Here is a 55873-nt window from a genome sequence, read left to right as displayed (position 1 = left end):
TTGATAAATTTAAAGCTGAAGGTGGATTCGGGGATCCGCAGATAGACTGCCCTGATTGGTTGGTTAATGGCTGTAATTTTGATTCTCCCGTATGGTTCTGCTCTTTGGGTGGTGGAGATAGGAAAATATCAATTAAAGTTGACTTCAATGTGAGGCTGGAGGACGGAAGCTCTCTGCTAGATTTTCAAAATTCTGAGTTGCTACGATCAATAAAGCTGTTCTTATGTTTGCAAATTCATACTCGATATAATGGTGGTTGTAGGAAGGTTGCAGACGTTGAGGTCGATACCTTTAAGTGGGCGTTAAAATTTATAGATAACCTTCTTTTGAATGTCGACGAATTTAAGATTGCAGAGGTAAACTTTGGCCTTTTGACTAGGGGGGCGGTTTTAGAGTATTTGGCAGGGAAGACTGGTTATCCATCTTCGACATGCCTATATGAGTATCCAAGTAGATTGGCAAATTTCCTGAGGAATGAAACGAAGTCTATTTCAGCTGAAGATATTGCTGATGCCAGATCACTTTGGCCGGAAATTGATGAGTTGCCTGCTGTTAGCGATCGCAGTCTTGATTTGGATGACGAGGAATTACTAAAGGCTAGGACTTATATTGTTAAGCGAGGGTGGTACTCAAAGCAGTACGGCGCCATTAAATACAACTCACGCCCTTTTTTGGAGTGTCTATATGAAAATACATTGATGGGTAAGGAACTTGTTCCCAAGACATTCAGTGAGCTTAATGAAAGTATTGTTCACAAGACAGAGTATCCAGCCGTCCCTGTTCGCAATCCACCAGCGATAGGGGTTTCGGAAAAAATTCTGTCAAGAAATATAAGGGTTTTGAAAAAGCTTGTACTTGTTCAGCATATGATTCCAACTGCTTCCGTTGATGCGGGAATGCTAGCCAGAATTAAATTAAAGGGCATTGTTCCTTTGATTGATAAGAAAGAGAAGGGTCGGTATCGTACACTTCCAGGAACGGTTGTATTTGACCTGATAAGGGACTCGTATGAGTATATTGTGAAGAATAAGCAGTCTGTAATGGTTAATGCTGTTCTTTGGTGCTTGAGTAATCATCGGTCAGAAATAAAGGCGTCGCAAGCTCACCGGGCTATGAGGTTTAAGTCATCGCTGGAGAATAGATTACATGCAAGAGCGGCTACTGGACAATGGTTAACAACCTACTCCATGCGGCCAGATAACTACTTCGATTTATTCAGGGCTAAACCTGTACTCTATGATGCTTACCGAGTATTGATGGGGAGTTATTTTTGCCTAATTGGAGCGCTAACGGCACGTAGGCAAGATGAGCTTCTTGGCCTTCAAGAGCAAAATTGTTTGTATCCTAATAAAGATCCTAATCTTCTGGAAAATAAGAAAATTAATTACCAGATGACGTTTAAGGCAGGAAAGACAGGTAATAGTAAAAGCCGGAAAGCAGTGCGAGTGCCTATTCCGATGATGGTGGCTCGTTTGCTTTGGGATTTGAAGGAGATTCATCGTGAACTAGTTAGGTTTGAGCTTGTTTCGAAAGCTGCTCCGCTTCTTTTGTATATTCAGCCTGATAACTTAGTTGTCAAGCCGATGGATGCCACGCTTTATAACAATTGCCTTAGCGCTGTATGCGATTATGCCGAGACACCGGTGATCAAACTGGAGGATGGTGTAGAGGCAAGATTTTATGTGCGACAACATCAGTTAAGGCGTTTTTTTGCTCTTGTGTTTTTTCATAGTTCAGGTTTCAAAGCCCTTGATAGCTTGAGAGCTTTTTTGGGGCACAGTGATCCTTTGCATCTGTATACGTACATATTAGAAGTTATACCTGGATCAATGCTGGATACCGTGAAGGCCGATAGCCTAACGGATGCAGTTTTCAGCGAAAGTGCTACGGTTGAAAATCTAAATGCAGTTAGAGGGATTCTCTGCCAAACACTGGGTGTTCAAGGAATTTTTGCTAAGTCACCTAGAGAGCTCTCTAAGATTGCAAAGCAATCCATGTCGACTGACTATTCAGCACTTGATATTTCTCAGTTTTCTTATGATGAAGTGCAGTCTAATATAGAGCTATTTTTGCGTTCTAAATTAATTGATTTGCAGCCTGAGCGAATCAGCTTTTCATGTGATAAAGGCTCTTTGAATGATATCCATCTGGTTGTTAAGGTGGCGTAATGAAAAAGAGCTCAGATGAAAAGCGCAAAGGTCTGGTATTAGGTCGTATTGCACTGTTGCATGCGATTATTGATGCACCGCATCAATACGTTTCTGATGAGCCAGTCAGAATTGCTCTGTCATCGCAGCTAGCTTTTTCCCGTTATGAGAACCCCAACATGGGTATATGCGGCTGCAGTTTGAATAGTTTGAAAACACAAGCAAGAAATGTCGGGGAGGGTTTTAATGGCATGGAAAAACTGCGGGTTGCTGCTCATAAAGCAATTCTTGCAGTTAAAAGGTCTAAGAAAGTTCCAGGCTCTAGGCGTAGCCTGCAGGAAATAAAACTAACTCTTGAGCAAAAAATTAGTTCTCAGGATAGAGACTTGCTGCATCTGACATTGGTAATTAAAGAACTCAGAGAGTTGTCACTAAACCTAACTAAGGATTTTGTCGTAGATAAGAAGCTTTATTACGATTCTGAAATTCGCAGGATTGATAGTATGTTGCGAGACTGGGGGTGAGGTTATGAGCAAAAGACAGATGCATCGACCTCTTTCTCAAGGAGCAGCGCTGCCTACAGGATTGACGCAAGCTGATTTAAGAGCGCGCGATGCAGAGGGTATGCCCTGCTTTTTTTGGACGTCCGGAAGATTTTGTTTTGAAGTGAACTTTTACCTCTTAGGTCTATGGTGTGATGGACGGGTATCCCTTAGTAATAAGGGGGGCAGTGCGCGTCAATATGCGATGCAAATAAGTTTTTTAATTCGTTTTCTAGAGCTTAATCGGATGACTGTTACTACGATAACTGACAAGTACTTTGGGTTGTTCGTTAAGGGGCTGTGCTCAGAGGTTTATCCTGATGGTGAGCGCGTACGAGTTGAAAATACGGTGAGGGACATCGCGTCACGTTGTTTGGATTTTCTTTCGGTTATAACAGAAGAATTTGGTTTTGAAGGGTACGTTTCAAAAAAAGGCATTGTTAAGGGGTATAAAATTGAGCCAGATCAACGTCGAGAAAGGCCTTCTCTATATAGGAAGATTTTTTGGTACCACGCAAGCTTTCCCTTAGCAAGCTCCGATAACCGCCGTAGTCCGATTGAGCCGTCAGCGATTGCCGATTTAAGACTTGCCGCAAAGTCCAGGTCTCCTAAAGTTGCTGCACGGTTAAAGTTACTTATATCTGTTTTAAATAATACTGGATGTCGTCGAGCAGAAGCTGCACGAATCAGGATCGAAGATGTCATGAAGGCTTATCGATCTGGAGTTACACACCCTCTAATGCGCATTCCTTCTGTCAAAGGAAATAAGGGTTACCGAGTGCTGCCTGTTCCCCATATTGTGATTGACTCCTGGGTTAACTATATTGAAAACGAAAGAGCTGAGATGATAGAGAGGGCTAAGGAGTTGAATGCAAACTTTGTTGATCACGGATTTTTATTTTTGAATTCTGTGTCGTGTGAACCACTTGCTATTGACACCGTTACTAATGATATTAGCGATCTTAGAAAGTTAGCCGGTATTTCTTCTCGTGCTCATCCTCATATGTTTAGGCATAGGTTTATTACGGAAAAGTTCAAAGATTTGATCGTGAAATATGATCTTGAAAACACTGACGTTATGAGGCGGGCAATTGCCAATGCGGATGTGATAAAAAGGGTACTTCAAGAGTGGACGGGGCATAAGCTTGTTGAAAGCCTTGATCATTATATTCACATTGCGTTTCGCGAGCTTGCCCGGATGGAAAAGGTAGTGGCCGCGACTTTGGCGCAGGCAGCTGCTTCAGACATGCTTAGGCAACTGGACGATTATGAATCAGAGTTCAGGCTCAATCTCCTAAGCGAGGAAGAGTTTGAGCGTCGAACTATGACAACGATACGTCAATATTATCGTTTTGACTCATAACACTAATGGCTTTGAGTGAATCGCCCCGTCTTTGTGGATTAAATTTTGTTAAGGTCAGGCAGTTGTAGCCTGACCCGCTTGCTGCAGGCGTAAGTTTATTCAGCCTCTGAAGAAATACACTAATTGGATCTCAATAGGAGCCGGTTGCCGTACCCGATGAACCCTGGCGGCGGCAAAAACTGAGTGCAACACCTGATCTTTCCGATACGGTGCTGCCCCCATGTCTTACTCCGAACTCAGCGTTGAAGAGCGCGCCATCATTCAAATCGGTCATGCCCAAGGTTTCAGCCTGCGTAGGATTGCCTGCTTGATCAACCGATCGCCTTCGACCATCAGCCGAGAGCTGCGCCGCAATCGAGATGCCAGTGGTGGCTACTCCGCCCGCGTGGCCCAGCAGCAGATGCAGGCCCGCCGTCAGGTTTGTCGACCGATACGAAAGCTGTTGCCGGGTAGCGAGCGCTTCGAGCTGGTGGCTCATATGCTGCGTGAGCGTTTGTCTCCCGAGCAGATTGCCGGCAAGCTGCGCAGCATGAATATTCCCAGCCTCAGAGAGGCCTACGTCTGTCGCGAGACGATCTATAACGCGATCTATGCCCTGCCGGTCGGTGAACTGCGCAAGGAGCTGATCATCTGCCTTCGCCAAAGCAAGACGACTCGCAGACCGCGCTCTGGCGGTGTGGATCGGCGCGGCCAGATCCCTGAGATGGTCAGCATTCATGTGCGTCCGCCGGAGATCGAAGACCGGCTGATGCCAGGGCATTGGGAAGGCGACCTGATCAAGGGCAAGGCCAACGCCTCGTCGGTAGGCACGCTGGTGGAGCGCACCAGTGGCTACCTGATGCTGGTAAAGATGAACGACGCGACGGCGACCTCGGCGATGGAGGGCTTCAGCGCCGCGCTCAATGGCATGCCGCTGGCAATGCGCAAGAGCATGACCTACGACCAGGGCCGAGAAATGGCGCGCCATGCTGAAATCACCCAGCAAACCGGGGTGGCAATCTACTTCTGCGACCCGCACAGCCCCTGGCAGCGCGGCAGCAACGAAAACATAAATGGCCTGATCCGCCAGTACCTGCCAAAAGGCACAGACCTGTCGGTACACAGCCAGGAAGAACTGGATGCCATCGCGCTGCAATTGAACATGCGTCCACGTAAGCGCTTCGACTTCAAATGCCCAATCGAAGTTATGGGTAAGCTGATGCAGGAAGCCATGGCTATGCGGCACGCTGCTCCAGCGTCAATTCAATAACCGTGTTGCACTCAGCTCCTGCAACCGCCCCTTCTAAACGTTGCCATCCCTGCAGAATAGCTCGGCTTTGTACTGTCCGTTATGGACTCGACCTAAGTATTATAGCTGCTGTACTCATAGCTGCCGACGTAGGCTTTATACGAGCCTCTCCCACCATCTCCTGTGTGGCGGATCGTACCCCTATTGCTATGGAGCTTGTGCGATGCGGTTTCCGGGGGCCCAGAGCTTTTCTCAGGCTATCCAGCACGAAATCTATTCTCATGCTGGTACTGACTCTCCAGCCACTGATACGTAGCTCGAAGTAGGTCAATCGCGAACGCCACACGTAGCCAGCTTCCTTGGATCGAGACTTAGGCAAGATCCGACAGCGATAGCTGGTTCGGCAGACATAGAAGTGGCGCTGGACGCGATTCAGTGGACGCCGCACGCTTAGATATTCTCTTGCAGTACCTGTGCCCCTAGCATTGTCCGTTGACGTACCTATTGCGCTGAATCTCTAAGCTTAACGCCTCCAGTTACGCCGTATGTCAGTGGCAATCCGACCGGGGTCTGAAGTCACAAGAGACTGGTTCGACTCTGAAGTGGGCACGATACTGATCAACAATAGTCCTCGGGACTTGGGCCCTCCAAGAAGGCCTACCCACTGAGATCTGCCTTTGCAAAATACTCACTGGCCAGACTGTAGGATTTTGGTTGGCTTCTCGCGCTCTAGGCCATGGTGCGTTCGCGCTCTTCGATGGTAGGCCTTTGACGCTAGCCTGCGTCAGTCTGAGGGGGGGGGGAAATCATGCATGCAGCGTTTGACTCGAACAGCCAATCTTCGGGCCAATGACCTCTGTGGTTTTGAAGTGAAACAGATAGTCGTTCAGATGCTCCCTAGAACCATGCGCACAGAACGTTCATGGCATTCAGGGAAGTATGTCGTAGTCTCTCCCATGGCCTTCTTCTCTTCTCAATAGTTGAGTTATTCAAGCAAACCAAGACGATCCACTTCGCCTGCCAATCCTGTTGGTGAGTCATCTACATTAGAAAGTGAACAGGATTCAGCCAGGCACAGCTGGTTATGTTGAGGCTCAAGGTTCGGTGATGGTGGTGTGGCTCTAATTATCAAGAGAGGAAAGGGGGCTATTTGATCAATTTCAGGGGGGTAAGTGGTTCGTCTAGGAAAACGTTGAGGTCCTGCATGGCGCGCTCCCTGGAGAAGGGCAGGGTTTGTCCTATCAGTAGAACGCATCATCGCATTTTTGCTGACTAATCGTAGATTGTAATCATGGGTAGGATTAACGCCATCGAACATCCAATGACCACCTTCTGCTTCAGGAACCTCCCCATGAAACTTCTCCATCTCGATTCCAGCATCCTTGGCAACGCTTCCGCTTCCCGCCAGCTCAGCGCCTCAGTAGTTGATGCCTGGAAGAACGGCCGGGCCGATATCCAGATTAGCTACCGCGACCTTGCCAGCGATGCCCTGGGCCATTTCTCGGCCGCCAGCCTGGTGGCTGGTGGTACACCTGCGGAGCTGCGTGATGCCGCTCAGGCTCATGAAATGGCACTGGCCGAGAAAACCCTGGAAGAGTTCCTGGCTGCCGATGCGATCGTGATTGGTGCTCCGATGTATAACTTTTCGATCCCTAGCCAGCTGAAGGCGTGGATTGATCGCATCTCGGTCGCTGGCAAAACCTTTGCCTATGATGAAAACGGTCCGAAGGGGTTGGCTGGCGGCAAGAAAGTGATCATCGCCTCAACCGCGGGTGGTCTGCACGCCGGGCAAGCCAGTGGCCAGGCTCATGAGGATTACCTGATCTTGGTGCTGCGCTTCCTCGGCATCACTGATATCCAGGTAGTGCGTGCCGAAGGCCTGGCTTATGGCGAAGAGCCGAAAGCCAATGCGTTGCGCGCTGCGCAGGAACAGATCGAGACATTGTTCACCGCGGTCTGATTCGCCGGCTGGCCGCGGTGCAATGATTTCCCTGGCGCCGCAAATGTGCTTTCTTGTCAGCTGGGCGCAGCTTCGGCTGTATCGAGAGAGCACATGCACGTTGGGAGACAAGCGATGAAGAAGTCACTGTTGTCGGTTGCGTTGCTGGGGCTGGCCGGGCTGGCCGAAGCGGGTGTGGTGGTTAAAAACGTTCCTTATGAGATCGATGGCGAACCGTTCGAAGGCATGCTGATCTACGATGACGCGGTGACCGATCCACGTCCTGGGTTGCTGATGGTGCCCAACTGGATGGGCGTCAACGATGCGTCGGCCCAGAAGGCCGCCCGCGCGGCTGGCGACAAGTACGTGGTGTTCATGGCCGATATGTACGGCAAGGCCATTCGCCCCACTAATGCTGACGAAGCCAAGGCAGCGGCAACTACCGTGCGCAGTGATCGGGCGCTGATGCGCAAGCGTGCGAATGCGGCTGTCGAGGTGCTTAAGGCGCAAACCAGTCAGGTCGCGCTGGACACGGCTCAATTGGGCGCGATCGGTTTCTGCTTCGGCGGCGGAACTGTGCTGGAGCTGGCGCGCTCGGGCGCTCCGCTGAAGGCGTTCGTGTCGTTCCATGGCAACCTGGATACGCCCAACCCGGCAGATGCCAACAACATCAAGGCACCGGTGCTGGTGCTGCACGGCGCAGATGATCCGGCTGTACCGCAGGAACAGGTCGATGGGTTCGTGGCGGAGATGAAAGCGAGTAAAACCGACTGGCAACTGGTCAGCTACGGCGGCGCGGTGCATTCGTTCACTAACCCACAGGCCAACACGCCGGGCAGCAATCAATACCATCCTGTGGTTGCGGCGCGTGCCTTTCAGGCGATGAACAATCTGCTGGATGAAGTGTTCGAGTAACGTCGATCGCGACGAGGGAGAGCCGGGCGGCCCTCCCTCGATGCCTTTTACATCGCGGGCAGAACTGCGATGTCGATGATGTCGTCAGGCAAGTTCTTGATCTCGCCCAGCGCGCTGGCCTTGCCCGTTTCCAGATTGACCTGGTGCAGGGTAGTGCCAGTCAACAGGTAAGCGGTGTTGCCGCCTTTACCGTCACTCTTGATATCCAGTGCTGCGCTCTTCAGGCCATCGGCGATCTTGCCAACCACCTGCTGGACGCCATCATTTGGCGGGTTCTGCAGCATCAGATTGCCGCTGGCCAGATCAACGGTGTACAGCGCGGTCTTCTCGGTACCCTTGTAGGAATTGGTGTAGGCGCCGGCCATTACCTTGGCGGTCTTGCCTGCGTAGGGGCCATCTTTGGCGTAGGCGACCTTGCCATCGACCACGGCCTCACCGCTCTCGACATTGACGCGCAGATTAGTGCCGTCCACGGACATCAGGCGCAGGCGGTCTGCCACCGGGTTGAAATCGACCACGGCCTGGCCCTTCCCGGTCAGTGCCTGATTGAGCTTGGCAACTTTGCTGGCTTTGCCACTTTTCGCGTCAACGGTGTAGAGCTGTCCGCCGTCGTCCAGGCCATAAATCCAGCCATTCGCCGGACGTACATCGATGCCGCGTAGGCTGGAGACGCCGCTGAGTTTCACGTCAGAGGCAACCATGAGGGTTTTGGTGTCGATGTGCAGCAATTTGCCGCTGGAACTCAAGGCCAGCAGATCATCGGCATTGGCAGTAGCACAGCCCAGGGCAGCGGTGGTGATGGCGATACCGAGCATTTTCTTGGAAATGTTCATGAGCGTCCTCTCTATGGGTAAGGCGCGAAGGTCTCTTCGCGCTCGCATCCAGGCACCGTGATGAAGCACCTGTTATCAATACCCATGAGATGGCGCTACAGATGTCGACAGACATATTTATTTACATCTGCCGTCTCCTGGGCTGCATCCAGTCAGTCCAGAGCCGCCACGACCGCGCGCCCGATATACAGCACTTCACCTGTTGGCCTGTTCAACGGCGAGCCACCGGACGGCTCCAGGGTCAGTTCAAAGAGCTGACCGGCACGCACTGCGCCGATCTGCTCGGCTGACAGGGTCAGCCGTTCGCCTGGCTCGACCAGGCCGAGCGAGCGGGGGCCATCCTTCGGATCAACAAGCGTCCAGAACTGCACCGAGCGATCCGCCACCACCTGATCCTCGCGTAACGGGTCGAGCACCAAGGTACCGCTCGCGTCGATATGAACTACCCAGCCAGGCGCTGCTGCTTCGCCCGGGGGCTGCAGAACGGCGGTGTAAATAGCCGGCGGTGTTTCGCTACGCCACGGCATCGGCAGCAAAGCGATGATCAGTGCCATCGCCAAGGCCGCGCTGGTCAAGCGCCATGTCGTCAGGTCCGACCACCAGGCCTGCCAGCGGCTGACCCGGCGGCCCAGGTTCAATGTCTCCTGAACACGTGGCCAGAGGCCGGGCGAGGGCGTGCTGGGATCAAGCCGGTCACTGAGCTCGAGAAAGTGTTGCTCCCATTCCAGTGCCATGGCCGCAGCCTGCGGGTCGCGCGCTATCAGCTCGGCAATTTCCCGGGCCTGATCCTGCTCGAGCAGGCCCAGGACATACTCGCCGATGAGCGCTCGGCGTTCTGCGGGGTCGGTGCTTATCATCGTTGCAAACACTCCTGGAGTGCGCGCAGACCGCTGCGAATACGCCCTTTGATAGTGCCCAATGGGGTCGTCAAGCGCGCCGCGATCTGTTCATGGGTCAGCCCCCGGTAAAACGCCAGCAGAATCGGATGGCGCCGTGGGCGTTCGAGTTTCTGCAGGCAGCCGCGCAGGTGGCGTTTGTCTGCCTGTTGTTCGTGCTGCTGCGCGGCGGAGAGACTCTCGTCGACCAAGTGGTCAGCAATCTCGTCACTCAGCTCCACGGTACGGCCGCGTTGGCGTAACTGATTCAACGCGCGATAGCGCAGGATGCTGTATATCCATGCACGGCCGCTGCCGAGCGAGCGCTGGAATCGCCCTGCATTACGCCAGATCTGCACAAAGGCATCGTGCAGACAATCCTCGGCGGGCTCGCGTTGGCCCAGCAAGCTGATCGCCAGCCCGAGCATCTGCGGGGCTTCCTGGCGGTACAGCGCGTGGAAGGCGCGCTCGTCGTCGCGGGCACAAGCTTCCAGGGTGCTTTCGTAATCGAATATCGGGTCAGACATGCCGGCGTCCTGTCATAGGCTGCGTCCTGAAGGTGCCAAGGGTTATACCCGAGACAAGCCGCTACGGATGCCTAAGCAATGAAACAAATAGTCTCATCGGCCCCTTGGCAGATTCGCGATATGGGCTGAACTTGACCGAAGCGGCCGCAGTCTATGCTGCTCATCGTCAGGAGGACGCCCGCATGCAACTGATTCGTCTAGGTTTTTTATTGTCTGCAGGGCTGCTGGCCGGCTTTGTGGAGGCGCGTGAGTATCGCTACAGCGATGCCCATCTCCATTACGTCGATTTTTTCCAGGAAAGCGCTGGCATGGACACGCTGCTGCAGCGCATGGATGAGGCTGGCGTTGATCACGTGATGTTCTCCGGCATACCTGTCGCCAAGAAATGGCACGAAGACGAGCCCAAGCGCCCGCGCTACTACGCGGGTGACGACGCCGCCGCCTACTGGTACAGCGCCACCGATGTGCTGATCGCCCACGCCTACAAACAGGTGCCCGAGGCGCAGCGTCACCGCTTCCATCCGTTTTTGTCCGGCTTCAATCCCAACGACAAGAATTCCGATGCGCATATCCGCCGCATGCTCGAACTCGACCCCGGGCTCTGGCAGGGCATTGGCGAGGTATTCACGCGCCACGATGACCTCACCTCGCTGATTGAGGGCAGCACACCGCGCGCCAACAACGAGGCGATGACGCGTGTCTATCACCTGGCGGCGGAATATGATCTGCCGGTGATGGTGCATTCCAACATCACCTCCAAGCGCGAGCGTAATCCACTCTATCTGCAGGAGATGGAGGAGCCGCTGCGTAATCACCCGCACGTGCGTTTCATCTGGGCCCACGCCGGCACGAGCATGGAGATTCATCGTCATCAGGAGAAACTGGAGTTTCTCTTCGACACCCTGGAGCGCATGCTGGAAAGCTACCCGAACCTGTACATTGATTTGTCATGGACGATGCTCAGGCCCTACCTGACCGACGAGAGCGGCAAGCCGGATCCGAAATGGGTGAAGCTGGTCGGCCAGTACCCGGAGCGATTCATGATCGGCTCCGACGTCGTGGGGCGTTTCGACAGCATGGGTGAATACATGCAGGGGTTTGATCGTTTTCTCGATGAGCTGCCCGAAGATGTCGCGCATAAAGTAGCCAGAGACAACTTCCTGTCGATTCTGCCGCGACGTGTTCAAGAGGCGCTGCCGGCTTCACGCTAACGGCGCTGATTGTCATCAGGTTGTCACTGCTGCGTCATAACCTCGCGCCATTCCAAAGAAGGAGCGTGAGATGCAACCCATCAGATTCGCAGCGATGACGGCACTGTTGCTGGCCGCAGGCCTGGCCCAGGCTGAGGTGAGCGTGCAAGGGCCGGTCGAGTACGGCGTGTTCGTCAGTCAGCACAAAGATTTCCAGCCCGGAGAGCGGGTACTGGCCCGGTCCAATCAGCAGATCGAGCAGACCCGCGTGATACCTGCCAAATTGGGCACCAAGTTCGGCATGCGTTACACCTTGGCGGGCAAGACTGCCAACGCCGAGCCGCTGACCCTGTTGTACCTCACGCCAGGCGTTATTGGTGCTGATGGCCAGCGCCACGACAAGTTCGTGGTTACCCAGAAGCTGGTAGCCGATGCGCCTGAAGATGTCATGGCATTCGAGTTTTCCGAGCGCAATGAAGTGGTGCCGGGCGAGTGGCATTTTCTGGTGTTTCAGGGCGACCGTAAGCTAGCAGAGCAGCGTTTCGACGTGCGTTAAGGTCGCTTGATGTAATGGGGAGTTTTCCCAGGGGGAAAGTCCCAACCATAAAAAACGGCGCCCGAAGGCGCCGTTTTTCATATCAGGCAGTGATCAGTTGCCGGCCCAGCGCTTCAGGATCAGAGTGGCGTTGGTGCCACCGAAGCCGAAGCTATTGGACATGATGGTGTTCAGCTTGGCGTCTTCGCGGGTTTCGCGCAGGATCGGCAAATCGGCGACTGCTGGATCCAGTTCTTCGATGTTGGCGGAACCCGCGATGAAGTTGCCTTCCATCATCAGCAAGCAATAGATCGCTTCGTGCACACCGGCTGCACCCAGGCTGTGGCCGGACAGGCTCTTGGTCGAGCTGATGGCTGGCGCTTTGTCGGCGAACACTTCGCGCACACCTTTCATTTCCGCGACATCGCCGACCGGAGTCGAGGTGCCGTGGGTGTTCAGGTAATCGATCGGTGTGTCGACGGTAGCCAGGGCTTGCTGCATGCAGCGAACCGCGCCTTCGCCACTCGGGGCAACCATGTCGTAGCCGTCCGAGGTCGCACCATAGCCGACGATTTCGGCGTAGATCTTCGCGCCACGAGCCAGAGCGTGTTCCAGTTCTTCGACCACGACCATGCCGCCGCCGCCAGCAATGACGAAACCGTCACGGTGGGCGTCGTAAGCACGGGAGGCTTTTTCCGGGGTGTCGTTGTACTGAGTGGACAGAGCTCCCATGGCGTCGAACAGGCAGCTCTGGCTCCAGTGCTCTTCCTCACCACCACCGGCGAAGACGATGTCCTGCTTGCCGAGCTGGATCTGCTCCATGGCCTGGCCAATGCAATGCGCGCTGGTGGCGCAGGCCGAGGAAATGGAGAAGTTGACGCCCTTGATCTTGAACGGGGTCGCCAGGCACGCCGAAACGGTGCTGCCCATGGTACGGGTTACACGGTACGGGCCAACACGCTTGACGCCTTTCTCGCGCAGGGTGTCGATGGCTTCCATCTGGTTCAGGGTGGAGGCGCCACCGGAGCCGGCGATCAGGCCGGTACGCGGGTTCGAGACCTGGTCTTCGCTCAGCCCGGAATCCTTGATCGCCTGATCCATCGCCAGGTAGGCGTAGGCCGCGGCATCACCCATGAAGCGGAACAGCTTGCGGTCGATCAACTCTTCCAGGTTCAGGTCTACGGAGCCCGACACGTGGCTGCGCAGACCCTTTTCGGCGTATTCCGGATTGAAGCGGATACCGGGGCGGCCAGCGCGAAGGTTGGCGGAGACGGTTTCTTTGTCATTGCCCAGGCAGGAAACGATGCCTAGACCGGTAATAACGACGCGACGCATGGAAAGGATCCTTTAGAAACTGTCGGTGGAAGTGAACAGGCCGACGCGCAGGCTTTCGGCACTGTAGATCTCGCGGCCATCGACGCTCACGGTGCCATCGGCGATTGCCAAGATCAGCGAACGAGTGATGGTGCGTTTGATATGGATGTTATAGGTGACTTTCTTGGCAGTGGGCAGAACCTGGCCGAAGAATTTGACTTCGCCTGAACCCAGCGCACGGCCACGGCCGGGGTTGCCCTGCCAGCCAAGGAAGAAGCCAACCAGCTGCCACATGGCATCGAGGCCCAGGCAGCCAGGCATTACCGGGTCGCCTTCGAAGTGGCAACCAAAGAACCACAGATCAGGATTGATATCGAGCTCTGCGACAATTTCGCCCTTGCCGTACTTGCCGCCCGTTTCGCTGATGTGGACGATCCGATCCATCATCAACATGTTCGGGGCGGGCAGTTGCGCATTACCCGGGCCGAACAGTTCGCCGCGGCTGCAGCGCAACAGGTCTTCCTGGGTGAAGGCGTTTTGTTTGGTCATGCGAGCTCCTCAATAATCCCCACGCGCCTCGGCTGGGTAAATCGTCCTGGCCGGCAGCGCATCTCTGATGCGCCTGCCAGCAGCCTAGTCATAGACTGTTGCGTTGTGGTGAAAGTCACAGTGTGGTGAGTACAGTTGTACTCTGCTGCGGCCAATGGTGTCACAAATGCCGCTTTGGTGCCCACTTCAACCCGCAAGCGTGCAACATTTCCGTCGTTCTGACTAGTCATCTAACGGTCAGGTGACAGCCAGCGGTCTAGCAGTTCCTGTAGTTCTGCACGTTTGAACGGCTTGGCGAGGTAATCGTTCATTCCCGCCTGCAAGCACGCTTCGCGGTCTCCCTGCAGGGCATTGGCGGTGAGAGCAATGATCGGCACCTGGCCCATCGCCGCCAATTTGCGGATGCGCCGGGTGGCTTCATAGCCGTCCATGATCGGCAGTCGACAGTCCATCAGTACCCCTGCGAAGCTTTCCCGTTGCACCGCCGAGACGGCCTGGGCGCCATCGGCCACCAGGGTGACCTGATAGCCCAGGCTGCGCAGCATGGCCTCGATTACCGTCTGGTTGACCGGGTTGTCTTCCACCAGAAGCACGGAGAGGGTTTGCTGCAGCGCAGGGCCGGGCGACGATGCCTCGGGGCGGGGCGCGGGCAGCTGAGCCGAAAAGGGCAACGGAATCTCTAATGTGAAGCAGGACCCGTGACCGGGCTCGCTGCGCGCGGTAAGCGTGCCGCCCATCCGCTCTGCCAGTGTGCGAGCAATCGGCAACCCCAGGCCTGTGCCGCCGTAACGGCGGGAAATCGAGTTGTCGGCCTGTTGGAAGGCGTCGAACATGGTGTCCAGCCGCTCGCCGCTGATGCCGATACCGGTGTCATGCACGCTGCAGGTGAACCACAGCACCTGGTTGTCCAGTGCTTGCCAGTTCGCCTCCACGCGCACTTCGCCGCGCTCGGTAAATTTCAGGGCGTTGCCAATCAGGTTGACCAAAATTTGCCGCAGGCGAGTGGGATCGCCCTGTACCTGCAGCGACGGCAGTGCTTCGCCAAGCTCCAGATGCAAGGTGAGGCCGCGTTGCTGTGCGCTGTGCTGAAAGGCCTGCAGCGACGTTTTCAACAGCACCGGCAGATTGAAACTGATGAGTTCCAGTTCAAGCGCACCGCGTTCGATCCGCGAAAAGTCCAGAATGTCATTGATGACCTTGAGCAAGTGTTCAGTCGACTCGCTCGCCAGCGCGGCGTATTCATGCTGTTCCTGGTTCAGTTCGGTGGTTTCCAGCAGCTGTAACATGCCCAGTACGCCGTTCATGGGGGTGCGCAGCTCGTGGCTCATCATCGCCAGAAAATCGGATTTGGCTCGGTTGGCCAGTTCGGACTCTTCCCGTGCCTTGATCAGCAAAGTCATGGCCCGCTGCTGCTCGAGCGCGGCGTTGTTCAAGCCTGAGGCAAGGTTGTTGATATGCCGCGCGAGAACGGCCAGTTCGCCGTCGCCCACTTCCGGCAATGTGGTCTGGTAATTGCCACTCTGAATTGCCTTCACCGCGTCGTTCATTGCACTCAGCGGCTGTGACAGGTGGCGGGCGAGGCGGCGGGCGAGCAGAAAGGTCAGCAGCAGGGCGAACAGCACCAGCAGAGCGACCTTGAGCAGAATCTCCTGCTGGCGCGTGTTGAAGGCGTCACTGGAGACGCCAACGACCACCCGACCCAGGTAGCTGCCGGACGGGAAGGTGGCGGCACTCGCATCGTGCGGTACGAAGTCGGTGCCGAGATCGACTTCTTGCTGCTGGATCGGCGCCTGGAAGATATCGAGGTGGCCGTTGGCCGATTGCAAGTGCTCGGGTTGTTCGAGGTAGACGAGAATGTTGTCGTCGCGATCGCGTACTTCGACGAAGCGCAGGTGTGGTGTCTTCAGAGTCGCCTGCAGCAATGACTCAAGCACCTGACGGTTGCCAGAAATCACGCCATATTCGGTTGCTGGAGCCAACTGGCTGGCGATCAGTTGCCCGGTGTGGTTGATTTCGACACGCAGATCCTGAAGACGGTTGAAGGTCAGAAACCCGGTCAGCAAAAGCGTCAGCAACAGGGCCGGGCCGACGCTGATGAGCTGGGTGCGGATGTGGATGTTGCCGCCGCGCCACAGTTTCAAGGCGTTTCTCCTTCTGCAATCCGCCGGGCAAGATCCTCATCGCTGGGCAGATCCACCGCCAGTGCGCGTGCTACCTGAGAATTACCAAGCACTTTGAATGTGTCCGAGTAGCTACCAGAGGGCCAACCTTGTGGTGGCTGGTCAAGCAGCGTGTTGAGCGTTGCAAGCCAATCATTCTGGTCGCTGTAGGTGCTGGCCAGGCTGCCCGCTCGAACGAATCCGGCGCCGGGGCCGATCATCGCGCGTTGCTGAGCGTAACTGGTCAATAACAGATTCTTGGCCGTTTGCGGGTTGTAGAGATCGTCGTCGGCCAGGCCCAGTAAGATGTCACTGTGTTGTAGCAGGTGCAGCAGCGGGCGGTTGTCGCGGGTATTTGGCCAGTCCTCGGCGACGATCTCCAGGTCAAGCGCGGCGGCAGCGTGGCGGATTTCGTCGAGCATAAAAGCGCTGTCGGCGTCATGCAGTACGCCAATTCGGCCTATATGCGGTTGCAGGTGCTTGGCCAGGCGAAGCTGCCGCAGGGGAGCAGCGTCCGACCAGAGCACGCTGAGGTTGCTTGGCGCGCGGTCACCGAAGGTCGCACGTGCCTGGGTCTTGCTCACCTGCAACACCAGCGTTGGCGGCCCTTGTTCAGCGCTGAGGCGCCAGGCCAGTGCCGGTTGACCGAAGAGAATCAGCCGCGTGTCGGCCGGCATTTGGTTCAGAGGTGGCAGGTCGTTCAGCGGCACGATACGCACGCGATCCTGCGCACGTGCCGCGGCCAATGCGTTACCGAAACCCTGCAGGCTACTGGTGTCGCCTGCGCTGCTCAAGAGTAATTCGGCTGCACGCACGGGCGTGTGCAGCAGACAAAGCACAAGCAGCGCGGTATGCAGCCATGGGCAGTTTCGCCAGGTCGCCGAGTGGTTGGCCGCCATCTAGAAGTCGAGCTCGGCGCTGAGGTAGAGCAGGCGGCGATCGTCATAATTGTTTTCGCGCCAGGTCAGCGGCTCATCATCCAGCCGCCACTGCAGCACGCCAGCGACTTCCAGATTATTGCGGCCAAATGCCGTGCGCTTGGCCAGGCGCAGGTCGGTGCGCTCGAAGCGACGTTCGTTGAGGCGATCCGCGCCGTAGTAGAAAAGGCCGCTCGACCATCCCATCCCCCAGTCGCGCAGCCAGCCAGCTGAGCCGCTGTTGCGTGCGGTCAGGCGCTGATCGGTTTTGCTGGTGGCGCTGAAGTCGACATAGGCGTAAGTCAGGCGCAAACGGTCGGCGTTGCTGACCTGCCAGTCCAATTGCGTTTCCGCACCGCTGAAACGCATACGGTGGCTATTGTCAGGGGCGAAGCGATCAGCGCGCAGCGGCTCGCTGATCATGTTGTGGATTTCGTCGTAGAACAGTTTGAGGTCTACGCTTAGCCCGGCGTCGGCGAACAGGCCGTTGTAACCCAGCTCGTGGGAGCGGATAACCTCCTGCTCGAGATTGCCTGGCCCCCGCGCATGCAGGAAATAGTCGGCGTCGCGCTGGCCAAACGGCGGCGGCTGGATGCCGCGGATCCGGTAGCGCGAGTTGGCGTTGTTTTCGTACATGTCGGGCGATCGGACAGCTTGCGAATAGACCGCGCGCAGGCCGTGCTTCGGGGTGATCAGGTAGTTGACGGCCAGGCGTGGCGTTAGCGATGAGCCAGTGAGCTGGTCGTCTTCAAGCATCGCGCCGCCCTGTAGCAGCCAGTGTTCGTCGACATGCCATTCAAGGTGGCCGAACAGGCGCCACACTTGATTGCTGAGGCGACCACTGAAATACGTTTCCGAATCGGCCTGGTCATGGCGATACCCCAGCCCGCTGAGCAGACGCAGGTTGTCGGAGAGGCTGAAGGTGTCCTGCAATTCCACGTCATAACGGGTTTCACGGATGTTCTGGTTGGCCGTGCCACACACCTCGCGTGTTGCGCCTGAAGCCAGCTGCTGGCGAATCTGCGTTGCCAAGGCGCGCTCCTGAGCGGTGCCCGCGGGCACAGGGCCGAACGGATTGCCAGTAAAGCGCCTTACGTAGTCGCTATTGAGCGACCACAGTTCGGCGAGCTGAGGGCTGAAAGCAATTTCCGCCTCGCAAGCGCGCCAATGCTCCAGGCGTTCCCAGTGCTGTATGGAGCTCTGCAGGGACAGGCTGTGACGGGCGCTCTGGTCGAAACTCCAGCGAAGCGAGCCGGCGTGATCGCGGGCCTTAACGTCTGAATTCGTATCACCAAGCGTGATTCCGGGAAACAGCGGCTCGTACACATAAGGGCGCTGATTGCTGCCTTCTTTGGCCGCCAGCTGCCAGTCGATGCTCTGCCGTGGAGTCAGCTGCTGAGTGACCGACAGGCTGATGCGCTCGAGCCGGCGGCTGTCACGATACGGCGCGTTGGTTTCGTCATGGTCGAAGCCGTCATCCTGCTGGCCGCTGATCGACAGGCGCAGCGCGCCGCTGTCCCAGCTGTTGCCCTGGCTGGCGTAATAGTCGGCGATGCCGCGCTGGCCGCGCGTGACCTTGAGCCGGGTACCTGTGCTGTCCAGCGGCTGGCGGGTGAAAATATTGATCACACCCATCAGTGCGTTGGCGCCGTAACTGACGGTGTTCGGGCCGCGAAATACCTCGATGCGTTCGATATCCTCGATTGCCACCGGAATATCCGTCCAGTCGACGGTCGCTAAACCAGGGTGATAGACCGAGCGGCCGTCGATCATGACCTGCAGGCGCCGCGCTTCCGACGCGCTGGAGCCGTGATAGTTGAGGGTCGGCTGATTGCCGGTGCGGTAGCCAACCATCATGCCCGGCACCAGGCGTAGCAATTCGGCGATATCACGCGCGCCGCTGGCCTTTATCAGCGCGCTGTCGAGCACCGTAACGCTGCCGGGCACCGCGGCGGGTGATTGCTTCAAACGCGTGGCGGTCAGAACCTGCGGCACGGCCTGGCCGCTGAACAGATCATCGGCCGCGGCTTCGCCCGCCGTTATCAGCGTCAGCAAAAAAAACGAAAGAGGAGGCGAGGCTTTGATGGTCACGCAACGGCCCTGTACGCGCAGTGGCGCGCATGTTAACCGAGCTGCGAGGTGTTGCCAGCCATGCGCCGTTAAAAGACCTGTTTAAGTTCGGTTGCAAGTTCGCGGTGCCGCCAGGCCCGCAACGCTGGCCGTGCGACGAGCGAGCCGTATAATGCGCGCATTGCCACAGGCTCACTACGGATCGGTCATGACTCAACAGCAACCTATCGCAGTGCTTGGCGGCGGCAGCTTCGGCACCGCCATCGCTAATCTGCTGGCGCAGAACGGCCATCGTGTTCTGCACTGGATGCGCGACCCGGTGCAGGCCGAGGCCATCCGCGTGAACCGCGAAAATCCCCGCTACCTGAAAGGCGTGAAGGTGCTCGACAGCGTCGAGCCGACCACAGACCTGCCCGGAGCACTGAACAGCTGCGCGCTGGCCTTCGTGGCGTTGCCATCCAGCGCGCTGCGGCAGGTACTGCAGCCGGTCGCCGGGCTGTTGGCCGGCAAGATGCTGGTCAGCACCACCAAGGGCATCGAGGCGCAGACGTTCAAGCTGATGAGCCAGATCATCGAGGAGGTCGCTCCTGAAGCGCGTATCGGCGTGCTGTCGGGGCCCAACCTGGCCAAGGAAATTGCTGCACACACGCTGACCGCGACGGTAGTGGCCAGCGAAGACGAAGCGTTGTGCCGTGAAGTGCAGGCCGTGCTGCACGGTCGCACCTTCCGCGTTTATGCCAGTGCTGATCGCTTCGGCGCCGAACTCGGCGGTGCGCTTAAGAATGTCTACGCGATCATCGCCGGCATGGCGGCTGCGCTGGGGATGGGTGAGAACACCAAGAGCATGTTGATCACCCGGGCACTGGCGGAAATGACCCGCTTCGCCGTCCACCTGGGCGCCAACCCGATGACTTTCCTCGGCCTTGCCGGAGTCGGCGATCTCATCGTCACCTGCTCGTCACCCAAGAGCCGCAACTATCAAGTGGGCTTCGCGCTGGGTGAAGGGCTGAGCCTCGACGATGCGGTGCAGCGCCTTGGCGAGGTAGCCGAAGGCGTGAACACCATCAAGGTCCTCAAAGCCAGGGCCGATGAACTGCAGGTTTATATGCCGCTGGTGGCGGGGTTGCATGCGATTCTGTTCGAAGGGCGGACGCTGGATCAGGTCATCGAAGCGCTGATGCGCGCCGAGCCTAAAACCGATGTCGATTTCATTCCAGCCACTGGCTTTTAAGGGGTTTCGAATATGAGTGAGCATCAGAAAGGCGAGCCTATCGGGCTGCGAATCGTATGGATGCTGCTGTTTGTACTGGTCTGGCAGGTCGCCGAGCTGCTGCTGGCTGGCGTCGTGGTGCTGCAGTTGATCTATCGCCTTATCTACAAGGCCCCCCATGCCGGTTTGCTGAGCTTTGGCGATAGCCTCAGCCAGTACCTGGCGCAGATCGGCCGTTTCGGGACGTTCAACAGTGAGTCCAAACCCTGGCCATTCGCCGACTGGCCAACGCCGCGTGCGGCGCAGGTGGAACCCGCACACAGCGTGCCGCCGGTTGTGAACCCTGTAAACGACGACGAGCCGAAGCCGTGAGGTGCCTGGCATGAAGGTCTGGTTACTGCGCCATGGCCAGGCACATGCCGAGGCTCGAAGCGATCAAGTGCGTGAGCTGACCGATTACGGCCGCAACGAGGTTCGGCAATCGCTTGAGCACCTGCGTGGTGCTCCCCTGGAGGCGATTTACGTCAGCCCTTATGTACGCGCCCAACAGACGGCCGCCCTTGTGCGTGATGCGCTTGGGTTGCCCGGCGAATTACGTACCGTTTCCTGGTTGACCCCCGAGAGCGATCCGCGTGAGAGTCTGGCAGAGCTGCAGAGGCTTAGTGGTGACGAGATATTGCTGGTCTCGCATCAACCTTTTATCGGTGCCCTCGGTGGGTTGCTGGTGCACGGCAATCGGCAACAGCCATTGCCCATGCATACGGCCAGCCTGGCGCTGCTGGAAGGTGAGGAGCTGCTTGCCGGGTTGATGTCACTGCAGGTGCTGGCACATCCCGATCTGCAGTGAGTGGGCTGCGCGGGTCGTGCCTGTGTGGCAGGATCTGCTGGAGCTTGCCGCTGCAGGTGAGTCAGCCCATCACAGAAAGGATCGCCCATGAGCCTCTGGCGTCAGCCCCCCAACCTCGACGACATCAACGCATCGCAACGCAATACCATCGGCGAATTGCTGGATATCCGTTTCGAATCATTCGATGACCAATCCATGACTGCCAGCATGACGGTCGATACGCGCACTCATCAACCGTTTGGTCTGTTGCATGGCGGCGCCTCGGTGGTGCTCGCGGAGAGTCTGGGTTCCACGGCCAGCTATCAGTGTATCGATCCGGAGAAATTCTTCTGCGTCGGCCTGGAGGTCAATGCCAACCATCTGCGCGGATTGCGTTCAGGGCGTGTCACTGCGGTGGCCAAGCCGGTGCACCTGGGGCGAACCACCCATGTGTGGGACATTCGCCTCAGTGGTGACGACGGCAAGCCCAGCTGTATCTCGCGCCTGACCGTGGCCATCGTGCCGTTGGGTAGCCAGCCGCCCAAGCGCTAACCGGCATTTGGCCGGAGCGTCGTCTTCCCTGACCGTTACGGGCATTGCCGTCTAGCAGGTGCTGGCTGACAATCGGTGCACTGTCCGCCACCAGCACCCAGGCCATGTCTCAGCTGATCTTCTTCGCCCACGCCAATGGCTTTCCCTCGGCCACCTACGGCAAGCTGTTCGCCGCACTCGCGCCGGAGTATCAGGTACATCACCTGCCGCAGCATGCCCATGACCCGCGTTTCCCGGTGAATGACAACTGGAGCAATCTGGTCGATGAGCTGCTCCATCACCTCGAACAGTGCGCAGGCCCGGTCTGGGGCGTAGGGCATTCGCTGGGCGGCGTTCTGCATTATCACGCTGCGTTGCTCAGGCCTGATCTGTACCGCGGGCTGGTAATGCTCGACTCACCGGTATTGACCCGTACTGATCAGATGGTCATTCGCGCGGCGAAGCGCTTTGGTTTTATCGATCGTCTCACGCCTGCAGGGCGAACCCTGGGGCGACGCGAGGCCTTTGTCGATGCGCTGGAGGCGCGCCGCTATTTCGCTGAACGGTCGCTGTTCAGCCGCTTCGATCCTGAGTGTCTGGATGCCTACGTCGAGCATGGCCTGCACCCTCATGAAGATGGCGTACGCCTGCGTTTCGAGGCAGCGACCGAGATCAGCATCTATCGCAGCGTGCCTCATACCAGCCCCGGTCGGCCACAGCAGCTGCAGGTGCCCCTGGCATTGGTAAAAGGTGCCCAGAGTCGCGTGGTGCTCGCGCATCACGGGCGTATGGCGCGCCGTGCGCCGCGAGGTGAATTCATCACGCTGCCCGGCGGGCACATGTTTCCCCTGGAGTATCCCGGCGAGACGGCGCGCTTGCTGCGTACGCTTTTCGAGCGCTGGCAAGCACCTGGCGAGATCTCCCGATGACCCTCGGTTTTGAAGAGGTACGCCTGCGCCTGCCGCATATCGAACTGGCCGCTCAGGTCTACGGCCCGGAGCAGGGCATTCCGGTGATCGCCCTGCATGGCTGGCTCGACAATGCCGCAAGCTTCGCTCGGCTGGCGCCTAAGCTGTCGGGCTTGCGCATCGTCGCCTTGGATTTTGCCGGTCATGGCCATTCCGATCACCGTGCGCCCGGGGCCGGCTATGCGCTGTGGGACTATGTGCACGATGTGCTGCTGGTGGCTGAACAGTTTGGCTGGCAGCGCTTCAGCCTGTTGGGTCATTCCATGGGGGCGATCGTCTCGTTGCTGCTCGCGGCCACTTTTCCCGAACGGGTGCAGCGCCTGGCGCTGATCGACGGGTTGATCCCGCCGACCGCCGAGGCTGATGCGGCAGTTACCACTCTGGCCGATTCGCTGCGCGCGCAGCTGGCGCTGCCGGCCAAGCGCAAGCCGGTTTATCCAAGCCTGGAAAAGGCTGCCCAGGTGCGTCAGCGTGGGGTCGGGCATGTCAGCTTCGAAGCCGCCGAGCTGCTTGCGCAGCGTGGGTTGATGCCGGTTCCCGGTGGTTACACCTGGCGCACCGATAATCGTCTGACGCTGCCTTCGCCGCTGCGGCTGACCCGCAAGCATGCCCGCGCATTCGTGTCGGCGTTAAGTTGCCCCAGCAAGCTGCTGGTCGCTGAGCACGGTTTGCTGGCGCAACGAGAGGGGTTGGGGGACTGGCTGGTGCAGACCGCCATCCAGGTCGAGTACCTGCCCGGCGGGCATCACCTGCACCTTGACGATGAGCTGGGCGCGCAACTCGTAGCAGACTGTTTCAATCCTTTCCTGAACGCGCCTTGACGGGCTTGCACAACTGGGGAAAGGTGTCGGCATTGCAATGGAGACCCGCATGACCGACCTGTATACCGTCGCGCTGGAAGCGCTGCTCGCGTCCGATACCGTTCACGCACTGCCATCCACCACGCCGACCCTCGATACGACTGAACAACAAGGGGTCTCATGCGCCTGAGTTACCTGCTTCCTCTCATGCTGGTCAGTGCGGCGGCCACCGCCGATGTAACCGGCAGCCGCGATCTCGAGATGCTGCCGCGTTTTCCGGGCAGCGAGATTGTCTCGTTCAAGGAACAGACAGATCAGGAGCGTCTCTACCCGCAAGGCACCATCCGCCGCATCAGTGGGCGCCTGCGTTACGAGCGCGAAGTGCTCGTGGAAGGGCAGCTCACTGCCATCACTTATGAATTGCCTCGTACCCACAGTGCCACCGAGGTGTTTACTGAAATGCGCGAGGCGCTGCAGGATCAGGACGCCCATATCCTCTACTGGTGCGAGGGCCGCGAGTGCGGCTCCAGCAGCCTGTGGGCCAATTCGGTGTTCGGCAATTCCACGCTCTACGGCTCCGATGATCAACAGGCGTATGCCTTGTTGCGTTTGGCCGAGCCGAATCAGGACAACCTGATCGCGCTATACAGCATCACACGCGGCAATCGCCGCGCCTACCTGCATGCCGAGCTACTGGCGGCCAACCAGCCGTTGGCGCAGGTGCTGCCAACCCCAGCCACACTCTCGCGCCAGTTGAAAAGCGCCGGCGACCTGAGCCTGCCGGTCCTGGATGCACCTCAGGATGACTGGGTCGAGCTGCTTGCACGCAGCCTCAATCTGGATAGCACCCTGCGTGTCAGCCTGTCTGGCGCGCAAGCTGAAGCCTGGCGTGAGGCGTTGATCGAACAGCGGGTCAGGGCAGCACGCCTGGAAATCGGTGAGAGCACGGGCGATGGCCTGCGTATCGACGTCTTACGTTGAGTGCGCTTTATATGAGCTTTAGCCTGGTTTTCTGGAAACGCTAAAAATGCCGAACAACGACCGTTTGCTGGTGCAAATCCTGCTACTGGGGTTGCTGGGCGCCAGCCTGTGGGTGCTGGCTCCGTTCTGGTCGGCGCTGTTCTGGGCCGCCGTTCTCTCGTTCGCCAGCTGGCCGGTGATGCGCTGGCTGACGCGGCTGCTCAAGGGTCGACAATCCGCCGCAGCCGGGCTTCTGACCGGCGTATGGATCGTGTTGGTGGCGGTGCCGCTGGTGATGCTTGGTGTCAACCTTGCCGACCACATTCGCGATGCGACCGCGATGATCAAAGGCTTTCAGGTCGAAGGCCTGCCGCCGCCGCCGACCTGGCTGGCCTCCATTCCGCTGGTAGGCAGCCGTCTGGTCGGTCTTTGGGAAACGCTCGATCAGCAGGGCTCGGCGTTGTTTGCCACGGTGCAGCCTTATCTCGGCCAGGTCGGTAACTTCCTGCTAGTGCGCAGCGCCAAGATCGGCGGCGGCATTCTCGAACTGGCCCTGAGTCTGATCCTGGTGTTCTTCTTCTATCGAGACGGCCCGCGCCTCGCGGCCTTTGTCGAGAGCCTGCTCGAGCGATTGATCGGCGAGCGTGCCGAGCATTACCTCGAGCTGGTCGCCGGCACCGTACAGCGTGTGGTCAACGGTGTGCTGGGAACGGCGGTGGCGCAGGGGATTCTTGCCTACATCGGTTTCATGATCGCCGGTATTCCGGGTGCTCTGTTGCTGGGCGTGCTGACCTTCGCCTGCAGCTTGATCATGGTGCCGCCGCTGATTTGGGGCCCTGCGGTCGGCTGGCTGGTCTGGCAGGGCGAGATCGGCATGGCGATCTTCATGGGCATCTGGGGATTCTTCATCATCAGCGGCGTGGACAACATCCTCAAGCCGTACCTGATCAGCCGCGGCGGCAATCTGCCGCTGGTGGTGGTGCTGCTTGGCGTGTTTGGCGGCATCCTGGCGTTCGGTTTCATGGGGTTGTTTCTCGGGCCGACCTTGCTGGCGGTGGCTTACAGCCTGCTCTGTGACTGGGTCGAGCGCAAGGCGCCGGCCGGGTTGCCGGCCCCCGAGGAGCGCACCCCACCGCAGTAATTCGGCCCCTTCAGTGGTCGCCGCGCTCGTATTTGTCCAGCGTGTCGCGGGCGATCTGCCGGCCAAGCATGATCAGCTCCGGGGCCTTGTAGAACTCGAAGAAACGACAGACCCGCTTGGGCACGTTGATGAGGATATCCGGCGGGTAGCCGGCGATCTTGTATTGCGAAAGCGAGGTCTGCATCACCTCGAAGCTCTGGTTGATCAGCTCCAGCAAAGAAGCCGGCCCGGCGATGTTGGCAACCCGCGAGCCACTCGCCGATTTCGGCGCACTGTCGCTCTGCGGCGCGGCGGCAGGTTGTTGGGCATGCGGATCAGCCGCCTCATGCAACCACAAATCGGGTTGCCGCGGCGCCATGGGCTCGTCGCGCCCCTCCAGCAACAGCAGCTGATCATCGTCGGCCTCCTTGCGACGCAGCGTGGGCAGGCGTGAACCCAGTGACGCCATCAACTGATCGAAGCGGCCCTTTAGTGCGGCCGGGCGTTCGATGACGGGCAGTTGATAATGCTGCTGCTGCGCGGAATTGAGGTTGACGGCGATGATCAGGTCGCAGTGGCTGGAGACCACGGGCACGATCGGCAATGGATTGAGCAGGCCGCCATCGACCAGCATGCGTTTGCCCTGAATGACCGGCGTGAACAGGCTGGGAATCGCCGCCGAGGCGCGCATCGCCTGGTGCAGGCAACCTTCCTGAAACCAGATTTCCTGCTGGTTGGTGAGGTCGGTGGCCACCGCGGTGAACGGAATGTTCAGCGCCTCGATATTGATCTCGCCGACGATATCGCGAATTCGTCCAAACACCTTCTCACCGCGTATCGCCCCGAGCCGAAAGCTCACATCCAGCAGTCGCAGCACGTCCAGGTAGTCGAGGCTTTGCGTCCATTCGCTGTAGTCCTTGAGCTTGCCAGCCGCGTATATCCCGCCGACCACCGCCCCCATCGAACATCCTGCGATACAACCTATCTCGTAACCGCGAGCTTCCAGCTCCTCGATAACACCAATGTGGGCGTAGCCGCGTGCACCACCCGAGCCCAATACCAGAGCTACTTTCTTGCTCATTCAACTCCCCTAGAAACGTGCCATAAGTGCTGCACGGTGTCTCTCGTGCAGCGCCTGCGATAGTGGCACTTTTTTCCTGATGCGCCGTCATAATCAACACCGGCAACATGATTGCCGGCCAACTTCTGGAGTATGCGACATGAAAGCCTGGATTCTCTTACCGATTGCGCTGTTGGCGGGCTGCTCAGCGACCACGTCGTACCGCGATAGCTGTGCAAATCAACTGGATGCGGCCTGGCAGGAATTGGATCTGGCCAAGGCCGAAGGCTTTGCCGGTACCGTTAGCTACTCCAAGGCAGCTTCGTTAATGACCGCGGCGAAAACCCAGCAGCAATTCGAAGCGTTCCGAGGTTGCGCCAATAAATCAGAAAAAGCCCGTTTCTATATCCGCGAGTCGCGCGCGGGCCGATGATGGAGCAGTGGAGTAAGCTGGCGGCAACCTGACTTGCTGGAGAATGGCATGCTGCTCGACTTTTCCGAACTGACGCCGCTGGAGCGTTATCGCTGGCTTGCCTCCACTGTGACCCCCAGGCCCATCGCCTGGGTGTCGAGCCTTTCTAAAGAGGGCGTCGCCAACTTGGCGCCTTTCAGTTTTTTTCAAGTGATAAGCGACGATCCGGCAACGCTGATGGTCAATGTCGGCACCCGTGATGACGGTTTGCTAAAGGATACGTTGCGAAACGCTCAGGACACTGGCGAGCTGGTTATTCACCTGGTGTCTTTCGCTCAGGCTGAAGCGATGAATGCCAGCGCTGCAGTGCTGCCGCGCAACGCCAGTGAATTCGAGCATTGCGGCATCGCATCGATTCCCAGTACCCGCGTGGCACCGCCCCGCGTCGTTGGCGCGGCAGTGGCGTTCGAGTGTCAGGTGACCGAGGTCATTGGCTACCCTCGGCAGCAGCCCAACCACCACCTGATCTTCGCCCAAGTCCTGCTCGCTCATCTAGACGATAATGTGCTTAACGACAAAGGCCGGATCGACCCGCATCGTCTCGATCTGGTCGGGCGTCTGGGCGGCATGGCGTATAGCCGAACTCGCGACACCTTTGATTTGCAGCGTCCTGGTTGATGCGGACAACAACCTTCGGCAGGCCAGCGTTTATTCAACCGGCGTACCTCGGGTGCATGCCTTGCGCTGCATGGCGACGCCAGCGCGCGATGACGGTCCGTAGCGGATCAACCATTCCAAAAACGACCCCGGTTTAGCTAAAACCACTCGCCAGGCAATTGCTGGCTTGTTGCTATTACTGGGCTGTTTCAATGTGGGTACCTTGAAGACCTTGGTCGGGTCGCAGAGGAGGTGCCGCATGTCGTACTTGCGTTCATTGGCCAGTCTTGCCACGGCGGTCAAGCTTTCTCTGGGTTTCGGGCTGGTGTTGTCGCTTACGCTGGTTGTGGCGGCAAGCGGGCTCTATGCGCTGCAGCGCGTTGGCGCGGGATTCTCGGCGCTTGAGCAGTTCAGTCAAATCAACGAGCAAGTGGCGCAGATGCGCCGTACTGAGCAGGCTTTTATCCTCACCGCACAGGCTGATCATGTTGAGCGTCTGCATGAGCAGGCCGCGGCGATCCGTGCTCAGGTTGGCCATTTGCGTGAGCAAGCCCCCGGCCATAAGAGCGATGCGTTGCAGCAGGTGGACGAGAACATCGCGGAATACGTGCAAACCTTCGACCGGTACGTCGAACAGAGTGATAACAAGAGCCTGGCGCTGGATGCTGCCAAGTGGCTGGTCGTGGGCGCGGCAAACAGCCTGGACCTGCTTAAGGAGGGGCTCGCTGAGGACGGCGTATATGCGCTTCAGGAAAGCCAGGGACGTGCGGGTGGCGAAGCTGTCATCCAGGCCGGGAAAATCGGTAAGGTGCATGTTCTGTTGCTGCAAGCGCTCGAGCAAGCGCGGGTATTGCTCGAACTGAGCAGAACGAGCGGCGAGGCGCCACAGACAGGCATTCAGGAAGCATTGGATGCGCAAGCGCTGGCCATCGAGTTGCGCGATGAGCTGCGTGACCCAGGATACAGTTCAGTGCTCGGCGAAGTGGTCGGAAACATCGACTCCTTCAACCAGCGGTTGCAGGAGTACACCGGGCTGCTTCAGCAGCAACAGCAAGAATACGCACTGCTTGCTGAGCGGGCCGAGCAGGTCGTCGCGCTTGTCACTCAGGCTCACGCGGCCCAGCAAGGCGCCTTGCATGAGCAGCTAGGCGCCAGTACCTGGCTGATCCTGATTGCCGCCGCCGCCGCCCTGCTGGTCGGTTTGTTAGCGACGTGGCTGATTACTCGGGCGATCGTCCGGCCCCTCAAACAGGTCACCGGGATCGCCCAGCGCATTGCCTCAGGCGATCTTGGCGTTGAGATAGAAGTACGGCGCAGCGATGAGATCGGCCAGCTGCTCGAGGCGATGCAGGGCATGTCGCGTGATCTGCGTAGCATGGTCGGTCGTCTGCAGGCGGGCGTATCTCAGCTTTCGACGTCGGCGCAAAGCTTGTCATCGGTGGCTGACCGGGCGCGAGAGGGCGTCACTGTGCAAAAGCAGGAAACCGACCAGATGGCGACCGCAATCACCCAGATGGCGGCGACCGTTCATGAGGTCGCACAGAATGCCGAACAAGCCGCAGCTTCAGCTGCCTTGGCAGACTCGCGCGTCGTGTTGGGCGGGCAGGTAGTGCGCGGCACGTTGCAGCGCATCGAGCAACTGGTCGCAGCGATGTCTGTCACTCGGCAGGGTATCGAGCAACTTAGCCTGGACACTCGACACATCGATTCGGTACTCGAAGTCATCAAGAGCGTCGCCCAGCAAACCAACTTGCTTGCCCTGAACGCGGCCATCGAGGCAGCGCGGGCGGGCGAGCAAGGACGTGGCTTCGCCGTGGTTGCCGACGAAGTTCGCGCGTTGGCCAAGCGTACCCAGCAGTCCACCGAGGAAATCGATGGCTTGCTTGGCGTACTGCGCGCTGGCGCCAACCGCTCGGTTACTGACATGCATCAGAGTGATGCTCTGGTCGAGCAGGTGGTGCGTGACGCCAGCCAAACCCAGGAAGCGCTGACCGGCATTGCCAGTGCCGTAGCGGTGATTCACGGAATGAATCAGCAGATTGCGGCCGCGGCCGAACAACAGAGCGCTGTCGCAGAGGAAATCAACCGGAGCGTCACCTCCATCCGCGACATTGGTGAGCAATCTGCCGTCGCCATGCAGAAAAATACCTCTTCCAGCCAGCAGCTGGCCGCTCTTAGTGTAGAACTGCAGGGAATGGCGGCGCAGTTCCGACTCTGAGTTCCATCTCAGCCCGGGCAGTCGTAACAGCCGATAGTCGCGTGAGGGCGGGCCTGGTACACAGTTTCGTCAGCAAAGGTTACGTAATACTTTGCCCGTTGCGGTGTGGCCAGTAGCATCGAAGCACTTGCATAAGGAGTGGACGATGCACACGAAACTGGATGCCTGCCTGGATACCGTCAATCAGGTGCTGCTTGGCAAGGAGGCGCAGGTGCGTCTGGCGCTGACCTGTCTGCTGGCGCGTGGTCACCTGCTGATCGAGGATCTGCCAGGTATGGGCAAGACCACCCTCAGCCATGCTCTGGCCAAAGTGCTGGGACTGAGCTTTCAGCGCGTCCAGTTCACCTCCGATCTGTTGCCCGGCGACATTCTTGGCACATCGGTATTCGACAAGGACACCGGGCAGTTCCTGTTCCACCCCGGGCCTATTTTCGCTGAGCTGGTGCTGGCTGATGAGATCAACCGGGCCACGCCTAAGAGTCAGAGCGCGCTGCTGGAGGCCATGGAGGAAGGCCAAGTGACCATCGAGGGCGCCACACGGCCGTTGCCAGATCCGTTCTTCGTGATCGCTACCCAGAACCCGATCAGCCAGAGTGGCACCTTCGCCTTGCCAGAGTCGCAGCTGGATCGCTTCCTGATGCGCCTGTCGCTTGGTTATCCGGCCCGCGCCGCAGAAAAGGCGCTGCTGTTGGGGGAATCCCGGCGCTCGGTGCTGCCAACCCTGGACGCCGTGCTCAATCACGCCGAGCTGGCGAGATTGCAGGCTGAAGTGCCCAAGGTGCGGGTCAGTGATGCATTGGTCGACTACGTGCTGCGCCTGGTCGAGGCCACGCGCACGCAGCCGCAATTCGCCTGGGGGCTGTCGCCGCGCGGCAGCCTTGCCTTGTTGGCAGCGGCACGCGCATGGGCTCTGCTGGCGCAGCGTGATTACGTAATTCCCGAGGATGTGCAGGCAGTACTGCCGTCAGTGGCCGGGCACCGGCTGCGCGACCAGGCCGATCCGGCCGGGCACGGCGGCGGTGCCTTGGTGCAGTGGTTGCTGCGTGAGGTTCCGGCGCTTTGACGACACTGTTAAAGCGGCGTTGGAGTCGCTGGCTGGTCAAGCGCATTCCGGCTGCCGCGAGCGTTCAACTCAATCAGCGACGGATCTTCATCTTGCCTTCGCGGGTCGGGTTGGCTTTTTTCGTGGCGCTGCTGGTAATGCTGCTGGCGGCCATCAATTACCAGAGCAGTCTGGCTTATGGCCTGACCTTTTTACTTGGCTCGGTGTTCGTGATCACCATTTTGCACACCTACCGCAACCTGGCCGGCCTGGTGCTGCATGCCGGAGGCGCTGGCGCCGTTTTCGCGGGTGAGCAGGCCCGTTTGCGAGTGCGTCTGGAAAGTCGTGGGCGTGGCCACGAAGCCGTCGCCCTGGGCTGGCCACCTGCCGATACGTTGCAGCAGGATGTGCCGGCGGGTAGTGCCGTTGAATGCGAACTGAACGTGCCCACCGAGCGGCGTGGCTGGCTGCAACCCGGGCGCATGAGGGTTGAGAGCCGATTTCCCCTTGGGCTGTTGGTAGCCTGGAGTCTGGTCGATCTGGATCAGGCGGTACTGGTCTATCCACGACCGCTGGAGGGCGAGCTGCCGTTGGCCGCTGGCGGCAGCGATGACGATGAAGAGCAGGGGCATCTGAGTCACGGGCAGGGCAGCGATGATTTCCAGGGTCTGCGTACCTATCAGCCCGGCGATTCACGCAAACGCTTGCACTGGAAAGCGTATTCGCGTGGCCAGGGTCTGCTCGTCAAGGATTTCGCCGCGCAGAGCGGCCGCGATCTGTTGCTGGATTTCGAAGTGCTGAGCGGCGATGTAGAGAGCCGACTTTCATTGCTCTGTCACTGGGTGCTGGTGCTTTCCGAGCGTCAGCAGCCTTTCGCCTTGCATCTTCCGGGCAGCGTGTTCAGCGTTGATACCGGCGAACGCCATCGTGAACAGTGCCTGCGAGCGCTGGCATTGCACGGAGCCGGTGTATGAGCGCCATCCAAGGCATCCCGCGCATCAGCCTGACCTGGCTGTTGGTGGCGCAGGCGTTGGTGATCGTGCCGCATCTGGGCCATCTGCCGCTGTGGGTGATCGGCCTCTGGCTGGGCTGCGCATGCTGGCGGGTGCAGATATTCCGGATGCGTGCGGGTTATCCGACGATGCCGGTGCGAGTCGGTTTGATCGTGCTGGCGGGGCTCGGCGTGTTTCTCTCACGGGGTACGCTGGTCGGGCTGGATGGCGGCGTGGTGCTGCTGATAGCCGCCTTCATCCTCAAGCTGCTGGAGATGCGCACTCGGCGCGACGCCCTGGTACTGATCTTCCTCGGCTTCTTTGTGGTGGTGACCGGGTACCTGTTCGACGACAGCATTCTGATCGCGCTGTTCAGCCTGCTGCCGGTCTGTGCCTTGCTGGCCGCATTGATCGGCCTGCAACAGAGCGGCACGGCGAACCGCCCGTGGCGCACGTTGCGCCTGTCGGCCAGCCTGCTGCTGCAGGCACTGCCGCTGATGTTGCTGCTGTTCCTGTTTTTTCCGCGCATGGGCCCGCTGTGGTCGCTGCCGGTGCCCAATGAGCGCGGCGCGGTGACCGGTCTCGCCGATAGCATGGCGCCGGGTGACATCGCCGAGCTGACCCGTTCGGGTGAGCTGGCGTTTCGCGCCAGCTTCGAGGGTCAGGTGCCGCCGCGCAACGAGTTATACTGGCGTGCTCTAACGCTCGATCAGTTCGATGGCCGGCGCTGGTCGCAGTCATCGACAGCGCAATTTTCATCGTCGCCGCAGTGGCAACCGCGAGGTGAGGCGTTGCGTTACAGCATCGTCATGCAACCCACCACGCGGCCTTGGCTGTTCGCACTCGATGTCGCCCAGACTGACCTGCAAGGGACCCGGCAGATGGGTGATTTCCGGTTGCAGCGCAACCGGCCGGTGGATCGCGCGCTGCTCTATAACGTCAGTTCCTGGCCCCAGGCCATTCGCGAGCCACAGGAGCGCCAGGGGGGCATGCAGACCTGGCTGCGTCTGCCGCAGCAGGGCGATGCGCGCAGCCGTGAGTGGGCGCAAGCGTTGCGCGAGCAGCACCCGCAGGATGACCAATTGGTCGCCGCGCTGCTGAGTCACTTCAACCGACAACCGTATGTCTACACCTTGCGGCCGATGCCGCTGGGGAATGACTCCATTGATGATTTCCTATTCGATACACGCAGCGGGTTCTGCGCCCATTACGCGGGCGCCATGACGTTCGTGCTGCGTGCCGCCGGGATTCCCAGCCGGGTAGTTGCCGGCTACCAGGGCGGCGAGCTGAGCGGAAACGGCAGCTATGTGCAGGTGCGCCAATTCGATGCCCATGCCTGGGTCGAGTATTGGCAGCCGGAAAAGGGCTGGACCAGCGTCGACCCGACCTTTCAGGTCGCTCCAGAACGCATCGAGCAAGGCCTGGAGCAGGCGCTGGCCGGCGAGCAGAGCTTTCTCGCCGATTCGCCGTTTTCGCCCCTGCGTTACCGCAACCTGGCGTGGCTGAACGAACTGCGTCTGGCCTGGGATGAGCTGAATTACGGCTGGCAACGGTTCGTTCTTGGTTACCAGGGCGCGCAGCAGTTCGAGTTGCTGCAGCGCTGGTTCGGGCAGGTCGATGCCAGCCGCCTTATTCTGGCGCTGGTCGGTGGTGGCGGCTTATTGCTGGGCCTGCTTTCGCTGTGGCTGTTCAAGCCTTGGCGTGGCGAGCGTGATCCGCTGCAGCAGTTGTTCATGCGTTTCGAGCGCCTGCTCGCGCAGCACGGCGTTCAGCGGCTTACCGGCGAAGGGCCGCGGGCCTTTGCGGCCCGCGCCGCCCTTGCACTTCCCACGCAGGCAGAAGCGATTAATGCCTTCGCCAAGGCGTATGAAACGCAGCGCTATGCCGGGCAGAACATCTCAACCTCAGTGCTGGTCCAACAGCTGAAAACGCTTCGCCGTCAGCTGCCATGGCGCTGGAGTCGATCCCATTGAATGGTTTTCGGGAGTACCTGCGATGAGTGGTTTTATAGGCACGTTGCGCAGCGAGGTGCTGCAGTTGCAGATAGCGCTATACGCTTGTCGGGAGCGGTTACAGGCGCACACCGATGATGAAGCACTGCATGACATGCGGGTGTGCCTGCGCAGGCTGCGCAGCTTGCTGAAGCCACTCAAGGGCGCTGCGGGCAGTGATGCGCTGCAGCAGCGCGCCGCCGAGCTCGGACGCCTCAGCGGCCCACTGCGGGACTTGGAAGTACTCATCGCCATGCTTCGGCAGCAGGGGGAACATGCCGCCGCCGACCGGCGTGTGGCCGAGCAGGGCAGCGGTGAAACACGGTTGCTTGCCAGCCGGCAGTTGAGCGCGTTGTTTCGCGCGCTGGATGAGTGGCCGCAGGAGCTGGCCCGTCAGCACGCCGGTGGTGAGCTGGATGCCCTGCACAAGAGCGTTCGCCGTTACCTGCGCAAACAACGCACTCGGCTCGTCGAAGCGCTGCGCGATGCAGAGCACGACCGCCATCGCGTCCGGCTGCTGATCAAACGCGTACGTTACACGGCCGAGGCATATCCGCAGCTGTCTCCACTGTCCAATCAACAGCTCAAATTATTGAAAAGGGGTCAGGCGGTACTGGGTGACTGGCATGACCACCTGCAGTGGCTGGCACGCGCCGAACGGGAGCCGGACTTGCAGATATTCGCGGCGCAATGGCGGCAGTCCATGCAGGCCGCGGACCAAGCGGCGGAAGGCGTTCAGGCGCGTCTGCTCGCTGCTCTGACGTAAGTGAAACCGGTATCTCCTTGCAAATGACCGAACTGGCGTGCGCCTCGGGCTCGCTGTAACGCTGCGGGTCTCTTACCATCGGCTGACGTTCATGGGGAGGTGGGTATGGACTTCTTTACATTGCTCGACGAGGTGAAACGCACGCCCGAGGCGCTGTCGATACCCGCGGACTGGGGGCAGGGGCGCGCCAGTTTCGGCGGCGTGGTCGCTGCGCTGGTGTATGCGGTGATGCGCACCAAGGTACCGTCTGAGCGCTCGCCGCGATCACTGGCCATCAGCTTCGTCGCGCCGGTCGAACCGGGCGTTGCGACCTGCTTTGAGGCCGACGTATTGCGTGAGGGCAAGGCGGTCAGTCAGGTGCTGGGGCGTGCGTTGCAAAATGGCGAGGTGGTGGCGCTGGTGCAGGGCAGCTTCGGGGCGCCGCGTGCCTCCTCGGTCAAGGTCGAAGCGCTGCCAGCACCGACGATCATGGGCGTAGAGGATAGCCAAGAATTACCTTACATCCCCCAGGTTACGCCGGAGTTCACCCGCCACCTGGCCATGCGTTGGGGGCTGGGTGGCTTGCCGTTCAGTGGTAATCCGTCACGGGAGATGGGCGGCTGGGTGCGCTTTCGCGATCAGCAGCGTATCGAAACCCTGGATGAAGCGCACCTGCTGGGTCTGGTCGATGCATGGCCGCCAGCGGTGCTGTCACTGCTGAAGAGCCCGGCACCAGGCAGTTCACTGACCTGGACGATCGAGTTCATTCAGCCGCTGGTCTCGGTAACCTCGGATCAATGGTGCTTGTACCGCGCTGAAATCGAACACGCCCGCGATGGTTACGGTCACGTTGCCGCAGCACTGTGGACGGCTGATGGTGAGCTGCTGGCGATCAGCCGTCAGACGGTGACGGTATTCGGCTGAAGCTCAGCGACGGCCACGAGCGCCTGGCGTGCCAGTGCATACGCAGCCATGGCGCCCAGTGCCGATAATGCCAATGCCAGCGGTCCCGATCCGCTGCCAGCCAGAACGAGAGACGTCAGCAGCAGCGGCAGCGCAATGGCGAGCATGGGCATGTCGAGCGATTCGGCGCTGCGCGAATGGTCGAGGGTGGCGGTGTGCGTGGTCATGGCGGGTCTCCCTATCTGATGGGGCCAGTCTAGGGCGTAGCGAGCCCCGTCACGAATTGATCCCTCCTATGTGGCAGATAGCTTTTGTGCTATCAGCCACAGGTGTTTATGGCTTGAGCTGATGGATAGCCCGTGACAGTTCGCCTGACAGCTCTGCCAGCTCATTGCTGGTTGTAGCTGATTCCAGGGTCTGCTGGACGGTCTGCTCGGTGACGTCGCGGATGCCGATCACTGAACGGGTCATCTCTTCGGCTACCTGACTCTGTTGCTCGGCCGCTACGGCAATCTGCGTGTTGCTCTCGCGCATCTGCGCCACCGCGCCCGTAATGGCCGCCAGCGCTTCACCGGCTTCGTGGGCAGCCTGGACGCAAACGTCCGCCTTGAGCGAACTCTCCTGCATGAACTCCACAGCGTCGCGAGTACCTGCCTGCAGGTTGGCAATCATGCTGGTGATCTCGTCGGTGGAGTCTTGCACGCGCTTGGCGAGGTTGCGCACCTCGTCGGCAACCACCGCGAAACCGCGACCCATCTCGCCAGCGCGTGCTGCTTCGATGGCCGCGTTGAGGGCCAGCAGATTGGTCTGTTCAGCGATGCCGTGAATGACGTTGACCACGCTGCTGATTTTCTGACTGTCGCTGGCCACTTGCTGGATCATGGTTGCCGTCTGCTGCACGCCGCTGGAAAGTCCGGTGATTGATTCGACCACGCGGCTGACCACCACCTGGCCGGTCCCAGCAAGCTGGTCGGCGGTCTGCGACTGGTCACGGGTCGTCGCCGCATGCTCGGCAATGTGGTGCACGGTGGTCGACATTTCGTTGATCGCGGTTGCCGCCTGGTCGGTCTCACTTTGCTGGCCGAGCATGCCCTGGCGAACCTCCTTCATGTTGTGGGCCAGCCTGGCAGTGCCGTCATCCAGTCGCGAGGCTGCCTGAATAACCGTGCCGACGACGCGTTGATAGCCGGCCTGCATGGCATTAAAGGCACCGGCCATCTGCCCGACTTCGTCGCGGCTGTGCAGCGGCACGCGTGCCGACAGATCGCCATGTTTCTCGACATGCAGCATGACGTCCTTGAGGGTATTGAGGTGGGTAAGCAAAAACCGGATCAGCACCTGTGAGGCGCCGAGCAATGCAAGCATCAACAGGGCGACTGCCAGTGCATAGCTGCCGGCCCGCTCGCTGAATACCTGAGCCAGGCTGCGGCCGTGTACAGGTATCGCGATGCGTTTGTCGCTGCCGAGCTCGACGATCTGCGCGCCGATGAGGGGATCGCCACCCAACACAGCTTCATGTTCAAGAGCGACCCAGCCGCGTGCGCCGCGCAGTGCGCTGGCATCGACAGCACCAGGCAGGCGCGGTTCATCGGCTGCGGCGAATCGGATCAGGCCCGTGCTGCCCGGCAGCTCACGGTCTGCGGGCCAGGCAGCGATCAGCCGTGCCTGGTTTTCTGCGCCATCGCGGGCGGCCTGGGCGTACGTATCCTGCTCTTGCTGCATGGCGAACAGGACGAGCAGCAGGGTGGTGGCAAAGGCGACGGCATTGACCGCCCAGAACTTGTGTTTCAGGGATACATCACGAATCCAGGCGGGCATGTTTTATTGCTCTCGACGTGAATGAAGGTGCTAGCAAGGCGCCATCATTGTTTCACGCAGCTGGCAACTATCCGTTGACGTGAATCAACGCCCGAGGGGAGGCCAGCTGCACAACGCACGAGTATTCGGTGCAAGTGGGCTTGTTGGCGGGCTTGAACGCCTATCTGTCGTCTTCACGCTCTCCGGTCCGCTCAACGATGGAAGGCAGCCCGAAAAAGGCGCGGGCACAGGCGGTGGTGTGTGCGGCGACCTGTTCTTCGCTTTCCTGGCGATGAAGCGCCACCTCGCGCAACACCTCGCCCAGAAAAGCGGGCTCATTACGACCATTTTTCGGCTTTGGCCGCAGGCTACGGGGCAACAGATAGGGAGCATCGCTTTCCAACATCAGGCGTCCGGCGGGAATGTCCCTGACCAACGGATGCAGGTGCGCGCCGCGGCGCTCATCGCAGATCCAGCCGGTAATGCCGATGTGCAGATCCAGGTCCAGATAATCGAACAACGCGCGTTGCTCGCCAGTAAAACAATGCACCACTGCCGCCGGTAAGCTATCCCGGTAGTTGCGCAAAATCTGTACGAAACGCGGATGGGCATCGCGCTCGTGCAGGAACACCGGCATCTGCAGATCCACCGCCAGGCTCAACTGCTCTTCCAGGGCTTTTTCCTGCAGGGGCCGCGGCGAGAAGTCGCGGTTGAAGTCCAAGCCGCATTCGCCGACAGCTTTTACCTGTGGTTCAGACAGCAAAGCGCGAAGGTGCCGCGCGTCGTCGCTGCTCCAGTTCTTGGCGTCGTGGGGGTGCACACCGGCGGTACTGAACAGCCGATCACCACGGTCGTCCAACTGCTGGCACAGGCCCAGCGCGTGGTCACTTTCCGTCAGGCTGGTGCCGGTCAGCACCAATTGACAGACGCCCGCCTCATAGGCTCGCTCAAGCAGCGCCTCGCGCCGATCATTGAAGCTTTCGTGAGTCAGATTGACGCCGATGTCGATGAGTTGCATGGTGTGACCTTGCCGAACGTGAGGGGCGCAGCATAGCAGAGCTTTTAATTTCCTATTAAAAGCCAACAATTACAAAGAGTTGTAAGGTTTTATTGATGTTAAATCAACAATAATTGGCGTCAGAACTACGGCTGTGCGACCCTCCGCGCCCAGCGTTTGGCTGATTGCCACGGGCTTTGTGCAGGCCCTTGCCACCGGAGCGTCGATATTGCGTGTCCTTTTCGTGCTGTGCCTGTTGCTCTCGCTGCCCATCTCGGCAGTCGCGCGCATTGCCGGCCCGGTCGAAGTGACTAAGCCCGCAGCAGTGCGCGACCTACCCGGCATCCGCAAGAGCAGTGAGCTGCGGGTACTCGTCAATCAGAGCCGTAACAGTTCCGGCGAGGTCAAGGGCCAGAGTATCGGCGTTGAATATCAGCGCCTGCGTGCGCTGGAGCAGTATCTCAATCGCAACGCGCGCGATGGACGCAATCTGCGTCTGAAGATAATCCCCAAGGCTAAGGATCAGTTGCTCGCCGCCTTGCAGCGTGGCGAAGGCGATCTGGTAGCGCCCGGTGAGTTGCTCAGCAGCAAGGGCGGCATGCATGTCATCGCCAGCGAAGCAATCCGCCGTGACGTGCCCGTGGTGATCGTGGCGCGGAAGGGTAATCGGCGCTATCAGCGCCTCGAGCAACTGGCCGGGCGAAGTCTGTCGCTACCGGCGGGCAGCATCGCCAAAGACGCCCTGCATGGCATCAATCTGCGGCTCCAGGAGCGCAAACTGCCGCCAATCGTGGTCGAGTGGGTAGACCCGACCCTTGCCGTCGAGGATGTGCTGGAGATGGTCCAGGCCGGCATCTTCGACTTCACCGCCGTCGAGCTGCATATCGCCGAGCGCTGGGCCAAAGTGATGCCCAAGCTGCGTGTCGATCGGCACATGGTGCTCGATGATCAGGGCGACATGCGTTGGTACATGCGTCCCGATGCGCCGATGCTCAGCGCCAGCGTCGACCGATTTCTTGACGGTTACCGCGTGCCTGATGATCAGGATGCCGCCTTCCAGCGCGTCTACCGGCGGCTCTACAAAGTGCATTCACCCATGGGCCGCACTGAGCGCCAGCGCTTGGAGCGTGTTCGCCCGGTGCTGCAGCGCTATGCCGCACAGCACGACTTCGACTGGCTGGCGCTGGCCGCTTTGGCATTCAAGGAGTCGACCCTTGATCCGAGCGCGCGGGGCAGTAGCGGTGCCACCGGGCTGATGCAAATTACCCCGGCAGCCGCACGCAGTGTTGGCGTCGGGGATATTTCCAAAGTGGAAAACAATGTGCAGGCAAGCGCCAAGTATCTGGCCAAAATTCGCCGCAGCTTCTTCAACAGCCCGCGCTTGAACGAGCGAGAACGCATGGCCTTCGTCCTGGCCGGTTACAACCTCGGGCCGCAGCGGGTGCAAAGCCTGCGCGCCGAAGCCCGCAGGCGTGGCTTGAACCCGGATCAGTGGTTTTTTCAGGTGGAAAGGGTCGCCATGGAGGAGCTCGGCATGGGTGTGGTCAGTTACGTCAATGCGGTTAACAAGTACTACCTGGCTTACGCGCGCGAGCGCTATTCACTGGAGCCTGCAGTGAGCATGCATAAATGATCGAAATAATAGATTTATTTTAGCCGTTTTATTCAATCTTTATATTTATAAATTGAATTAATATGGCGCCATCTCACCCATGCAAAGGACTCGCCCCATGAACGCTTTCATCAAAACTTTGGCAACCACCCGTGCCGGTTACGGCCTCACCATCCTTCGGGTACTGGTGGGCATCATCTTCGTCGCCCACGGTTCGCAGAAACTGTTCGGCTGGTTTGGTGGCTATGGCCTGGAGGGCGTGGCGCAGTGGATGGAGAGCATCGGCCTGGCGCCGGGCTATCTAATGGCATTGATGGCCGGCAGTGCCGAGTTCTTCGGCGGTCTGGCGCTGATTGTCGGCTTGCTGGTACGCCCCGCGGCGGTAGCGTTGACCTTTACCCTGGTGGTGGCGATTTTCTCCGTGCACATCAGTAACGGTTTGTTCATGGCCGACAACGGTTACGAGTTTGCACTGGCGCTGATGGCTGCCACGCTGGCACTGTTGGTCGAAGGCGCTGGCCGTTTGTCGCTGGACAAACGCATCGCCGGCTAAACAGCTTCAAGCCTCTGGAAAGCCCGCTGATGCGGGCTTTCTTGGTTATTGACAGAGTGATCGTGGACTCTCTAGGATTACTACCTGCGCCGATTTAAACAGCTACTTGCGGGGCGCCTGAGGGATTCTTGAACGAGTCTCGAAATTCCGCTAAAGCGCTGGTTCGGTGTTGCCTCTCACCGCTGCCCAGCGGGATTCTCGAGGCGGAGACAAACACCCATGACCTGCATCCAGGCCACGCAAATTCGTATCGCTCCTATCACCACCGGCTTGATCCGACGCAACCCACGCATTCTACTCGGCGGTACTCACCAGCCGACGCTGTTGCGCTATCTCGACGGCTGGCCCAGCCGTCGCTCTGGTCAGCGTGCCTTTCTGGTGCAGTTCGCCGAAGAGGGCGAGTCGCTGCAACGCTTCGCCGACGACAGTTTCGATTTTGCCGTGCTGCAGCGGCCCAGCGCCGAAGCACTCGGCCAATTGACGCGGATCGCTCGTCAGGGGCTGATCACCCTGCGCTGAACTCAGGGATAATCGATGGCGATGACGTACCAGAACTTGTCGCCGGTCGGCGTCTGCACACGCACCTCCGCATCCAGGCCCTTACCGATAAGCGCACGGGCCAGCGGTGAGTCTATGCTGATCAGGCCAAGTTTGAGGTCAAGTTCGTCGGGGCCAACGATACGGTAGCGCGAGGCATTGCCGTCCTCGTCTTCCACTGTTACCCAGGCGCCGAAATACACCTTGTTCGGATCACTTGGGCGCGTGTCGACCACCTTGAGCTTCTCCAGGCGCTTGGTGAGAAAGCGCACGCGGCCGTCGATTTCCCGCAGCATTTTTTTGCCGTAGGTGTACTCGGCGTTCTCCGAGCGATCGCCCTGGGCCGCGGCTTCGCTGACCGAGCGGGTTACCTCGGGGCGACGCACATGCCAGAGTTCATGCAATTCAGCACGTAAACGCGCCTCACCTTCGGGGGTGATGAGGGGCGTTCCGGCGGCGCGGGGTGGGCGGTATCGGCTCATGCTGGGCTCAGTCGGGTACGGGCGACAAGTCTATCAACCCTCGCGCAGAACGGTCAGTGGGCTGGCGTCCAGTGAACGCCGCGTTCCCAGCACGCCTGCGGTAGCGACCAGAAGGGCGCCGATCAAAGGCAGCACCAATAGCCATGGATGCGGTTGCCATTCCATCTGGAAGGCGAAGCGATATAGCAGGAAGCTGACCAGCTCGCAGCCAAGGGCAGCCAGCAGGCCGCTGGTCGCACCCAGCAGGCCGAACTCGGCACGGCGTGCATGAATCAGCAGTTTGCGCTCGGCACCCAGCGCGCGAAGCAGTGCGCCCTGGTGAATGCGTTCGTCCAGTGTCGATTGCAGCCCGGCGAACAGCACCGCCAAGCCCGCCGCAAGAACGAAGAGCAGCACGAACTCGATGGCGATGGTGACTTGGGCGAGGATGCTGCGTAGCTGATTGAGCAGCGCTTCCACCTGCAGCAAGGTGACCGAGGGGAACGCCCGTGACAGCTCGACCAGCTGGCGCTCCTGCTGCGGCGGCAGGTAGAAACTGGTCAGGTAAGTGACCGGCAGATCTTGCAGGGTGCCAGGCTCGAAGATCATGAAGAAGTTGGGCTGGAAGTTGTTCCAGTCAACCGTACGCAGGCTGGTTACCTGGGCGTCGCGGTTGACGCCGCCAACCGTGAACGTCAGCCGGTCACCCAGCTTGATCTGCAGGCTCTGCGCCAATTCGTCTTCTATCGATACGCCGGGCAGCTCCTGACCTTTTTCGCCCGTCCACCACTGGCCCGCGGTCAAGGTATTACCCTCGGGCAAGTCCGCACCCCAGGTAAGGCTCAGGTCACGGCGTACGGCGCGTTCGCCGCGGGAATCCTTGCTGACGTATTGGCGAACCGGGTCACCATTGACCAGGACCAGTCGGCCCGGCACCACCGGATAGAGCGGCGCAGGGTGCGGCGAAAGTTCTGCCAGGCGTGTGGCGAAGGCATCGCGCTCGGCAGGCAAGATGTTGAGCGCGAAATGATTGGGCGCATCGGCAGGCAACTGATCTTGCCAGGTGTCCAGCAGTTCGCCGCGCAACAGAGCGATCAGCGCCATGGCCAGCAGAATGAGGCCGAAGGCCAACGATTGCCCGGCAGCAGCCAGCGGCCGACGGAGCAGTTGGCCAAGGCCCAGGCGCCATGGCAGCGAGGCGCGTGCCAGCAGACGGCGCAGGCTTTGTAAGCCAAGCAGCAACAGACCACCGAGCAGCAGCGCGGTAATCAGGCCGCCGCCGAGCAAGGCCAGCGTCAGCGGCAGATCAAGACTCAAGCGCCACATGATCAGCCCGAGGGCGAGCAGGGCGGTGCCATAGACCATCCAGGAACTGGCCGGTACCGGCAGCATGTCGCGACGCAGCACCCGCAATGGCGGCACACGTCCCAGGGCTGCCAACGGCGGCAGCGCAAAGCCGGCCAGCGCGACCAGGCCGGTCGCGATGCCTGCCAGCGCCGGCCATAGGCCGCCGGGCGGAATCTGCGCAGGAAGCAGGCCCTGCAGCAGATGGAACAGCAGGTGCTGGGCAAGCCAGCCGAGCAGCGCGCCACTCAGGCTGGCGACCAGTCCGAGAATCGCCAGCTGCAAGCTGAATAACCCCAATGCCTGCCGGCGGGACAAGCCCAGGCAGCGCAGCAGCGCACTGGCATCGAAGCGGCGGCTGGCGAAGCGGGCGGCGGACAGCGCGACTGCGACGCCGGCGAGCAGCACGGCGGCCAGGCTGGCCAGGTTGAGGTAGCGCTCGGCGCGGTCGAGGGCGCCGCCAACGCTGCGGCTGCCATCGCGCGCATCATCGAAACGCTGGTGGGCTGCCAGGGTGGGTTCGACGGCCTGGCGGTAGCTGGCCAAAGCATCACTCGGGCCGTTCCATTGTTCGATGTAGCGCACGCGGCTGCCCGGTTGCACCACGCGTGTGGCAGGCAAGTCGTCCAGGTGCATCAGCACGTGGGGTGTCAGGCTGTAGAAGTCGCCTGCTTCATCGGGCAGGTAGGTGAGCACGCGGGTCAGACGAAGGGTCTTGGCGCCGACTTCGATTTCGTCGCCGGTTTTCAGATTGAGTGCCGCCAGGAGTCTCGCCTCGGCCCAGGCTTCGCCAGGCCGCGGCCCTTGGCTGACGACTTCTTCCGCGTAGGGCTCGGCGGCGCTTTTCAATTCGCCGCGCAGTGGGTAACCATCGCCCGCAGCCTTGACGCTGGCCAGCTGGATGCCTTCGTCGGTAGCGATCACGCTGGAAAATTCGACGACCTGCGCATGCTCCAGGCCCCGCGAGCTGCCCGCGTCGATCTGCTCGGCAGCCGCCGGCGAACTGCCGCGCAGGATCAGGTCGGCGCCGAGAAACTCGGTGGCGCGCAAGGTCATGCCTTCATTCAGGCGCGCGCCGAAATAGCCGATGGCCGTGCTCGAGGCGACGGCGATCAGCAAGGCGAAAAACAGTACACGCAGTTCGCCGGCGCGAGCGTCGCGGCGCAGCTGACGCCCTGCAAGTGATAGCAGGCCGAAGAAGGATAGGGATTTCATCAAGCGCTCACCGGTGCGACGAGATGGCCGCCCTCCAGGCGAATCAGGCGCTGGCAGCGGGCCGCCAGACGCTCGTCGTGGGTAACCAGCACCAGGGTGGCGCCGCGCTCCTGATTCAGCTCGAACAACAGGTCGCTGATGCGCTCGCCCGTGTGGCTGTCGAGATTGCCGGTCGGCTCATCGGCAAACAGTACGTCGGGATCGGCGGCGAATGCGCGGGCAATGGCCACGCGCTGTTGCTCGCCTCCCGAGAGCTGGCGAGGGGTGTGGCTCAGGCGCGCGCCCAGGCCTACTCGGTCGAGCAGCGCCGCGGCACGCTGGCGGGCATCGCTGCGGCCTTCCAACTCCAGAGGCAGCATGACGTTCTCCAGGGCATTGAGGCTGTCGAGCAATTGGAAGGACTGGAACACGAAACCGACGTGTTCGGCGCGTACGCGAGCGCGCTCATCCTCGCCAAGGCTGCCCAGGTCGTTGCCGGCCAGTACGATACGCCCGCTGCTGGGCAGGTCGAGCCCGGCCAACAGGCCGAGTAGGGTGGACTTGCCCGACCCCGAGCTACCGACGATCGCCAGGCTGCCGCCTTTTTCCAATTCCAGGGAAAGGTCATGCAGGATGGTCAACTCACCTTCCGCGCTGGAAACCACTTTGTTAAGGTTCTGCGCAGACAGAATGCTAGAGCTCATGAGGAATCCGATGCGTGCATTATTGAAGGGGGCTGTTCTTGGCCTGCTGCTTGTGGGCCAGATGGCGCAGGCGGCGACCGTGCTGGTCGTCGGCGATAGTATCAGTGCGGCTTTTGGCATGGATACCCGGCAAGGCTGGGTTCATCTGCTCGATGAACGCCTCAAAAAAGAAGGTTTCGAGCATCAGCTGGTGAATGCCTCGATCAGCGGCGACACCAGTGCTGGCGGGGCCGCGAGGCTGCCTGCGCTGCTTGCCGAGCACAGCCCGGATGTGGTGATTGTGGAGTTGGGCGGCAACGACGGATTGCGCGGCCTGCCACCCAAGCAATTGCAACAGAATCTTGCCTCGATGATCGATGCGTCCCGCGAGGCTGGCGCCAAGGTGCTGCTGCTGGGTATGCGTATCCCGCCAAATTACGGCGAGCGTTACACCACGGCGTTTGCCAAGGTCTTTGACGATGTCGCAGCAGAGAAAAGTGTGCATCTGGTGCCGTTTCTTCTCGAGGGCGTGGGCGGTGTCGACGCGCTGATGCAGGATGACCGTGTGCACCCTGCGGTAGAGGCGCAGCCGTTGCTGCTCGAGAATGTCTGGCCGGCCCTCAAGCCGTTGCTCTGACGGGCTTTTCCGCCGGCGGCGTTTCGGCTAATGTGGCGCCCCCGCTCTGGAGCCCCCCATGCTGCGACCCGTCTGGTCCCTGTACGCGTATCAATTGATCGAGCCCGACGAACAGCTCGACCTGTTCGCTTGTCGCGAGGTACGCGTGCATCTGGTTGCTCGCCAATTGGAGCTGGGTGGCTACGCTGATCGCACCCTGTGTGGCGGTCTGCTGCCGGCTCAGCCGTTGTGGCGGGATCTGGAGAGACAGATGCTGCAGGATCGGCGGCTCTGCCCAGGCTGCCTGGCTACCTTGAACGCCCAGCGAAACGGCGAGCGGCCCGCATGGCCGGGACGCTGAGCGCGGCAGCGGTATACAATTCGTTCCTTCCTATCACCTCCACTACGAAGGTTTCCCGCATGTCGCTGCGCGCTCCAGCTCTTGCCCGCTGTCTGTCGTTGTGTGCTTTTTCCCTGGCAGGGAGTGCCGCCGCGTTGGAACTGCCATTGCCGCCGCTCGGCGACGACGTGGTAGGCGAAATCCAGGTGATCAAGGCACGCTACGAAGACACGTTCGCCGATATTGGTACTGCCAATGATCTGGGCTATCTGGAAATGGTCGCTGCCAATCCGGGCGTCGATGCCTGGCTGCCAGGTGAGGGCACCGATATCGTGTTGCCGACGCGTTTCATCCTGCCGCCGGGCCCGCGCGAAGGCATCGTGATAAACTTGGCCGAGTACCGCCTCTATTACTTTCCCAAAGGCCGTAACGTGGTCTACACGTATCCGCTGGGGATCGGCCGTGAAGGCTGGAGCTCTCCTGTTGCCGACGCGCGTATCACCGCGAAAACGCCAAATCCCGGCTGGTACCCGCCGCAATCGATCCGTGACGAGCATGCTGCCGAAGGCGACCCGCTGCCCAGCTACGTTCCGCCAGGGCCGGACAACCCACTGGGGCCTTACAAAATGGCCCTGTCAGTGCCGGGTTACCTGATCCACGGTTCGAACAAGAAGTTCGGCATTGGCATGCGCGTGAGCCACGGCTGTTTTCGCATGCTCAATAACAACGTGCTTGAGTTGGCCGAAAAGGTACCGGTGGGTACGCCGGTGCGCATCATCAACGAGCCGTACAAGTTCGGCGTAAGCAACGGCAAGGTTTATCTGGAAGCCCACGCGCCGCTGGGCGAAGAAGAGGGCGCGCTGCTCGGCGACCAGCATGCAGCCGTCGCCAACGCGCTGATCAAGCGCACTGACCTTAGCGCGCAGAATCTGGACTGGGATGTGGTACGCGAGGTCGTGGCGGCGCAGGACGGTCTGCCAATCGAGATCGCTTCACCGCAGGATCACGTTATTCAGACGCAATCTTCGACGCTCTGAAGCCACCGCAAATAAACGGTCTTCGCGCAGGCTCCTGCCCATAACGGACGCCCATAAAAAAGCCGGCCCATAGGCCGGCTTTTTCAGCTCATTAGCTGTTACTTGCGGCTGGCTTTTTCCAGCATACGCAGAGCACGCTCGTTGGCTTCGTCAGCAGTTTGCTGAGCCTTCTGAGCAGCAGCCAGCGCTTCGTCAGCCTTGCGGTAGGCTTCGTCGGCACGGGCTTGAGCGCGTGCTGCTGCGTCTTCAGTTGCAGTCAGGCGAGCTTCGGTTTCTTTGGTAACGCTGCTGCAACCGGTAGCCAGAACTGCGGCCAGAGCCAGTGCAGAAAATTTCAGAGCGTTGTTCATCATGTTCCCCTTGGGGTAAGTTTTTGCTTGTTAAAGCCGATTTCCAACCCGGAAAATGGCGGCGTACATACTACCTGTAACTTTTAGTAAGTAAACGGGCGGTAGGCAAGGGTTCCGTTTATTTAAAGCGCTCGCCTGTTTGCAGGTAACGAGCCTCAAGGCCGGCCCTTAGCTCTAACTGCACGATAAGTGCGTGCCGGGTAGGTGCGTTATTCGTATAGGCGCCGAAGATGTCGATAGGTGATTTTTTCACCTTGCCCTTTGTCCCTTACAATGGCTTTATATCCTATTGTTACCGAATGTATGCAGTCCAAGATGGCTGGATGTCGGTTCAACTTAGCCGAGAGGAGCAGTAATGAGCGAGCCATTTACCATTCACCATGACGTTGCAGGTCATCAATTCGAGACCACAGTGGATGGTGATCGCGCGTACCTCGCTTATATGGATCTGGGCAAGCAGACGCTGGATATCTACCGAACCTTCGTGCCCAACTCGCTGCGTGGGCGAGGCATTGCTGCGGCGTTGACGGAAACGGCGCTCGATTACGCCGAACGCATGGGCTACACGGTAATCCCGTCCTGCTCCTACGTTGAGCGTTATATGGCCCGCCAAGAAGGGCCTACAGACCAGCACTGACAGAAGCTACAAATGAAAACGCCGGGTAATTCCCGGCGTTTTCATTGCTGGCGTCTTAGCTGCGTTGACGCTTGGGCAGCACGTCCTTGAGTTTGACGTGCATGCTGCGCAAGGTCGTCTCGGTACTTTCCCAGTCGATGCAGGCATCGGTGATCGACACACCGTACTTGAGCTGCTGCAGATCCTTGGGAATCGACTGGCTGCCCCAGCCCAAGTGGCTTTCCACCATAAGACCGACAATCGACTGGTTGCCTTCGAGAATCTGGTTGGCGACGTTGTCCATCACCAGAGGCTGCAAGGCCGGATCCTTGTTGGAGTTGGCGTGGCTGCAGTCGACCATGATGTTCGGCTTGATGCTGGCCTTCTTCAGCTCTTGCTCACAGATGGCAACGCTCACCGAGTCGTAGTTCGGCTTGCCGTTGCCGCCGCGCAGTACCACGTGACCGTAGGCGTTGCCCTTGGTGGTGACGATCGACACGCCGCCTTGCTGGTTGATACCCAGGAAACGGTGCGGGCTGGAAACCGACTGCAGCGCGTTGATCGCGACTGTCAGGCCGCCGTCGGTGCCGTTCTTGAAGCCGACGGCCGAAGACAGGCCCGAGGCCATTTCACGGTGCGTCTGCGATTCGGTGGTGCGGGCGCCAATGGCCGACCAGCTGATCAGGTCCTGCAGGTACTGCGGGGAGATAGGGTCGAGCGCTTCGGTGGCGGTGGGCAGGCCCATTTCCGCAAGGTCGAGCAGCAGCTTGCGGCCGATGTGCAGGCCGTCCTGAATCTTGAAGGAGTCATCCAGGTAAGGATCGTTGATCAGGCCTTTCCAGCCGACGGTGGTGCGTGGCTTTTCGAAGTACACGCGCATCACCAGGTAAAGCGTGTCGGATACTTCCTCGGCGAGCACTTTCAAGCGCTCGGCGTATTCGTGGGCCGCCTTGATGTCGTGAATCGAGCAGGGGCCGACCACGACGAACAGGCGGTGATCCTTGCCATCGAGAATGTCGCGCACTACCTGGCGGCCGGCGGACACGGTGCGCTGTGCGCTCTCGGTCAGCGGGATCTCGAGCTTGATCTGATCCGGGGTAATCAGGGTTTCGTTGGAGGCGACGTTAAGGTCGTTAATCGGTAAATCAGCCATCGTGCTTTTCATCAATTGCGTCATCGGGTCACGGAAGCCGGCCGCCAGCGATCCCCGTGCAGCGGGCACAGCGGTATGGGCACAGCGGGGAAGCCGAACCTTAGCGCGTTAGCGTCCAGCTAGACAATCATATTTGGGCAATAAGGCAACGCAGGCTCGATCATTGACCCGATCGCGGCAATATCACAGGGTGATCGCGCGCCTGGCACCGTATGGACCGCGCAACGTTGCATCGATTATGAAGACCGGCTCTCATTGACGAGACCTTCGTTTCGTTCGCATCGGATAGCTGCTGCTAAGCTCAAGCGAGGCTCCGCCGTGTCGGCAGTCGAGGAGGCCGCATGATTCGATCAATACTCTATGCCACTGACCTCGGCCTTTATGCGCCCTACGTGTTGCAGCACGCGCTTGCCCTGGCGCGCAGTTTCAATTCACGACTCTACGTGGTGCATGTGGTCGAGCCCATGGGGTTGTTCGCCGAGTCGGTGTTGCAAACCTACGTGGATGAGGCTCGCTTGAAGGAATTGCGCAGTACCGGGCTGGATACCGTAATGAACAGCATCGAGCTGCGTGTGCTCGAAGGCTTTCGCGACGAGTTGGGCGACAATCGCGACGACCTTGATTTGATCGGCTCGGTACAGGTGTTGCGCGGTGATGCGCCGCTGACCATTCTCGAACAGGCACAGAAACTCGCTGTGGATTTGCTGGTCGTAGGCAGTCACAGCCATGGCGCAGCGCTTGAGGTGCCGATAGGCAGAACGGCTTCGAGGCTGTTGCAGCTATCCGAGGTGCCGGTTTATCTCGTGCCGATGCTGCAGCACCGCTCTCGCCACGACTGAGACCTCGCAACCCAGGGCATATCATCTATAGTTACCGGCTAAACCATTAATATGGTTATATAGCGGGCCGATGATCAGGCTGCCTATTCGCCTTGAGGGATTTATATGAAGCTTCAGCAACTGCGCTACATCTGGGAAGTCGCGCATCATGACCTCAACGTCTCGGCCACGGCGCAAAGCCTCTACACGTCACAGCCTGGTATCAGCAAGCAGATACGTTTGCTCGAAGACGAGCTGGGTGTAGAAGTGTTCGCCCGCAGCGGCAAGCACCTGACGCGAGTTACTCCGGCTGGCGAGCGGATTATCACCACCGCAGGCGAGATCCTGCGCAAGGTCGAAAGCATCAAGCAGATTGCCCAGGAGTTCTCCAACGAGAAGAAGGGCACGCTGTCGATTGCAACCACGCATACGCAGGCGCGCTATGCGTTGCCATCGGTTATCAGCAGTTTCATCAAGCAGTACCCGGACGTTGCCTTGCACATGCACCAGGGCACGCCGACGCAAATTGCCGAAATGGCTGCCGACGGCACAGTGGATTTCGCCATCGCTACCGAGGGCCTGGAACTGTTCAATGATCTGGTGATGATGCCCTGCTACCGCTGGAATCGTTGCGTGATCGTGCCTCAGGGCCATCCGCTGGCGAAGTTGCCGAAGCTGACCCTGGAAGCGCTGGCCGAGCACGAAATCGTCACCTATACCTTTGGCTTCACCGGCCGCTCCAAGCTCGATGAAGCCTTCAGTCATCGCGGCCTGACCCCGAAAGTGGTGTTCACGGCAGCCGATGCCGACGTAATCAAGACTTACGTTCGCCTTGGGCTCGGCGTGGGCATCGTGGCGAAGATGGCTATTGATCCAAACCTCGACCCTGATCTGGTCGTGCTGGATGCCAGCGAGCTGTTCGAATCGAGCGTCACGCGGATCGGTTTCCGTCGTGGCACTTTTCTGCGCGGCTTCATGTGCGACTTCATCGAGAAATTCGCTCCGCACCTGACCCGCGATGTACTCGCCAAGGCCGTGCACTGTCACAACAAGGTCGAGCTCGAAGAGCTGTTCAAGGACGTCAACTTGCCGCTGCATTGATCAGCACACTGCAAAAAAATGGCGCCCTGTAGGGCGCCATTTTTGTTTCTGCCAGGCTCAGTGGCTCAGGTGCAGGCCGCACTCGCGATTGTCCTCGCCCTTGGTGGGGTCGAAGTAGTCGAAGTTGTTCGGCAGGCCATGGGTAGTGAGGTACTGATACAGATCCTTGGATGACCAGTGCAGCAGCGGAGCGACTTTGATGAGACCGTCCGGGTTGATGCTCACTGGCTGCATCTGCGCACGCACGGCAGTGTCGGTGGCGCGCAGCGCGGTGAACCAGACGCTGGGAGCGGTTTCGCGCAGGGCGCGCGCGAAGGGCTCCAGCTTGACCTCTTCGGTGAAGGCGGCATGACGCGGATCGTCCAGTGCCGGGGTTGCTCCGTCGATGGCTTCGCGGTGTGCCCGGCTGCGCTTGGGCAGATAGGTAATCAGGTTCAGGCCAAGCTGACGGGTCACTTCATCGGCAAATTGGTAGGTGGCCTCAGTGTTGTAACCGCTGTCCATCCACACGATCGGAATATCTGCCTTGGCCTGGCTGACCATGTGCAGGATGACCGCCTCGAAGGGGCGGAAGTTGGTCGTGCAGATCGCTGGTTTGCCCAGGCCGATAGCCCACTCGATCAGCTTTTCCGGCTGGTTGGCGAATTCGGCGTTGAGTCTGTCCAGGTCGAGATCCATTGCGGGCTCCAGAGCATGTGGATGTGAGAGGCGATGGTAGCAAATCTTGGGAGGCGCTAGCGGCAGCAGTGCGGGCTGCTGCCGAACGCCGTCGGCAGCAGAACAGGGCTCAGATCTCGACGGCTGGGATGTGGCCGAACAGCTCTTGTGAGAAGCGCATGCGCTCTTCAGCGTTTTCCTGAATGCCTTTGGCAGCCAGCTCTTCCAGGCGCGCTTCCACCGCATGGGCACGGTGGGTGAGGCCGCAGTCGTTGGCGATCTGAATGTTCAGGCCGGGGCGGGCGTTGAGTTCGAGAATCAACGGGCCCTTGTCCTGGTCCAGCACCATGTCCACGCCGATGTAGCCCAGGCCACACAGCTCGTAGCAGCCGGCGGCGAGCTTCATGAAGCCGTCCCAGTTCGGCAGTTGCACGCCATCCACTGCGTTGGTGGTGTCCGGGTGTTTGCTGATCTTGTTGTTCAGCCAGGTGCCACGCAGGGTGATGCCGGTAGCCAGGTCCACGCCCACACCGATAGCGCCCTGGTGCAGGTTGGCCTTGCCACCCGACTGGCGGGTCGGCAGGCGCAGCATGGCCATGACCGGGTAACCCATCAGTACGATGATGCGAATGTCGGGCACGCCTTCATAGCTGATGCTCTTGAAGATGCTGTCGGGAGTGACCCGGTATTCGATCAAGGCGCGATCCCGGTGACCGCCTAGCGAGTAGAGGCCGGAGAGAATGCTGGAGATCTGTTGCTCGATTTCATCGTAGCTGACGATCTTGCCCGATACCGTCTTGAAGCGATCCTCGAAGCGGTCGGCGATCACCAGGATGCCATCGCCACCCGCGCCCTGCGCTGGCTTGACGACGAAATCGCTGCGCTCGCCGATGATCGTCTTGAGGTTATCAATTTCCTTTTCGGTAGAAATCACCCCGTACATTTCCGGCACGTTGATGCCGGCTTCGATAGCCCGCTCTTTGGTGATGATCTTGTCGTCGACAATCGGGTACAGGTGCCGTTTGTTGTACTTCAGCACATAGTCCGCGTTGCGTCGGTTGATACCCATGATGCCTTTGGCTTCGAGAGCTTTCCACGTCTTGATCAGACCGAACATGGCTTAATCCTTCAAAAAGGCTTTGAAGCGGAACAGCTCGGTCAGGCGGTAGCCGCGATAGCGACCCATCGCCAGCATGAAGCCCACCAGGATCAACAGAATCGCCGGGAAGGTGAATACGAAGTAGACCAGTTCCGGCACGCTCATCAGCAGGTGCGCCAAGGTCGCGGCGATCAGTGTGCCAATGGCGACCTTGAAGGCATGGCTGCCGCCGCGCTCTTCCCAGGTGATCGACAGGCGCTCAATGGTCATGGTCAGAATCACCATCGGGAACAGCGCGACGGACAGGCCGCGTTCCAGGCCTAGCTTGTGGCTGAACAGGCTGATGGTGGCGATCAGCACGACCACGAAGGTCAGCACCACGGATAGGCGCGGCAGCATCTGCAGTTTCAGGTGTTCAAGGTAGGAACGCAGCGACAGGCCGAGCGCAGTGATCACCGTGAACAGGAATATACCGAAACCCAGTTGCGTCTCGCGGAAGGCCAGGGCGATCAGCACTGGGGTGAAGGTACCCAGGGTCTGCAGGCCGCCAAGGTTACGCAGGATCAGGATGACCAGCACGCCGATCGGGATCATGACCATGATCATGAAGGTCTGCTGGGTCTGCAGCGGCAGGCCGTACAGCGAGTATTCCAGGAAGTCGGCGTCGGTGTTTTCGTCGGTCAACTGAGCGAGGCGAATGGCGTTCATCTCGCTGTTGTTGAGGGTGAAGGTGGTAGTCGCCTGGCGGCCACCATCGAGGGTAATCAGCGGTTCGTCACCGGTCCACCAGACCAGGCGATCCTGCGGCAGGCCCTGCTCGCCGGTTTCCGGGTTGAAGTACAGCCAGCGGTCGCCGTTGAAGCTGCGCAGCCACAGTTCCGGGCTCTGCTGGATGTCGGCGGCCAGGCGAATGGTGTGTACGCGCTCCATCGGCACGTGGGCGATGGACAGCAGCAACTCGACCGCTTGGGCCTTCTTGGTGGTCGAAGCGTCACCGCCCAGTAGCAGCTTGGCGTTGTCATCATTGGTGTTGTTGACGCGTTTGATGGTCTCGCTGATGAACGTCTCGACGTCGGCCGAGTGCTGGCGAATCGGCGCCAGCAGCGCTTCGGCGGCGATCTTCTCGGGGCCTTCGACTGGAATGCTGTCACGGAAGATCGGGCCCTTGGCCTTGGCCTGCTCGCCGCTGTAGCGCTTGGTCAGCACCAGGCGATAGTAGAGGGTCTGCTTGCCGCTGGCGCGGCGCGCTGACCACGTCACCTTGCGGTTGCTGTCAGCACGATTGACGCTCACGCCGTAGTTGTTGGAGATGAAGCTCTCGTTGAGGCTGACGTAATCCTGATTCAACGGCGGCACGAACATCTGCAGCTTGATCGGATCGCGACCATTGGCCTGAAACTCTACGCGGGTGTCGATATTCCACAGGTCGTCGGTTTCGTCGCTGCTGACCGGGATGCCGAGCACGAATATCTGATAGGCCGTAATCGCGATCCCCAGGCTCACCAGGATGGTGATGAGGACTTTCAGGTGCAGGGTGAGAGAGCGCATGGGATTACTCGCCGGATTTTGCGGTGGCACAGGCAGGTTTCCCCGCTGCGTATTTCAAACTGGGGTCGACCAGGGCATCGAAGCGCTTGAGCGCATCAGAGCCGATCAACAGCGGATACTGGAAGGCGCTGCGGTCAGTGAGGTTCACCTCGATCTGGCGCCTGGCGCCGCCCATGCACACGTCCAGCTCGATCACTGGACGTGCCGTATAGCTCTTCTCGTCATCGGAATCCACGTCACCGGCACGCCGCTTGATCTTGCTGATACGCGCCAGTGGCCGCTCGATCGGATGGGCATGAGCATCGTCGATCGCCAGGTAAAAGCGCACCCAGCGCTCGCCGTCACGCTTGAACCGCTCGATATCGCGAGCGCTGAGCGATGCGGTCTGGGCACCGGTGTCGAGTTTGGCGGCCACTTCAACGTCGATGTCGAGGCTGACGTACTCATTCAGGCCATAAATGGTCTTGTCGGCCGCAGCAGCGAGGCCGGGCACGATAAGAAGGCAGCAAAGCAGGGGGAGGGATTTGAGTCTCATAAAACCTGTCGGGTGGATCGCGATCGGTAACGCGAATCTGGCCGGGGCCGTGGTTCGCTGGCGTGGAGTCTAGCAGGCGCCCCGGGACACCCCTTCCAGGCGTTGAATGGCGCGCATTCTATCATGGGGTTTTTCTGTGGTGACAGACGCTTATAGGTCTTTGTCCATCTGCTTTGAAAGGGCGAGTTGCCAATTCATTAAGATTTATTGTCGACAGTGTTGGTTTTTATTGAGTAATTCGGCCTGATTGGCTAGGGTTGTTGCAAGTTTTTCTGGCTAAGTGTCGACAATATGCAAGCGAGCAGCACCCCGACAATAGACGCCGTAGAGGATGCGGGCACGCGCGCCGAGCATGTGTTTCGTCGTATCCAGGCTGCTATTGTCAAAGGCGAGATTGCCCCGGGCAGCAAGATTTCCGAGCCCGAGCTGGCGCGCACCTATGGCATCAGCCGCGGTCCGCTACGCGAAGCGATCCATCGCTTGGAAGGTCAGCGTCTGCTGGTGCGCATTCCGCATGTGGGCGCGCGGGTGGTCTCGCTCGATCGTGATGAGCTGATCGAGCTGTACGAAATTCGCGAGTCGCTAGAGGGCATGGCCTGTCGATTAGCCGCTGAGCGGATGACCCAGACGGAGATCGATGACCTGCGCCGTGTGCTCGACACCCATGAGCGCGATGAGGCCTTTCAGGCCGGTGTGGGCTATTACCAACAGGAAGGCGATTTCGACTTTCACTACCGAATCATCCAGGGCAGTGGCAACCGCACATTGGTCAAGATGCTCTGCGGCGAGCTCTATCAGCTGGTACGGATGTACCGCATCCAGTTTTCCGCCACGCCCAACCGGCCGCCCCAGGCGTTCGCCGAGCACCACCGGATTCTCGACGCCATTGCCGAGCGCGATGGCGAACTCGCCGAATTACTGATGCGCCGGCACATCGGTGCCTCCAAGCGCAATATCGAGCGCTATTACCAGAGCGCTCACCCCACCACCATCAAGACCCGAGGCACGTCATGAGTCAGACCACGCCAGGCCAGCGCTTTCGCGATGCGGTCGCCGCCGAGCAGCCGTTGCAAGTCGTCGGCGCCATCAATGCCAATCACGCGCTGCTCGCCAAGCGCGCAGGCTTCAAGGCCATCTACCTATCGGGCGGGGGCGTGGCCGCCGGCTCGCTGGGCATTCCGGACCTGGGCATCACCGGGCTGGATGACGTGCTGACCGACGTACGCCGCATCACCGATGTCTGCGACCTGCCGCTGCTGGTCGATGTCGATACCGGCTTCGGCAGCT

The 55873-nt window shown here is 59.6% G+C and carries 57 protein-coding genes (2 of these 57 only partly in view); 35 read left to right on the top strand and 22 right to left on the bottom strand.

Going from position 1 to position 55873, the window contains the following annotated elements; translation table 11 throughout:
- The 4 genes from BLS60_RS21365 to BLS60_RS15725 all read left to right on the top strand — a co-directional run.
- Positions 1-2168: the 3' portion of a site-specific integrase gene (locus BLS60_RS21365; protein WP_143024611.1), read on the top strand. It extends 106 nt beyond the left edge of the window; the window shows 2168 of its 2274 coding nt (coding positions 107-2274); its start codon lies off the left edge, out of view; the stop codon is at positions 2166-2168.
- Positions 2168-2671, top strand: a complete 504-nt coding sequence (locus tag BLS60_RS21360; protein ID WP_143024610.1) for a hypothetical protein — start codon at positions 2168-2170, stop codon at positions 2669-2671. Before BLS60_RS21365 ends, BLS60_RS21360 begins: the two co-directional genes overlap by 1 nt.
- 4 nt (positions 2672-2675) lie before the next feature.
- A complete protein-coding gene (locus BLS60_RS15730) occupies positions 2676-4052 on the top strand; it encodes a tyrosine-type recombinase/integrase (protein WP_092369805.1) in 1377 nt (458 codons plus the stop codon).
- A gap of 220 nt (positions 4053-4272) precedes the next feature.
- Entirely contained in the window at positions 4273-5301 is a 1029-nt protein-coding gene (locus tag BLS60_RS15725; RefSeq protein WP_092369802.1) for an IS30 family transposase, read from the top strand.
- 964 nt (positions 5302-6265) lie between these two features.
- On the opposite strand, the gene BLS60_RS21355 is transcribed toward BLS60_RS15725, so the two are convergent.
- Complete coding sequence (locus BLS60_RS21355) at positions 6266-6646, bottom strand: hypothetical protein (protein WP_143024609.1); 381 nt, start codon at positions 6644-6646, stop codon at positions 6266-6268.
- Between BLS60_RS21355 and BLS60_RS15720 the strand changes: the two genes are divergently transcribed.
- The gene (locus BLS60_RS15720) at positions 6632-7240 is read left to right on the top strand and encodes an FMN-dependent NADH-azoreductase (protein WP_092369799.1); all 609 of its coding nucleotides are present in this window, start codon (positions 6632-6634) and stop codon (positions 7238-7240) included. The two genes, BLS60_RS21355 and BLS60_RS15720, sit on opposite strands and share 15 nt — an antisense overlap.
- A 114-nt stretch (positions 7241-7354) precedes the next feature.
- The gene (locus tag BLS60_RS15715; protein ID WP_092369795.1) at positions 7355-8134 is read left to right on the top strand and encodes a dienelactone hydrolase family protein; all 780 of its coding nucleotides are present in this window, start codon (positions 7355-7357) and stop codon (positions 8132-8134) included.
- 47 nt (positions 8135-8181) lie between these two features.
- Here the strand turns inward: BLS60_RS15715 and BLS60_RS15710 are convergent, their stop codons facing one another.
- From BLS60_RS15710 to BLS60_RS15700, 3 genes are all read right to left on the bottom strand, one after another.
- Complete coding sequence (locus BLS60_RS15710; protein WP_092369792.1) at positions 8182-8967, bottom strand: DUF4394 domain-containing protein; 786 nt, start codon at positions 8965-8967, stop codon at positions 8182-8184.
- A 152-nt stretch (positions 8968-9119) separates the two neighbouring features.
- Complete coding sequence (locus BLS60_RS15705) at positions 9120-9824, bottom strand: anti-sigma factor (RefSeq protein WP_092369789.1); 705 nt, start codon at positions 9822-9824, stop codon at positions 9120-9122.
- Positions 9821-10369, bottom strand: a complete 549-nt coding sequence (locus tag BLS60_RS15700) for a sigma-70 family RNA polymerase sigma factor (RefSeq protein ID WP_092369786.1) — start codon at positions 10367-10369, stop codon at positions 9821-9823. The genes BLS60_RS15705 and BLS60_RS15700 overlap by 4 nt, the downstream gene beginning before the upstream one ends.
- Positions 10370-10551: 182 nt before the next feature.
- On the opposite strand from BLS60_RS15700, the gene BLS60_RS15695 reads away from it, so the two are divergent.
- Entirely contained in the window at positions 10552-11580 is a 1029-nt protein-coding gene (locus BLS60_RS15695; RefSeq protein ID WP_092369783.1) for an amidohydrolase family protein, read from the top strand.
- 70 nt (positions 11581-11650) lie between these two features.
- Positions 11651-12115, top strand: a complete 465-nt coding sequence (locus BLS60_RS15690) for a DUF3859 domain-containing protein (protein WP_092369780.1) — start codon at positions 11651-11653, stop codon at positions 12113-12115.
- A 93-nt stretch (positions 12116-12208) separates the two neighbouring features.
- Here the strand turns inward: BLS60_RS15690 and fabB are convergent, their stop codons facing one another.
- The 5 genes from fabB to BLS60_RS15665 all read right to left on the bottom strand — a co-directional run bounded on the left by fabB (position 12209) and on the right by BLS60_RS15665 (position 19124).
- Positions 12209-13429 (bottom strand): beta-ketoacyl-ACP synthase I, encoded by a 1221-nt coding sequence (gene fabB, locus BLS60_RS15685; protein ID WP_092369778.1) that lies wholly within the window; start codon positions 13427-13429, stop codon positions 12209-12211.
- A 12-nt stretch (positions 13430-13441) separates the two neighbouring features.
- Positions 13442-13957: a 3-hydroxyacyl-[acyl-carrier-protein] dehydratase FabA gene (fabA, locus tag BLS60_RS15680; RefSeq protein ID WP_070883041.1), complete on the bottom strand. Its 516-nt coding sequence runs from the start codon at positions 13955-13957 to the stop codon at positions 13442-13444.
- Between the two features lie 230 nt (positions 13958-14187).
- Positions 14188-16098: an ATP-binding protein gene (locus BLS60_RS15675; protein WP_092369775.1), complete on the bottom strand. Its 1911-nt coding sequence runs from the start codon at positions 16096-16098 to the stop codon at positions 14188-14190.
- Entirely contained in the window at positions 16095-17015 is a 921-nt protein-coding gene (locus tag BLS60_RS15670) for an ABC transporter substrate-binding protein (RefSeq protein ID WP_092369772.1), read from the bottom strand. The genes BLS60_RS15675 and BLS60_RS15670 overlap by 4 nt, the downstream gene beginning before the upstream one ends.
- Positions 17016-19124 (bottom strand): TonB-dependent receptor plug domain-containing protein, encoded by a 2109-nt coding sequence (locus BLS60_RS15665; protein ID WP_244153420.1) that lies wholly within the window; start codon positions 19122-19124, stop codon positions 17016-17018. It lies immediately after the preceding gene.
- 187 nt (positions 19125-19311) lie between these two features.
- Between BLS60_RS15665 and BLS60_RS15660 the strand changes: the two genes are divergently transcribed.
- The 8 genes from BLS60_RS15660 (at position 19312) to BLS60_RS15625 (ending at position 25539) form a co-directional block, all read left to right on the top strand.
- Positions 19312-20334: an NAD(P)H-dependent glycerol-3-phosphate dehydrogenase gene (locus BLS60_RS15660; protein ID WP_070883045.1), complete on the top strand. Its 1023-nt coding sequence runs from the start codon at positions 19312-19314 to the stop codon at positions 20332-20334.
- A 12-nt stretch (positions 20335-20346) separates the two neighbouring features.
- Entirely contained in the window at positions 20347-20685 is a 339-nt protein-coding gene (locus BLS60_RS15655) for a DUF4389 domain-containing protein (RefSeq protein ID WP_092369769.1), read from the top strand.
- 10 nt (positions 20686-20695) lie between these two features.
- Complete coding sequence (gene sixA / locus BLS60_RS15650) at positions 20696-21160, top strand: phosphohistidine phosphatase SixA (RefSeq protein WP_092369766.1); 465 nt, start codon at positions 20696-20698, stop codon at positions 21158-21160.
- A gap of 87 nt (positions 21161-21247) precedes the next feature.
- Entirely contained in the window at positions 21248-21691 is a 444-nt protein-coding gene (locus BLS60_RS15645; RefSeq protein WP_092369763.1) for a hotdog fold thioesterase, read from the top strand.
- Positions 21692-21795: 104 nt separating this feature from the next.
- Positions 21796-22599: an alpha/beta fold hydrolase gene (locus tag BLS60_RS15640; RefSeq protein WP_092369760.1), complete on the top strand. Its 804-nt coding sequence runs from the start codon at positions 21796-21798 to the stop codon at positions 22597-22599.
- Positions 22596-23459, top strand: a complete 864-nt coding sequence (locus BLS60_RS15635; RefSeq protein ID WP_070883050.1) for an alpha/beta fold hydrolase — start codon at positions 22596-22598, stop codon at positions 23457-23459. The genes BLS60_RS15640 and BLS60_RS15635 overlap by 4 nt, the downstream gene beginning before the upstream one ends.
- Before the next feature lie 159 nt (positions 23460-23618).
- Positions 23619-24419: a DUF4892 domain-containing protein gene (locus BLS60_RS15630; RefSeq protein ID WP_092369757.1), complete on the top strand. Its 801-nt coding sequence runs from the start codon at positions 23619-23621 to the stop codon at positions 24417-24419.
- A 46-nt stretch (positions 24420-24465) separates the two neighbouring features.
- A complete protein-coding gene (locus BLS60_RS15625; RefSeq protein WP_092369754.1) occupies positions 24466-25539 on the top strand; it encodes an AI-2E family transporter in 1074 nt (357 codons plus the stop codon).
- Between the two features lie 10 nt (positions 25540-25549).
- Here BLS60_RS15625 and BLS60_RS15620 read toward each other — a convergent pair whose 3' ends face one another.
- A complete protein-coding gene (locus BLS60_RS15620) occupies positions 25550-26599 on the bottom strand; it encodes a patatin-like phospholipase family protein (RefSeq protein WP_092369750.1) in 1050 nt (349 codons plus the stop codon).
- A gap of 139 nt (positions 26600-26738) precedes the next feature.
- On the opposite strand from BLS60_RS15620, the gene BLS60_RS15615 reads away from it, so the two are divergent.
- From BLS60_RS15615 to BLS60_RS15580, 8 genes are all read left to right on the top strand, one after another.
- The gene (locus BLS60_RS15615) at positions 26739-27011 is read left to right on the top strand and encodes a hypothetical protein (RefSeq protein ID WP_070883054.1); all 273 of its coding nucleotides are present in this window, start codon (positions 26739-26741) and stop codon (positions 27009-27011) included.
- 48 nt (positions 27012-27059) lie between these two features.
- Positions 27060-27668, top strand: coding sequence for a flavin reductase family protein (locus BLS60_RS15610; protein WP_092369747.1), 609 nt, complete (start codon positions 27060-27062; stop codon positions 27666-27668).
- Positions 27669-27906: 238 nt separating this feature from the next.
- A complete protein-coding gene (locus BLS60_RS22000; protein WP_092369744.1) occupies positions 27907-29865 on the top strand; it encodes a HAMP domain-containing methyl-accepting chemotaxis protein in 1959 nt (652 codons plus the stop codon).
- Positions 29866-30010: 145 nt separating this feature from the next.
- Positions 30011-30928: an AAA family ATPase gene (locus BLS60_RS15600; protein ID WP_070883056.1), complete on the top strand. Its 918-nt coding sequence runs from the start codon at positions 30011-30013 to the stop codon at positions 30926-30928.
- Complete coding sequence (locus BLS60_RS15595; RefSeq protein WP_092369741.1) at positions 30925-31881, top strand: DUF58 domain-containing protein; 957 nt, start codon at positions 30925-30927, stop codon at positions 31879-31881. Before BLS60_RS15600 ends, BLS60_RS15595 begins: the two co-directional genes overlap by 4 nt.
- Positions 31878-33872: a transglutaminase TgpA family protein gene (locus BLS60_RS15590; protein WP_092369738.1), complete on the top strand. Its 1995-nt coding sequence runs from the start codon at positions 31878-31880 to the stop codon at positions 33870-33872. The genes BLS60_RS15595 and BLS60_RS15590 overlap by 4 nt, the downstream gene beginning before the upstream one ends.
- Before the next feature lie 22 nt (positions 33873-33894).
- Positions 33895-34656 carry a CHAD domain-containing protein gene (locus BLS60_RS15585; protein WP_092369735.1) on the top strand — a complete coding sequence of 254 codons (762 nt, stop codon included), beginning with the start codon at positions 33895-33897 and terminating at the stop codon, positions 34654-34656.
- A gap of 105 nt (positions 34657-34761) precedes the next feature.
- Positions 34762-35559: an acyl-CoA thioesterase gene (locus BLS60_RS15580; protein WP_092369732.1), complete on the top strand. Its 798-nt coding sequence runs from the start codon at positions 34762-34764 to the stop codon at positions 35557-35559.
- Here the strand turns inward: BLS60_RS15580 and BLS60_RS15575 are convergent.
- From BLS60_RS15575 to BLS60_RS15565, 3 genes are all read right to left on the bottom strand, one after another.
- Entirely contained in the window at positions 35535-35765 is a 231-nt protein-coding gene (locus BLS60_RS15575) for a hypothetical protein (protein ID WP_092369730.1), read from the bottom strand. The genes BLS60_RS15580 and BLS60_RS15575 overlap by 25 nt on opposite strands.
- A gap of 106 nt (positions 35766-35871) precedes the next feature.
- Positions 35872-37356, bottom strand: coding sequence for a methyl-accepting chemotaxis protein (locus tag BLS60_RS15570; RefSeq protein ID WP_092369727.1), 1485 nt, complete (start codon positions 37354-37356; stop codon positions 35872-35874).
- Between the two features lie 160 nt (positions 37357-37516).
- Complete coding sequence (locus BLS60_RS15565) at positions 37517-38353, bottom strand: TatD family hydrolase (protein ID WP_070883063.1); 837 nt, start codon at positions 38351-38353, stop codon at positions 37517-37519.
- Between the two features lie 205 nt (positions 38354-38558).
- On the opposite strand from BLS60_RS15565, the gene BLS60_RS15560 reads away from it, so the two are divergent.
- The 3 genes from BLS60_RS15560 to BLS60_RS15550 all read left to right on the top strand — a co-directional run bounded on the left by BLS60_RS15560 (position 38559) and on the right by BLS60_RS15550 (position 41016).
- Positions 38559-39965 carry an MltF family protein gene (locus BLS60_RS15560; RefSeq protein ID WP_092369986.1) on the top strand — a complete coding sequence of 469 codons (1407 nt, stop codon included), beginning with the start codon at positions 38559-38561 and terminating at the stop codon, positions 39963-39965.
- Between the two features lie 97 nt (positions 39966-40062).
- Positions 40063-40497, top strand: coding sequence for a DoxX family protein (locus BLS60_RS15555; protein WP_092369724.1), 435 nt, complete (start codon positions 40063-40065; stop codon positions 40495-40497).
- A 219-nt stretch (positions 40498-40716) separates the two neighbouring features.
- Entirely contained in the window at positions 40717-41016 is a 300-nt protein-coding gene (locus BLS60_RS15550; protein WP_092369721.1) for a hypothetical protein, read from the top strand.
- A 2-nt stretch (positions 41017-41018) separates the two neighbouring features.
- On the opposite strand, the gene greB is transcribed toward BLS60_RS15550, so the two are convergent.
- The 3 genes from greB to BLS60_RS15535 are packed head-to-tail and all read right to left on the bottom strand — an operon-like array spanning position 41019 to position 44737.
- Positions 41019-41516: a transcription elongation factor GreB gene (gene greB / locus BLS60_RS15545; RefSeq protein ID WP_070883065.1), complete on the bottom strand. Its 498-nt coding sequence runs from the start codon at positions 41514-41516 to the stop codon at positions 41019-41021.
- 33 nt (positions 41517-41549) lie between these two features.
- On the bottom strand, positions 41550-44054 hold the full coding sequence (locus tag BLS60_RS15540; protein WP_092369718.1) for an ABC transporter permease: 2505 nt from the start codon (positions 44052-44054) through the stop codon (positions 41550-41552).
- A complete protein-coding gene (locus BLS60_RS15535; RefSeq protein ID WP_092369715.1) occupies positions 44054-44737 on the bottom strand; it encodes an ABC transporter ATP-binding protein in 684 nt (227 codons plus the stop codon). The genes BLS60_RS15540 and BLS60_RS15535 overlap by 1 nt, the downstream gene beginning before the upstream one ends.
- 10 nt (positions 44738-44747) lie before the next feature.
- Here BLS60_RS15535 and BLS60_RS15530 point away from each other — a divergent pair, with 10 nt between their 5' ends.
- From BLS60_RS15530 to BLS60_RS15520, 3 genes are read left to right on the top strand one after another with little or no spacing between them, the layout of a single operon-like run.
- Entirely contained in the window at positions 44748-45353 is a 606-nt protein-coding gene (locus BLS60_RS15530; RefSeq protein ID WP_092369712.1) for an arylesterase, read from the top strand.
- A gap of 58 nt (positions 45354-45411) precedes the next feature.
- The gene (locus BLS60_RS15525) at positions 45412-45693 is read left to right on the top strand and encodes a hypothetical protein (RefSeq protein ID WP_070883069.1); all 282 of its coding nucleotides are present in this window, start codon (positions 45412-45414) and stop codon (positions 45691-45693) included.
- A 59-nt stretch (positions 45694-45752) separates the two neighbouring features.
- Complete coding sequence (locus BLS60_RS15520; RefSeq protein ID WP_092369709.1) at positions 45753-46709, top strand: L,D-transpeptidase family protein; 957 nt, start codon at positions 45753-45755, stop codon at positions 46707-46709.
- Positions 46710-46807: 98 nt separating this feature from the next.
- On the opposite strand, the gene oprI is transcribed toward BLS60_RS15520, so the two are convergent.
- Positions 46808-47059 carry an outer membrane lipoprotei OprI gene (gene oprI, locus BLS60_RS15515; protein WP_070883071.1) on the bottom strand — a complete coding sequence of 84 codons (252 nt, stop codon included), beginning with the start codon at positions 47057-47059 and terminating at the stop codon, positions 46808-46810.
- 355 nt (positions 47060-47414) lie between these two features.
- On the opposite strand from oprI, the gene BLS60_RS15510 reads away from it, so the two are divergent.
- Entirely contained in the window at positions 47415-47696 is a 282-nt protein-coding gene (locus tag BLS60_RS15510) for a GNAT family N-acetyltransferase (protein ID WP_070883072.1), read from the top strand.
- A 55-nt stretch (positions 47697-47751) separates the two neighbouring features.
- On the opposite strand, the gene BLS60_RS15505 is transcribed toward BLS60_RS15510, so the two are convergent.
- Positions 47752-48828: a 3-deoxy-7-phosphoheptulonate synthase gene (locus BLS60_RS15505; RefSeq protein ID WP_092369706.1), complete on the bottom strand. Its 1077-nt coding sequence runs from the start codon at positions 48826-48828 to the stop codon at positions 47752-47754.
- A 341-nt stretch (positions 48829-49169) separates the two neighbouring features.
- On the opposite strand from BLS60_RS15505, the gene BLS60_RS15500 reads away from it, so the two are divergent.
- Together BLS60_RS15500 and cysB are read left to right on the top strand one after the other, a co-directional pair.
- Positions 49170-49667, top strand: a complete 498-nt coding sequence (locus BLS60_RS15500) for a universal stress protein (RefSeq protein WP_092369703.1) — start codon at positions 49170-49172, stop codon at positions 49665-49667.
- Between the two features lie 105 nt (positions 49668-49772).
- Entirely contained in the window at positions 49773-50747 is a 975-nt protein-coding gene (gene cysB, locus BLS60_RS15495; protein ID WP_070883075.1) for an HTH-type transcriptional regulator CysB, read from the top strand.
- A 57-nt stretch (positions 50748-50804) separates the two neighbouring features.
- On the opposite strand, the gene BLS60_RS15490 is transcribed toward cysB, so the two are convergent.
- The 4 genes from BLS60_RS15490 to rloA all read right to left on the bottom strand — a co-directional run bounded on the left by BLS60_RS15490 (position 50805) and on the right by rloA (position 54586).
- The gene (locus tag BLS60_RS15490) at positions 50805-51425 is read right to left on the bottom strand and encodes a phosphoadenosine phosphosulfate reductase domain-containing protein (RefSeq protein WP_092369701.1); all 621 of its coding nucleotides are present in this window, start codon (positions 51423-51425) and stop codon (positions 50805-50807) included.
- A gap of 109 nt (positions 51426-51534) precedes the next feature.
- Positions 51535-52521 carry an alpha-L-glutamate ligase-like protein gene (locus BLS60_RS15485; protein WP_070883077.1) on the bottom strand — a complete coding sequence of 329 codons (987 nt, stop codon included), beginning with the start codon at positions 52519-52521 and terminating at the stop codon, positions 51535-51537.
- A gap of 3 nt (positions 52522-52524) precedes the next feature.
- Positions 52525-54051: an osmotic stress tolerance membrane protein RloB gene (gene rloB, locus BLS60_RS15480; RefSeq protein ID WP_070883078.1), complete on the bottom strand. Its 1527-nt coding sequence runs from the start codon at positions 54049-54051 to the stop codon at positions 52525-52527.
- 4 nt (positions 54052-54055) lie between these two features.
- The gene (rloA, locus tag BLS60_RS15475) at positions 54056-54586 is read right to left on the bottom strand and encodes a retropepsin-like aspartic peptidase RloA (RefSeq protein WP_070883079.1); all 531 of its coding nucleotides are present in this window, start codon (positions 54584-54586) and stop codon (positions 54056-54058) included.
- Positions 54587-54877: 291 nt separating this feature from the next.
- Between rloA and BLS60_RS15470 the strand changes: the two genes are divergently transcribed.
- On the top strand, positions 54878-55600 hold the full coding sequence (locus BLS60_RS15470; protein WP_092369698.1) for a GntR family transcriptional regulator: 723 nt from the start codon (positions 54878-54880) through the stop codon (positions 55598-55600).
- A protein-coding gene (gene prpB / locus BLS60_RS15465; RefSeq protein ID WP_092369694.1) for a methylisocitrate lyase crosses the window boundary here: on the top strand, positions 55597-55873 show its 5' end (the start). The gene runs 611 nt beyond the window's last position; the window shows 277 of its 888 coding nt (coding positions 1-277); it begins with the start codon at positions 55597-55599; its stop codon lies beyond the right edge, outside the window. The genes BLS60_RS15470 and prpB overlap by 4 nt, the downstream gene beginning before the upstream one ends.

Source organism: Phytopseudomonas seleniipraecipitans (assembly GCF_900102335.1).
Taxonomy (GTDB): domain Bacteria; phylum Pseudomonadota; class Gammaproteobacteria; order Pseudomonadales; family Pseudomonadaceae; genus Aquipseudomonas; species Aquipseudomonas seleniipraecipitans.
Note: the sequence above shows the minus strand (reverse complement) of the source record. Positions and strands in the feature narration are given on the sequence as shown.

Coding starts and splice junctions, on each gene's coding strand:
- BLS60_RS15525 (WP_070883069.1), top strand. CDS start 45,412: ATGCTGCGACCCGTCTGGTCCCTGTACGCGTATCAATTGATCGAGCCC.
- BLS60_RS15520 (WP_092369709.1), top strand. CDS start 45,753: ATGTCGCTGCGCGCTCCAGCTCTTGCCCGCTGTCTGTCGTTGTGTGCT.
- BLS60_RS15715 (WP_092369795.1), top strand. CDS start 7,355: ATGAAGAAGTCACTGTTGTCGGTTGCGTTGCTGGGGCTGGCCGGGCTG.
- BLS60_RS15695 (WP_092369783.1), top strand. CDS start 10,552: ATGCAACTGATTCGTCTAGGTTTTTTATTGTCTGCAGGGCTGCTGGCC.
- BLS60_RS15490 (WP_092369701.1), bottom strand. CDS start 51,425: ATGGATCTCGACCTGGACAGACTCAACGCCGAATTCGCCAACCAGCCG.
- BLS60_RS15590 (WP_092369738.1), top strand. CDS start 31,878: ATGAGCGCCATCCAAGGCATCCCGCGCATCAGCCTGACCTGGCTGTTG.
- BLS60_RS15690 (WP_092369780.1), top strand. CDS start 11,651: ATGCAACCCATCAGATTCGCAGCGATGACGGCACTGTTGCTGGCCGCA.
- sixA (WP_092369766.1), top strand. CDS start 20,696: ATGAAGGTCTGGTTACTGCGCCATGGCCAGGCACATGCCGAGGCTCGA.
- BLS60_RS15530 (WP_092369712.1), top strand. CDS start 44,748: ATGCGTGCATTATTGAAGGGGGCTGTTCTTGGCCTGCTGCTTGTGGGC.
- fabB (WP_092369778.1), bottom strand. CDS start 13,429: ATGCGTCGCGTCGTTATTACCGGTCTAGGCATCGTTTCCTGCCTGGGC.
- BLS60_RS15700 (WP_092369786.1), bottom strand. CDS start 10,369: ATGTCTGACCCGATATTCGATTACGAAAGCACCCTGGAAGCTTGTGCC.
- BLS60_RS15720 (WP_092369799.1), top strand. CDS start 6,632: ATGAAACTTCTCCATCTCGATTCCAGCATCCTTGGCAACGCTTCCGCT.
- cysB (WP_070883075.1), top strand. CDS start 49,773: ATGAAGCTTCAGCAACTGCGCTACATCTGGGAAGTCGCGCATCATGAC.
- BLS60_RS15635 (WP_070883050.1), top strand. CDS start 22,596: ATGACCCTCGGTTTTGAAGAGGTACGCCTGCGCCTGCCGCATATCGAA.
- BLS60_RS15570 (WP_092369727.1), bottom strand. CDS start 37,356: ATGCCCGCCTGGATTCGTGATGTATCCCTGAAACACAAGTTCTGGGCG.
- BLS60_RS15550 (WP_092369721.1), top strand. CDS start 40,717: ATGACCTGCATCCAGGCCACGCAAATTCGTATCGCTCCTATCACCACC.
- BLS60_RS15555 (WP_092369724.1), top strand. CDS start 40,063: ATGAACGCTTTCATCAAAACTTTGGCAACCACCCGTGCCGGTTACGGC.
- BLS60_RS15535 (WP_092369715.1), bottom strand. CDS start 44,737: ATGAGCTCTAGCATTCTGTCTGCGCAGAACCTTAACAAAGTGGTTTCC.
- BLS60_RS15725 (WP_092369802.1), top strand. CDS start 4,273: ATGTCTTACTCCGAACTCAGCGTTGAAGAGCGCGCCATCATTCAAATC.
- rloB (WP_070883078.1), bottom strand. CDS start 54,051: ATGCGCTCTCTCACCCTGCACCTGAAAGTCCTCATCACCATCCTGGTG.
- BLS60_RS15610 (WP_092369747.1), top strand. CDS start 27,060: ATGCTGCTCGACTTTTCCGAACTGACGCCGCTGGAGCGTTATCGCTGG.
- BLS60_RS15710 (WP_092369792.1), bottom strand. CDS start 8,967: ATGAACATTTCCAAGAAAATGCTCGGTATCGCCATCACCACCGCTGCC.
- BLS60_RS15620 (WP_092369750.1), bottom strand. CDS start 26,599: ATGAGCAAGAAAGTAGCTCTGGTATTGGGCTCGGGTGGTGCACGCGGC.
- BLS60_RS15585 (WP_092369735.1), top strand. CDS start 33,895: ATGAGTGGTTTTATAGGCACGTTGCGCAGCGAGGTGCTGCAGTTGCAG.
- BLS60_RS15485 (WP_070883077.1), bottom strand. CDS start 52,521: ATGTTCGGTCTGATCAAGACGTGGAAAGCTCTCGAAGCCAAAGGCATC.
- BLS60_RS15625 (WP_092369754.1), top strand. CDS start 24,466: ATGCCGAACAACGACCGTTTGCTGGTGCAAATCCTGCTACTGGGGTTG.
- BLS60_RS15510 (WP_070883072.1), top strand. CDS start 47,415: ATGAGCGAGCCATTTACCATTCACCATGACGTTGCAGGTCATCAATTC.
- BLS60_RS15640 (WP_092369760.1), top strand. CDS start 21,796: ATGTCTCAGCTGATCTTCTTCGCCCACGCCAATGGCTTTCCCTCGGCC.
- BLS60_RS15470 (WP_092369698.1), top strand. CDS start 54,878: ATGCAAGCGAGCAGCACCCCGACAATAGACGCCGTAGAGGATGCGGGC.
- BLS60_RS15540 (WP_092369718.1), bottom strand. CDS start 44,054: ATGAAATCCCTATCCTTCTTCGGCCTGCTATCACTTGCAGGGCGTCAG.
- BLS60_RS21355 (WP_143024609.1), bottom strand. CDS start 6,646: ATGGAGAAGTTTCATGGGGAGGTTCCTGAAGCAGAAGGTGGTCATTGG.
- BLS60_RS15600 (WP_070883056.1), top strand. CDS start 30,011: ATGCACACGAAACTGGATGCCTGCCTGGATACCGTCAATCAGGTGCTG.
- BLS60_RS15575 (WP_092369730.1), bottom strand. CDS start 35,765: ATGACCACGCACACCGCCACCCTCGACCATTCGCGCAGCGCCGAATCG.
- BLS60_RS15645 (WP_092369763.1), top strand. CDS start 21,248: ATGAGCCTCTGGCGTCAGCCCCCCAACCTCGACGACATCAACGCATCG.
- BLS60_RS15655 (WP_092369769.1), top strand. CDS start 20,347: ATGAGTGAGCATCAGAAAGGCGAGCCTATCGGGCTGCGAATCGTATGG.
- BLS60_RS15615 (WP_070883054.1), top strand. CDS start 26,739: ATGAAAGCCTGGATTCTCTTACCGATTGCGCTGTTGGCGGGCTGCTCA.
- BLS60_RS15730 (WP_092369805.1), top strand. CDS start 2,676: ATGAGCAAAAGACAGATGCATCGACCTCTTTCTCAAGGAGCAGCGCTG.
- BLS60_RS15500 (WP_092369703.1), top strand. CDS start 49,170: ATGATTCGATCAATACTCTATGCCACTGACCTCGGCCTTTATGCGCCC.
- BLS60_RS21360 (WP_143024610.1), top strand. CDS start 2,168: ATGAAAAAGAGCTCAGATGAAAAGCGCAAAGGTCTGGTATTAGGTCGT.
- BLS60_RS15565 (WP_070883063.1), bottom strand. CDS start 38,353: ATGCAACTCATCGACATCGGCGTCAATCTGACTCACGAAAGCTTCAAT.
- BLS60_RS15505 (WP_092369706.1), bottom strand. CDS start 48,828: ATGGCTGATTTACCGATTAACGACCTTAACGTCGCCTCCAACGAAACC.
- fabA (WP_070883041.1), bottom strand. CDS start 13,957: ATGACCAAACAAAACGCCTTCACCCAGGAAGACCTGTTGCGCTGCAGC.
- oprI (WP_070883071.1), bottom strand. CDS start 47,059: ATGAACAACGCTCTGAAATTTTCTGCACTGGCTCTGGCCGCAGTTCTG.
- BLS60_RS15670 (WP_092369772.1), bottom strand. CDS start 17,015: ATGGCGGCCAACCACTCGGCGACCTGGCGAAACTGCCCATGGCTGCAT.
- greB (WP_070883065.1), bottom strand. CDS start 41,516: ATGAGCCGATACCGCCCACCCCGCGCCGCCGGAACGCCCCTCATCACC.
- rloA (WP_070883079.1), bottom strand. CDS start 54,586: ATGAGACTCAAATCCCTCCCCCTGCTTTGCTGCCTTCTTATCGTGCCC.
- BLS60_RS15580 (WP_092369732.1), top strand. CDS start 34,762: ATGGACTTCTTTACATTGCTCGACGAGGTGAAACGCACGCCCGAGGCG.
- BLS60_RS22000 (WP_092369744.1), top strand. CDS start 27,907: ATGTCGTACTTGCGTTCATTGGCCAGTCTTGCCACGGCGGTCAAGCTT.
- BLS60_RS15630 (WP_092369757.1), top strand. CDS start 23,619: ATGCGCCTGAGTTACCTGCTTCCTCTCATGCTGGTCAGTGCGGCGGCC.
- BLS60_RS15705 (WP_092369789.1), bottom strand. CDS start 9,824: ATGATAAGCACCGACCCCGCAGAACGCCGAGCGCTCATCGGCGAGTAT.
- BLS60_RS15660 (WP_070883045.1), top strand. CDS start 19,312: ATGACTCAACAGCAACCTATCGCAGTGCTTGGCGGCGGCAGCTTCGGC.